This window comes from Paenibacillus aceris (assembly GCF_017874035.1).
Classification (GTDB): domain Bacteria; phylum Bacillota; class Bacilli; order Paenibacillales; family NBRC-103111; genus Paenibacillus_E; species Paenibacillus_E aceris.
Genome location: NZ_JAGGKV010000003.1, coordinates 1 through 57,671 on the forward strand (window position 1 = coordinate 1; position 57,671 = coordinate 57,671).

40 protein-coding genes and 1 pseudogene (1 of these 41 running past the window's edge) are annotated in these 57,671 nt (G+C 48.3%); 6 read left to right on the plus strand and 35 right to left on the minus strand.

Annotated features, from left to right (window positions below; genetic code table 11):
* Positions 1 to 641 precede the first annotated feature (641 nt).
* The 8 genes from J2Z65_RS06905 to J2Z65_RS06940 form a co-directional block, all read right to left on the minus strand.
* Positions 642 to 1,472: an aldo/keto reductase gene (locus J2Z65_RS06905; protein WP_167061450.1), complete on the minus strand. Its 831-nt coding sequence runs from the start codon at positions 1,470 to 1,472 to the stop codon at positions 642 to 644.
* Positions 1,473 to 1,558: 86 nt separating this feature from the next.
* Entirely contained in the window at positions 1,559 to 3,004 is a 1,446-nt protein-coding gene (locus tag J2Z65_RS06910) for a nicotinate phosphoribosyltransferase (protein ID WP_167061453.1), read from the minus strand.
* A 5-nt stretch (positions 3,005 to 3,009) separates the two neighbouring features.
* Positions 3,010 to 3,849, minus strand: a complete 840-nt coding sequence (nadE, locus tag J2Z65_RS06915) for an ammonia-dependent NAD(+) synthetase (protein WP_167061456.1) — start codon at positions 3,847 to 3,849, stop codon at positions 3,010 to 3,012.
* Positions 3,850 to 3,914: 65 nt separating this feature from the next.
* The gene (locus tag J2Z65_RS06920) at positions 3,915 to 4,457 is read right to left on the minus strand and encodes a cysteine hydrolase family protein (protein ID WP_167061459.1); all 543 of its coding nucleotides are present in this window, start codon (positions 4,455 to 4,457) and stop codon (positions 3,915 to 3,917) included.
* Between the two features lie 68 nt (positions 4,458 to 4,525).
* The gene (locus J2Z65_RS06925) at positions 4,526 to 5,293 is read right to left on the minus strand and encodes an NUDIX domain-containing protein (RefSeq protein WP_167061462.1); all 768 of its coding nucleotides are present in this window, start codon (positions 5,291 to 5,293) and stop codon (positions 4,526 to 4,528) included.
* Positions 5,294 to 5,598: 305 nt separating this feature from the next.
* Entirely contained in the window at positions 5,599 to 5,925 is a 327-nt protein-coding gene (locus J2Z65_RS06930) for an SPW repeat domain-containing protein (protein WP_167061465.1), read from the minus strand.
* A gap of 144 nt (positions 5,926 to 6,069) precedes the next feature.
* Entirely contained in the window at positions 6,070 to 7,203 is a 1,134-nt protein-coding gene (locus tag J2Z65_RS06935) for a stalk domain-containing protein (protein ID WP_167061468.1), read from the minus strand.
* A 108-nt stretch (positions 7,204 to 7,311) separates the two neighbouring features.
* Positions 7,312 to 7,947 carry a methyl-accepting chemotaxis protein gene (locus J2Z65_RS06940; RefSeq protein WP_167061471.1) on the minus strand — a complete coding sequence of 212 codons (636 nt, stop codon included), beginning with the start codon at positions 7,945 to 7,947 and terminating at the stop codon, positions 7,312 to 7,314.
* Positions 7,948 to 8,070: 123 nt separating this feature from the next.
* On the opposite strand from J2Z65_RS06940, the gene trhO reads away from it, so the two are divergent.
* Complete coding sequence (gene trhO, locus J2Z65_RS06945) at positions 8,071 to 8,976, plus strand: oxygen-dependent tRNA uridine(34) hydroxylase TrhO (RefSeq protein WP_167061473.1); 906 nt, start codon at positions 8,071 to 8,073, stop codon at positions 8,974 to 8,976.
* Between the two features lie 229 nt (positions 8,977 to 9,205).
* Here the strand turns inward: trhO and J2Z65_RS06950 are convergent, their stop codons facing one another.
* Together J2Z65_RS06950 and J2Z65_RS06955 are read right to left on the minus strand one after the other, a co-directional pair.
* Positions 9,206 to 9,736 carry a hemerythrin domain-containing protein gene (locus J2Z65_RS06950; protein ID WP_167061476.1) on the minus strand — a complete coding sequence of 177 codons (531 nt, stop codon included), beginning with the start codon at positions 9,734 to 9,736 and terminating at the stop codon, positions 9,206 to 9,208.
* 135 nt (positions 9,737 to 9,871) lie between these two features.
* Positions 9,872 to 12,079 (minus strand): methyl-accepting chemotaxis protein, encoded by a 2,208-nt coding sequence (locus tag J2Z65_RS06955; protein ID WP_167061479.1) that lies wholly within the window; start codon positions 12,077 to 12,079, stop codon positions 9,872 to 9,874.
* Between the two features lie 352 nt (positions 12,080 to 12,431).
* On the opposite strand from J2Z65_RS06955, the gene J2Z65_RS06960 reads away from it, so the two are divergent.
* The 3 genes from J2Z65_RS06960 to J2Z65_RS06970 are packed head-to-tail and all read left to right on the plus strand — an operon-like array spanning position 12,432 to position 15,737.
* Complete coding sequence (locus J2Z65_RS06960) at positions 12,432 to 13,889, plus strand: circularly permuted type 2 ATP-grasp protein (protein ID WP_167061482.1); 1,458 nt, start codon at positions 12,432 to 12,434, stop codon at positions 13,887 to 13,889.
* Between the two features lie 31 nt (positions 13,890 to 13,920).
* Entirely contained in the window at positions 13,921 to 14,877 is a 957-nt protein-coding gene (locus tag J2Z65_RS06965) for an alpha-E domain-containing protein (protein WP_167061485.1), read from the plus strand.
* Positions 14,874 to 15,737, plus strand: coding sequence for a transglutaminase family protein (locus J2Z65_RS06970; RefSeq protein ID WP_167061487.1), 864 nt, complete (start codon positions 14,874 to 14,876; stop codon positions 15,735 to 15,737). The genes J2Z65_RS06965 and J2Z65_RS06970 overlap by 4 nt, the downstream gene beginning before the upstream one ends.
* Here J2Z65_RS06970 and J2Z65_RS06975 read toward each other — a convergent pair.
* The 11 genes from J2Z65_RS06975 to J2Z65_RS07025 form a co-directional block, all read right to left on the minus strand.
* Positions 15,721 to 17,940, minus strand: a complete 2,220-nt coding sequence (locus J2Z65_RS06975; RefSeq protein ID WP_167061490.1) for a glycoside hydrolase family 88/105 protein — start codon at positions 17,938 to 17,940, stop codon at positions 15,721 to 15,723. The genes J2Z65_RS06970 and J2Z65_RS06975 overlap by 17 nt on opposite strands.
* A gap of 15 nt (positions 17,941 to 17,955) precedes the next feature.
* Positions 17,956 to 19,041, minus strand: coding sequence for a Gfo/Idh/MocA family protein (locus tag J2Z65_RS06980; protein WP_167061495.1), 1,086 nt, complete (start codon positions 19,039 to 19,041; stop codon positions 17,956 to 17,958).
* Between the two features lie 24 nt (positions 19,042 to 19,065).
* Complete coding sequence (locus J2Z65_RS06985; protein WP_167061499.1) at positions 19,066 to 20,133, minus strand: NAD(P)-dependent alcohol dehydrogenase; 1,068 nt, start codon at positions 20,131 to 20,133, stop codon at positions 19,066 to 19,068.
* A gap of 21 nt (positions 20,134 to 20,154) precedes the next feature.
* Positions 20,155 to 21,774 carry a response regulator gene (locus tag J2Z65_RS06990; RefSeq protein ID WP_167061502.1) on the minus strand — a complete coding sequence of 540 codons (1,620 nt, stop codon included), beginning with the start codon at positions 21,772 to 21,774 and terminating at the stop codon, positions 20,155 to 20,157.
* 186 nt (positions 21,775 to 21,960) lie between these two features.
* Positions 21,961 to 23,718 carry a cache domain-containing sensor histidine kinase gene (locus J2Z65_RS06995; RefSeq protein WP_167061505.1) on the minus strand — a complete coding sequence of 586 codons (1,758 nt, stop codon included), beginning with the start codon at positions 23,716 to 23,718 and terminating at the stop codon, positions 21,961 to 21,963.
* A gap of 106 nt (positions 23,719 to 23,824) precedes the next feature.
* Positions 23,825 to 24,667: a carbohydrate ABC transporter permease gene (locus J2Z65_RS07000; protein WP_167061508.1), complete on the minus strand. Its 843-nt coding sequence runs from the start codon at positions 24,665 to 24,667 to the stop codon at positions 23,825 to 23,827.
* On the minus strand, positions 24,664 to 25,626 hold the full coding sequence (locus J2Z65_RS07005) for a carbohydrate ABC transporter permease (protein ID WP_167061511.1): 963 nt from the start codon (positions 25,624 to 25,626) through the stop codon (positions 24,664 to 24,666). The genes J2Z65_RS07000 and J2Z65_RS07005 overlap by 4 nt, the downstream gene beginning before the upstream one ends.
* Positions 25,627 to 25,853: 227 nt before the next feature.
* Positions 25,854 to 27,923: an alpha-glucuronidase family glycosyl hydrolase gene (locus tag J2Z65_RS07010; protein WP_167061514.1), complete on the minus strand. Its 2,070-nt coding sequence runs from the start codon at positions 27,921 to 27,923 to the stop codon at positions 25,854 to 25,856.
* Positions 27,924 to 27,981: 58 nt separating this feature from the next.
* Positions 27,982 to 28,776: a Nif3-like dinuclear metal center hexameric protein gene (locus tag J2Z65_RS07015; RefSeq protein WP_167061516.1), complete on the minus strand. Its 795-nt coding sequence runs from the start codon at positions 28,774 to 28,776 to the stop codon at positions 27,982 to 27,984.
* A gap of 81 nt (positions 28,777 to 28,857) precedes the next feature.
* Positions 28,858 to 30,171: an ABC transporter substrate-binding protein gene (locus J2Z65_RS07020; RefSeq protein ID WP_167061518.1), complete on the minus strand. Its 1,314-nt coding sequence runs from the start codon at positions 30,169 to 30,171 to the stop codon at positions 28,858 to 28,860.
* A gap of 282 nt (positions 30,172 to 30,453) precedes the next feature.
* Positions 30,454 to 30,885 carry an SRPBCC family protein gene (locus tag J2Z65_RS07025; protein WP_167061521.1) on the minus strand — a complete coding sequence of 144 codons (432 nt, stop codon included), beginning with the start codon at positions 30,883 to 30,885 and terminating at the stop codon, positions 30,454 to 30,456.
* A 166-nt stretch (positions 30,886 to 31,051) separates the two neighbouring features.
* Here J2Z65_RS07025 and J2Z65_RS07030 point away from each other — a divergent pair, with 166 nt between their 5' ends.
* Positions 31,052 to 31,288, plus strand: coding sequence for an AbrB/MazE/SpoVT family DNA-binding domain-containing protein (locus tag J2Z65_RS07030; RefSeq protein ID WP_145659828.1), 237 nt, complete (start codon positions 31,052 to 31,054; stop codon positions 31,286 to 31,288).
* Between the two features lie 76 nt (positions 31,289 to 31,364).
* Here the strand turns inward: J2Z65_RS07030 and J2Z65_RS07035 are convergent, their stop codons facing one another.
* From J2Z65_RS07035 to J2Z65_RS07065, 7 genes are all read right to left on the minus strand, one after another.
* Positions 31,365 to 31,631 (minus strand): hypothetical protein, encoded by a 267-nt coding sequence (locus J2Z65_RS07035; RefSeq protein WP_167061523.1) that lies wholly within the window; start codon positions 31,629 to 31,631, stop codon positions 31,365 to 31,367.
* Positions 31,632 to 31,752: 121 nt separating this feature from the next.
* A complete protein-coding gene (locus J2Z65_RS07040) occupies positions 31,753 to 32,319 on the minus strand; it encodes a peroxiredoxin (protein ID WP_167061525.1) in 567 nt (188 codons plus the stop codon).
* 34 nt (positions 32,320 to 32,353) lie between these two features.
* Entirely contained in the window at positions 32,354 to 32,593 is a 240-nt protein-coding gene (locus J2Z65_RS07045; RefSeq protein WP_167061528.1) for a glutaredoxin family protein, read from the minus strand.
* A gap of 29 nt (positions 32,594 to 32,622) precedes the next feature.
* Positions 32,623 to 33,573: an NAD(P)/FAD-dependent oxidoreductase gene (locus J2Z65_RS07050; RefSeq protein WP_240159819.1), complete on the minus strand. Its 951-nt coding sequence runs from the start codon at positions 33,571 to 33,573 to the stop codon at positions 32,623 to 32,625.
* 398 nt (positions 33,574 to 33,971) lie between these two features.
* Entirely contained in the window at positions 33,972 to 35,003 is a 1,032-nt protein-coding gene (gene mglC, locus J2Z65_RS07055; RefSeq protein WP_167061534.1) for a galactose/methyl galactoside ABC transporter permease MglC, read from the minus strand.
* Positions 35,004 to 35,020: 17 nt separating this feature from the next.
* Positions 35,021 to 36,538: a sugar ABC transporter ATP-binding protein gene (locus tag J2Z65_RS07060; RefSeq protein ID WP_167061536.1), complete on the minus strand. Its 1,518-nt coding sequence runs from the start codon at positions 36,536 to 36,538 to the stop codon at positions 35,021 to 35,023.
* Between the two features lie 143 nt (positions 36,539 to 36,681).
* Entirely contained in the window at positions 36,682 to 37,758 is a 1,077-nt protein-coding gene (locus J2Z65_RS07065) for a galactose ABC transporter substrate-binding protein (RefSeq protein ID WP_167061538.1), read from the minus strand.
* Between the two features lie 311 nt (positions 37,759 to 38,069).
* On the opposite strand from J2Z65_RS07065, the gene J2Z65_RS07070 reads away from it, so the two are divergent.
* Positions 38,070 to 39,086: an S-layer homology domain-containing protein gene (locus tag J2Z65_RS07070; protein ID WP_167061541.1), complete on the plus strand. Its 1,017-nt coding sequence runs from the start codon at positions 38,070 to 38,072 to the stop codon at positions 39,084 to 39,086.
* Positions 39,087 to 39,369: 283 nt separating this feature from the next.
* Here the strand turns inward: J2Z65_RS07070 and J2Z65_RS07075 are convergent, their stop codons facing one another.
* The 7 genes and pseudogenes from J2Z65_RS07075 to J2Z65_RS07110 all read right to left on the minus strand — a co-directional run.
* A complete protein-coding gene (locus tag J2Z65_RS07075) occupies positions 39,370 to 43,146 on the minus strand; it encodes a discoidin domain-containing protein (protein WP_209855796.1) in 3,777 nt (1,258 codons plus the stop codon).
* Between the two features lie 402 nt (positions 43,147 to 43,548).
* Positions 43,549 to 43,992: pseudogene (locus J2Z65_RS07080) on the minus strand (transposase); the annotation flags it as partial.
* Positions 43,993 to 44,435: 443 nt separating this feature from the next.
* Positions 44,436 to 49,595, minus strand: a complete 5,160-nt coding sequence (locus J2Z65_RS07090; protein WP_167061548.1) for a discoidin domain-containing protein — start codon at positions 49,593 to 49,595, stop codon at positions 44,436 to 44,438.
* A gap of 98 nt (positions 49,596 to 49,693) precedes the next feature.
* Entirely contained in the window at positions 49,694 to 50,542 is an 849-nt protein-coding gene (locus J2Z65_RS07095; protein ID WP_167061550.1) for a carbohydrate ABC transporter permease, read from the minus strand.
* Between the two features lie 13 nt (positions 50,543 to 50,555).
* Complete coding sequence (locus J2Z65_RS07100) at positions 50,556 to 51,476, minus strand: carbohydrate ABC transporter permease (protein ID WP_167061552.1); 921 nt, start codon at positions 51,474 to 51,476, stop codon at positions 50,556 to 50,558.
* Positions 51,477 to 51,559: 83 nt separating this feature from the next.
* The gene (locus J2Z65_RS07105) at positions 51,560 to 52,945 is read right to left on the minus strand and encodes an ABC transporter substrate-binding protein (RefSeq protein WP_240159820.1); all 1,386 of its coding nucleotides are present in this window, start codon (positions 52,943 to 52,945) and stop codon (positions 51,560 to 51,562) included.
* A gap of 266 nt (positions 52,946 to 53,211) precedes the next feature.
* Positions 53,212 to 57,671, minus strand: the 3' portion of a protein-coding gene (locus tag J2Z65_RS07110) for a discoidin domain-containing protein (RefSeq protein WP_209855801.1). 481 nt of this gene lie beyond the right edge of the window; the window shows 4,460 of its 4,941 coding nt (coding positions 482-4,941); its start codon lies beyond the right edge, outside the window; the stop codon is at positions 53,212 to 53,214.

Consider the following 57,671-nt stretch of genomic DNA (forward strand, 5'->3'; position numbering starts at 1 on the left):
GTGAGCACTTGAGAGAGTGCGTGAGCACTTGAGAGAGTGCGTGAGCACTTGAGAGAGTGCGTGAGCACTTGAGAGAGTGCGTGAGCACTTGAGAGCGCAGGGGCACTTGAGAGTGTGGGCACTTGAGAGCTCAAGTGCCTGAGCCGAGGCTTGTACTTGCTCAGGGGCAGGCTTGTGCCGCTGAAATGGACCGGAACTAGGTTAGGTGCAAGTGGAGGGAACTACAGGGCGCTAATTGCACAAAAACAGTATAAATGCGAGTTAGGGGGAACTCCGATCCTTTATTATACTGATTTCAGGCGAAATCATTGTGTTTCGGGGAAATAAGCCCCTGTAGTTCCTCCTCGGCGGCTGCAAGGACACATTTCGCCAAAATAGCGCCCTGTGGTTCCTCTATCATATGCACCTGCTCCCAACGGGGAGGCTAGGGTTAGGAGCAGCAATAGACAGTGGTAGATAGTAGCAGGAGCAGCAGGAGCAGCAGGAGTAGACAGTAGTAGATTGTAGCAGGAGCAGTAGACAGTAGACCACTAGACAGTATGCAGTATGCAGGAGTAGCAGCACCAACCACACATGCCCGGAAGTCCTACAAAAAAAAAGAGGAATCCCCGCCAACAAACAGCGGCAATTCCTCTTCATTTTCAGAACGTCACGTTGTCCGGGTCCGGACCAATCCGTTTGTTCTGGTTTAACGAATCAACAAGCGCCATATCCTCTGCGCTCAACTCAAAATCAAAAATATTCGCATTCTCGCGAATTCGATGCTCCGTCACCGATTTCGGAATCGTGACGACACCGTTCTGGATGTCCCACCGCAGCACGATTTGAGCTGCCGATTTTCCATGCTTAGCCGCGAGCTGCGACAGTACGGGATGATCGAGATTCCCCTGCATCAGCGGACTCCAAGCTTCCAGCTGAATGTTATTATCGCGGGTGAACGCGAGCAGTTCTTTTTGCGCCAGCTGCGGATGGTACTCGACTTGGTTCACAGCAGGCACGACACCCGTATCCTCAATCACATGCTGCAAATGATGAATCTGAAAATTGCTAACTCCAATGGCACGCACGTAGCCTTCTTTGTATAAGTGAACAAGTGCTTTCCATGTTTCTCTATACGTCGCCGGTTTAGCCCAGTGAACTAAATACAGATCGATCATCTCGAGACCGAGCCGCTTGCGGCTTGCTTCGAAAGCTTTGAGGGTGGACTCATAGCCCTGATCTGCATTCCACACTTTGGTGGTGACGAAAATCTCGTCGCGCGACACACCGCTTTCCCGCAGTCCCTGACCAACGCCTTCTTCATTTTGATAGATGGCTGCAGTGTCTATGCTGCGGTAGCCCAATTGCAGAGCCGTTTTCACAGCGCCGATAACCTCTTGGCCTTCTTGACTTTTCCAAACGCCGAGCCCCAACCATGGCATCTGAACACCATTATTGAGCTCTACCCCTTGTGTAAATGCTTGCGTTGACATTAGCTAATACCTCCATCATAAAAATATGGTATGACGGCTCTTGAAAGAGTACGCTCAATAACTATCATATCATTAGGGGTATCCAATTACATAATTGTGTGCGCATGAATCAAATTCATCTTCAGCTCCCATAGCTCTGTGCTTAAGTTCACACGGTATCCTTCAGGATTCAGCTTACGAAGATACTGCGGCCAAAACGTCCTAATCTGCTCTGCGTGATACGCTCGAATGTGATCCAACGTCGGCAAGTCATACACCAGCTCGCCTCCCGCAAAAATAGCTTTAAGCAGCGGAACTGCTTCATAGTCCTCAATAAATTTGTAAATATACGTATGGGTGGGATCAAAAAGCTTGATCCGATCACCACGCTTAATGTCTGCTTCATGCTCCAAAGCCAAGTAATCCGCTTCCGCTTTTCCTGTTTTCTTGTTGATGATCCGGTAGGCTTCCTTGAAGCCGGGATTGGACACCTTCTCGGGATTGCCCGAAATCTTGATGACCGGCTCGAATTCGCCGTTCTTCTCCCGGGCAACGAGCTTGTAAACCCCGCCCAATGCAGGCTGGTCGGCCGCAGTTATGAGCTGGGTTCCTACACCCCAGACATCGATTCTCGCACCTTGGGCTTTCAGCCCCTCGATGATATTCTCGTCGAGATCGTTCGAGGCGACGATCTGCACCTCGGGAAAGCCCGCCTCATCCAGCATATGTCTGGCCTGCTGGGATAAATACGCCAAATCGCCGCTGTCGAGGCGAATGGCGTTCATGCGCTTGCCCTGCTGCTGCAGCATGCGCGCGGTCTTGATGGCGTTCGGCACGCCGCTGCGCAGCGTGTCGTACGTATCAACGAGCAGCGTCACTTGCTCCGGCAGCGCTTCGGCATAAGCACGGAAGGCTTCCTCTTCCGTGTCGTGCGCCTGCACCCAAGCATGTGCGTGGGTGCCCTTCGTCGGGATGCCGAACAGCATCCCGGCCCGCAGGTTCGAAGTCGCGTGGAAACCCGCGACGTACGCCGCTCTTGCGCCCCAAACCGCGGCGTCAGCCTCTTGGGCGCGTCTCGTGCCGAACTCCAGCAGAATGTCGTTCGGCGCGACCTGTTTGAATCGCGATGCTTTCGTCGCGATGAGTGTCTGGTAGTTCACGAAGTTGAGGATCGCCGTTTCCACTAGCTGCGCCTCAAAAATGCTTGCCACCACGCGAACTAGCGGCTCATTCGGGAAAACCAGCGTACCTTCCGGCACAGCTTGCAGATCGCCCCTGAACTTAAACGCTCGCAACGCTTCAAGAAAGTCCTCGCGGTAATGCTCCTCCTGCTCCCGCAGGTAGGCAATCTCATCATCCCCGAAATGCAGATGTTGAATGTAGTGGACGAGCCGCTCCAAACCGGCGAAAACCGCGTACCCGCCATCAAAAGGCAGTTTTCGGAAATACACCTCAAAAACAGCCTTGTGTTGATGAGTTCCCTGCAGCCAATGTGCGTACATCATATTGATTTGATATTTATCCGTGTGAAGCGTCAAATTCTCGTAGTTCATACCCTTCATCCTTTCCACCAAGTGTCATAGCATGTGACGGGTCCTCTGCGTTTATGTTCAGTCATCGCGTAGCGTTCTTCAATCCTGCGAGCGACATCAGCAGGGAGGGGGAGGCCTTCCAAATAGTCATCCAATTGCACATAGCTGACCCCCAGCGCTTCTTCATCCGGAAGACCCGGCTTCAAATCCTCCAAGTCGGCCGTCGGCTTTTTCAAATACAAATGATCCGGGCAGCCCAGCCACTTCAACAGTTCCTTGCCTTGCCGCTTGTCGAGACCGTAAATAGGGGCTACATCACAGGCGCCATCCCCGTGCTTTGTGTAAAATCCGGTAATCGCCTCGGCGGCGTGATCCGTCCCCAGAACCAGCAACCCATAATGAGCGGCCAAATCATACTGCACCTTCATGCGCTCGCGGGCCTTAACATTACCTTTATGAAAATCGCTCAACGCCTCACCTGTCGCTTCTGCAAATTGCCGCACCGATGCATCCACAGCAGATTGAATGTTCACTGTAACAACCCGGCTCGCCGCAATAAACTGAATCGCCGCTTGTGCGTCTTCTTCATCCTTTTGGATGCCGTAAGGCAGCCTGACCGCTATAAACAGACAGGCAGCCTTGCCGCTTTCCGCATTCAGTTCATCGATCGCCATTTGGGCCAACTTGCCTGCTAATGTCGAGTCTTGACCTCCTGACATGCCAAGCACGTAGCCTTTGGCTCCCGTGTAACGAAGATACGCTTTAAGAAACTGCACACGGCGCTGAATTTCGCTTTCGGCGTTAATACTGCTCTCTACATGCAATGTCGCTTGAATCTCCGCTTGTTTGTTATTTGTATTTGGCATGGGGGGAACATCTCCTTATTCTTTTTGGATAATACTAGCATTCCTGTTAACCCCGTCATCTCATACTACCAACCGCGAACAACTTTAGCCCCTAATGTACCTTTAAAATGCTGCAAAGCCCACTCATGGCCCTGCTTGTTAAAGCTGGCAACCGCATCCTCATGAACCACGATATCGAAGCCCTTATTGTAAGCATCCATGGCTGTATGCAGCACGCAAATGTCGGTACACACGCCAACCAGGTGCAGCTCTAGAATACCTCTGGCTCTAAGCTTCAGCTCCAAATCCGTACCGCAGAAGGCGCTGTACCTCGTTTTGTCCATCCAATAAATCTGATTCTCATATCGCTCATGAACGTTCTTCAACCTGCCATATAAATCGCGTCCCGAGGTACCGCGGATATTGTGCGGCGGAAACAGCTTCGTTTCCGGATGATAGGGGTCTTGTTCGTCGTGAAGGTCCACCGCCATGACCACGAATTCCTGCTGGGCGGCGAACGCCTCGGTAATTTCACAGATCCGTGCTTCAATCGCAATGCCCGGCTCTCCGCAAGGAAGCTTCCCGTCAACAAAATCAACGGTGTAATCGATAATAATCAATGCTTTCATCCTGAACACCCTCCATTGTGTAGTTTCGATACTATTAATATGACAATATCAAAATGTAAAAGAAAGGCCTAGCTGTAAATGGACAGCTGAGGCACATAATCGGTAAACCGGTAAAGCTGGGCGGCGCGCTGGGAGTACCTGTTAGACATTTTCCCCTGTCCGCTGTGATCCAGCACCTCTTCGATAATTCCCTTGCGGCTTTGCGTAGATGTAATTTTCCGGATAAAATTCGGCTCGTTGAACGTCGGGACGACCGTTTGGATCACTTGATACAATTCGCTGATTGTGAATTCCACGGACAAAAATTGTTTGGCAATTGTCGTCGTCAGCATCTTCATTTGAATTTGCGCGAGTGCATCACGAACGATGATCTCGTGATCAAAAGCAAGATCCATCGCGAGCGCCTCCTCTACAGGGAACAGCCGGACATCTGCGGCGTCATCCGCGGCCTGGCGCTTCTCTAGGAAGCGCTCATGCACCAACGCGAAGAAGGCGTGCGAGATGATCCATCCTCGGGGATCGCGCTGTGGTGTGCTGTAGACGTTGAAATATTCAAGGTGGACGTCCGAAACGCCCGTCTCTTCGGTCAACTCGCGCCGGGCGCTCTCATGAATCGTTTCCGATTCCGTCGAGAATCCGCCCGGAAGCGCCCATTGGCCTTCGAACGGCCACTGCTTTCTTTGAATCAGCAATACCTGTAACTCCCTTTGCGGGAGCGATTTCTTCACTGAGCTCTTCTCCTCGGAGGTAATGGTGAAGATCACGATATCCGCAGGCGCACCGTCTGGCGTGCGATAGTTGCTTGCCTTATAGTTGCTCTCATTCTCTGTATTCAAGGTGTCACCCGCTTTATTGCGAATTATTTATATTGTCATTTTGATATTTTCATTATGACATATTTAAAGTATTTTTGCAACATCTTTTTTACCCAAAACACATATCGCTTCTTCCAAAAAGACAATACCAGCCTGTCCAATTAAAGGCTTACGCTCAACATAATCAAAAACAGGGTTCGCCAGAGCCAGCTCGGGATTGAGCTCTAGTGTTCCCTGTTCGATATTTGTGTATTAATGCTAAAGATCGGAGCATGTCTCTATGTTTCCTCCCATGAAAAGCTGGCTAATAACACCAGTATTATCGATCATTGCTCGTCGGCATACAAGTTAGCGTAATTGACGAGGATGGTTATGAAACCAAGCACGACAAATAAGAAATAGGCCATCAACACTACGTGGAACACATTGGGAACGAGAATGAATATAGCCCCGATGGCCAGGCACACCCAGTTCTGCCAAACCCGCTTCCCTTTTTTGCCTAGAGCCAGCAAAGATATTACGAATTGCAAGCCTCCAAACAGCGCGCAGGCAAAAAGCGCATTCGTTTGAGTATCAAATCCAAACACCCAGGGGCTGACCAAAAACCAGAGTCCCATGCACGCCGACAACACATTTTTTAAATACATGGTCATCTTCCACCTCCTACAAGTTTTGGCACTCGCAAAAAAAATTTACGAGATATCATATTATACGCAAACGCTTTCAAATATGTGATAGGAAAAGCCTCCGGCTCACCCAATTGTTTGGGCGGACCAGAGGCTTTATGTGTTGAAATCTTACTGTTCAATGTGTAACGTGCCGGCATCATCGGTTTTTACTTCAGCCTTCAGAATGTCAGACACAAATTTAAGCGGCACATACAGCACGTCATTGACAATGACGGGGGCTGCGCCCAGCGCGACCGGTGCCATTTTCGCATAGATATAGCTGTCTTTGCCTACGGATACACTCGTCCACTGCGCCCCTTTGTGAAGCTCAGCCGCATACGTCTCTTGGTTCCAGGTCACTTCATAGCCAAGTCCTTCCGCTAGTTTACGCAGTGGCACCAGCGTCACGCCATCGGAATTCGTTTGGGAATCACCCGCTACCAAATCCAAGGTCACTCTCGGTGCCGGTGCCGGGTCCTGTGCCGACTTAACGGGAATCGTCAAATCCACAGGCAGCGGGAAGCGAAACTCCGGCGATCCCATCGCACCCGGTGCGATCGCATATTTGGGAAATACGACGACCGCTTCTCCTTTTTCCACATAAAAGCCCTGTTCGTCCCTGATCCCTTTGAACTGATCTTTAAAGTAATTCTCCGGATGTTCGTCCATTGCGGCGTTGACCCCAGTATCCACCGTTTCCTTAAAGTTATCTCCAAGCAAATCGCGCAAGGTCACGCGCTGTGCTTCTTCGCGGTTTAGTACATTATAGGTGTCCACGCGAGGCATGCCGGTACCGCCTGTAGCTGCATATGTCGTAACCTGTAGGGAAACGAGTCCCGACGGGCTGCCTGTGCCATCCGACTTCAACGCATAATTAATCGTTAATTCATAAGGCCGGTACGTAAACCCTTTGGTTTTGGCATCAGCGGCAGCTTGGTCTGCTTCTTTCTCCCAGTTCTCCAAATCTTTACTGGCGTGAGACAGCAGAATGTCGTTCAGCTGCTCCTGGTATTTGGCGTCCAACATCCCTGCTAGCTGTGGCACTTTAACATTCGTTTTCAAGTTCTCCGTCTTGGAGGTAAGCACTTTCTCTTTGATTTGAACCGGTGTCGCTTGGGCAGCAACCGGTGCACTAATCGGCACAGCTGTTACAACTTCTGCTGATGCTTGGCCCGCTAATGGCAGGACTGCCCCGCCCACACCGACCAGCATCGCACATCCGAGTACACCTATTTTCAACATGTTAAAAGGATTCTTTCTCATTTCACGTCACTCCTCATTCAATATGGTAAAGTCGTCTGGGTTGTTTTAACCTTCACGATAACTAAGACGCATGAGCGAATGAAAAAGTCGGAATGCAGGATTATTTTTTTAAGTAATTCGGAACGTCGTTACAGCCTGATGCAAATCTTGGGCAATGCTCGCCAGATTTCTCGCAGAAGCCGTAATTTCTTCCACCGTGGAAGCAAGCTGCTCTTCCGTAGCAGCAGCTACGGACTGCGCGGTCCCGGAGGTTTGCTGTGCAACAGAACCGACACTTGCTACCGTTGCGGCAACCTGCTCCGACGAAGCAGCCATCTGCTGAGCCGCAGTGGCGGTTTCTTGAATTTTGCTCGCCACTTCCTGCGAAGCCGATACGATTTGACCGAAGGCCATCTCCGCATTGCCTACTTCTTTCAACCCTTCCTGTACTTCCTGCAGTCCTGTGTTCATAACTCCCGCAGCACGGACCGAATCTCTTTGAATGTTCGAGATGAGATCCGAGATGCTGCGCACGGAATCATCAGTCTGGGAAGCCAGTTTGCGAACCTCCCCGGCTACGACCGCAAAGCCTTTGCCGCTCTCGCCGGCACGCGCCGCCTCAATCGCAGCATTTAAGGCGAGCAGATTCGTTTGGGAAGCAATATTACCGATGAGGGTAGAGATTTGACCGATGCTCTGCGAATGCTTCTCCAGCTCTTGAATCACTTTGTTCGCTGCATCAACCGAATGGCTGACGGCTTGCATTGAGGTTTTTCACACCATCCAAAAATTGCTGCTTGATTGAAAAATGTGCGGATTTATGTCACTATATGCATAGGGCTCCGTCTGTTCGGGGCATGCATTTTATACGTATAGGTGGTTTAATCAATGACAATACAAAGCTCTCCATACCGCATTTTGTTGTATTATAAATTCGTTAATGTGATAGATCATGAAGCATTAGCCCGGGAGCATTTGGCTTATTGCAAAAAGCTCGGCATCAAAGGTCGTATCCTGATTGCCCCGGAAGGCATCAACGGAACCTTGTCAGGCACCATCGAGCAAACCGATGCCTACATGGCCATGATGAATCAGATGCCTCTGTTTAAAGATATGGTCTACAAAATTGACGAGAGTGAAGAACATGCTTTCAAAAAGCTGTTCGTCCGTCCAAAAAAGGAGCTCGTGACCTTCCGTCTCGAAGAAGACGTGAATCCCAACGAGTTGACCGGCACACATTTGAAGCCGAAAGATTTTTATGAAAAGCTTCAGCAAGAGGATGTTATTGTCCTGGATGGGCGCAACCATTACGAGTACGAAATCGGGCACTTCCGCGGCGCTATTCGCCCCGAGGTCGAAACGACGCGCGAATTTCCTGAATGGATTCGCAACAATCTCCAAGAATTTAAGGACAAGCCGATTCTCACTTATTGCACCGGCGGTATCCGCTGCGAGAAGCTGTCCGGCTTTCTTATTCAAGAAGGGTTCAAAGAGGTTTATCAGCTCGATGGCGGCATTGTCACCTACGGGAAAGATGAAGACGTGAAGGGCCGCCTTTTTGACGGTAAATGTTACGTGTTCGATGAGCGGATTTCGGTTCCTATTAACCGAACGGACGAGGACATCGTCGTAGGCAAATGCTACCATTGTGGCAAGCCAGAGGATCGCTACATCAACTGTGCGAACGATTTGTGCCATCTGAAGCATGTATGCTGCGAGGCTTGCGAAGAGGAGCATAACAGCTTCTGCTCCAAAGAGTGCGAAGAGAAGACGCTTAGCACGCTCGAGGCTTAATATTTGCGCACAGACCGCTCTCTCCAACAGGAGATGGGCGGTTTTTTTTAATTTTTGTGCTGGGCACCACTTGAGATAAGACCACAACACACGCTTATTATCAGCACAATGGGACATTCGGGCATATAAGCACCCTCAGTTGCCATTAAACCATTGCGTACTGCGTAAACGTCAAAAAAGAGCCCTCAACAAGTCAAATCGACTTGTCAAAGACCCTTTTCCTATGTACTTAAGATAATTGCTCTACAATGCGATCGGCAAGCGGGTAAACAAGCTCCTCCTCCAAAGTGAAATGCCTGAGCAGGATTAAGCAGGCCGTCATTAGCTCCGACGCCATCACATGCAAGAATTCCTCATCTATCGGCACTTTCATTGCATTCACGCCGTCTACGAATGTTTGCACAACCCTTTTAGCCAAGTCATGGTCCTGTTCCAGAACCGTAATAGAGCGAGAAACAGACAGCGCGGTTGTCGGATGCAAATAGGATTGCAGATGAGGAAACAGCTCCCCCTCCTCCCATTCCGAATGCTGTTCCAGCTCCTCCACCAGAGAAAGAATCAGATCTTGGAGTTCAATCAGCTTACACATGCCTATTGAGCAATCCTCCAGGGAGTACAAGGAAGCAGCCATCGTGCGGATTTCGGCAAGCTGCTCGCGCATCTGTAAATGTTCCTCCTTCAGGCGCTCTACGAGCATGGGAAAATAGCCCGGATCCATGATAGACTCCCTATTCGTTTGAATGCTCAAACGGTCGTTCATTCCACATCCTCCTTCGCGTTTTCCTCAGAAAACTTTGATCATAAGCCGACGCAAAAAAAGCTGGCCCATTCTGCATTATCATTCTATGCAGGAAGGGTCAGCTAACATGCGAAGGAAAAATGAACGATTAGGCCATTAACGAATGCGGCTTTCTGTTAATTGGAACTGATTCATGAGCTGGAACAGGGATTGCGTAATCGCCCCGACATCTCCCGTTGTTTGGCGCACATGCAGCATATCCTGCAGCAGCTCTTGCACGGTTTGCTCCACTTCTGCGGAAATTTGGCGGTTTTCCTTGCTCACGCCAGCAACCTTTTCCATCAACGCCACCACTTCTTCTACGACCTGCGTCTTCATGGTGTCGTGGGCGCTCGCGCTGCTTAGAATTTCCGAGGCTGCCGCAACAATTTGCGTCCCTTCCCATACAACCTTGGTGCCTTCTTCCATCGAAAGGAAGGCTTCGTTCGCATGGCGCTCAATCTGCTCAATGGTGTCGTTAATTTCCGTGGTCGACTTCTTCGTCAGATCGGCCAATTTGCGAATTTCACCTGCAACGACTGCAAAGCCTTTGCCATGCTCGCCTACGCGTGCCGCTTCAATTGAAGCATTCAGGGAGAGAAGATTCGTTTGCGCCGAGATTTCTTCAATGACCTTCAGCAGCTTAGGTATTTCTTGCGTAGTCAGCAGGAAAGTTTGGATCGTACTGTTCGTTTCGGCTACCTTAGCCGAAATCTGATCCATTTTATCGCCGATGCGCCCCACTTCATCTTGGGCCACAGCTATTTGATCGGATGCTTTCTCTTCCAGCTCGCGCAGCGTGCCGCTCATATTTTGCGTAACATCCTTAGCGACGTCAATGTCCTTGAGCTGTCCGCGCAAAGAACGAATCATATTATGTATCTGGGTGCTCATGCGACCCGTCGATTGCTCTGTGGAACCTGTCGATTCATTGAGCCGATCCTGACTGACCTGAACCTCAGACGCGGCCTGTTTGACCTGCAGCATGATGCCTTCCAGGGAATCGATCATATTGTTGATCCACTTCGCCAACTCCCTCGTTTCATCCCCTGCAAACTCCTGCACGTGCAAGCGCTGGGTCAAGTCTCCGCTGCCTTCTGCATTTAGCCGAATGAACCTATTGATTTGGGCAAGCTGCTTGACTACCGGCTTACTGCCTTTGCGCCTAATGATACCGGAACCAATCCAACCGTATAAAGCGCTGGCAGCTGCCATAATCGCTGCACCTATTCCACCCGCAACATGACCGCTCAGCAGCCAGAAGCCACCCCCGGAGAGTAATATAAAACCTACAATGAATTTGAGCTGCAGACTGAACATCTTCCAATCGATACTGCGAATCCGGTATACTTCTTCCAAATCTCCTTCGCACATCATCCCCCAAACATCCGGGCAATGCGGCAGCTGGAAGGTAACCCCTTTCCCGATAACCGCTATGTGCCGGTAATCGGAATAACCCGGAAATTCCACGAATAGGTTACTTCCTTTGGCAATGGTCCCCGCAACGCCGGGATGAAGTTGTCCTGTCGCCGGATCTGTGAAAATAAGCTCAAGCTCTGTATGCTCCTTCACGCCAACAATACCGAAATCCGTGCGTACACCGTCTTTTAAATTATCTCCGTGCGTAAAGGTCAGATCCTCAAACCGGCTTCGGGATAACGCCGTACCCGGAGCGATTTGCTTGTTTAATACCGGCTTTGCCATAAATAAATAGTTATCGCCCGAGTCTGGATACACATGTCCGGATTCCCGCTGAATCAGATCCCCGAGCACGTCGTTCGGCACGCGTCCGCAGATAACCCCTTTCCACTCCCCGTTCTCCATCAATGGCAAGATGAACGCCATCGTCATGGCATCGTGGAATGCCGATGTGCTGGGACCGATCTGAACGGTCAGCGGGTCCGAAAAAGGTCCAAACAAACACTTTTTCCCTGTGCGGGTCTCCTCCAACCCTTTCGCAAGCACACTTCCCGCAACATACGTCTTCCCGACATGAGATGAATACGTGGAGTAGACCACTCCTGCTTTTTCATTTAATATAAAAATCTCCGAAAAGTCAGCTCCGCTCTTCAGCGTTGCGGCAAGCATTTTTTGAAGAGCCGTTGCATCTTGGGACAACAGCGAAGAGGCTGATGCTGATTCGGATAACATCGTATGCAGCCTGTCAAGATGACACCAATACGTCTCTACCCAGCTTCGCAAAATTTCTGTCCGCGTATGGGCAATACCTTCGAAGATATGTTCAACATCTTCCTTGAGATGACGATTCAGCCGATATGACCACCAGAGCGGCATCCCTTTTCCAAATCCAAGCCAATCAAACATACCCCATCCCCCTATATTCACATATGGTGTGAATTTTTTTTAACATTTATCTTATTCGACATTTTATAGCTGTTTTTGTTGTAAAGCAAGATAAAAATGGGAATTGTCGCAAATTTTTAATACAATTTGCCCTATTCGGGAGTATGTTATATTAATTTTACGTAAGATATATTGACATAATTTTCTGAAAAATCTACAATATAAGAAAAAAATGGTTTCACCATCAATGAACGTTATATTTCCTGACATAACTTAAGTATTAAGATCAGAAAGAAAGGAGGCCTGGTTTCTACTTCGGGCCCTTATCCACATGTAGCTTCCGAAGGCATAGTCATGAAACCAGGAGGCTGCGATGTCCAAACCCGAGAATCTGGTCACCACCCCCTATGATCCCCACCCTTTTTACGATGAAATGTTTATGAACGCCTATTCGGTTCGGCCCCATTATCAAACGGTGTTCCGTCAGTTCATGACAATGAAGGCCGGCAATTTGAACAAGCGCCAAACAGCCACTATGAAACGGATGATGGAAGAAGGAATTACTTTCACACTCTACAGTCCTGATCAGAATGAGGCGCTTGAACGTACGATTCCTTTCGATCCAATTCCACGCATCATCCCAAGGGATGAATGGCTCAAGCTTGAAAAAGGTCTTCAGCAGCGCGTCCATGCGCTAAATTTGTTCCTCAAGGACATTTACCATGATCAATGCATCCTCAAGGATGGTATTATTCCAAGAAAAATGGTGCTCTCCAACTGTTATTTCCGACCTGAGATGATGCGTCTGTCCATTCCAAATGACGTGTACGTGACCGTTTCAGGCATCGATTTAATTCGCGATGAGCACGGTGAATATTTTGTTCTCGAAGATAATCTCCGCTCACCGTCCGGTTTTTCCTACTTATATAAAAGCCGTTCCATCATGACGCACTTATTCCCCGAGCTTGTTTTTAGCCATTCCATCCAAGATATCGAACATAGCTTAAATGTGTTTCTATCCGCATTGCGCAGACTTAGTCCCGCCGGGAAAAAAGATCCTGTTATCGGGCTTCTAACCCCAGGCTGTTATAATTCAGCTTACTTCGAACATACGTTCCTTGCCCAGCAAATGGGGATCGAGCTTGTAGAAGGAAACGATCTCGTCGTCATCGATCATAAGGTGTACATTCGCGGCATCAAAGGACTTCGCCAAATCGATGTACTTTACCGCAGAATTGACGATGATTTTCTAGATCCGCTTGCCTTTGACCCGAGTTCACTGCTGGGTGTCTCAGGCATCATGAATGCCTACCGCGCCGGGAACATCAACATTGTGAACGCCCCAGGCACTGGCGTGGCCGACGATAAAGCCATATATGCGTACGTCCCGGACATGATTCGCTACTATTTGAACGAGGAGCCTATCCTGAATAATGTGCCGACATACATTCTTTCAAGACCGGACGAACGGGATCATGTACTGCAGAATCTGCACAGCATGGTCGTCAAAGAAACGTCTCTCTCCGGCGGATACGGAATGCTCATCGGACCCTCGGCTTCGGAAAGCGAGTTGGCGGATTTCAGGCAGAAGATCATCGCGAACCCTGAACGATATATCGCGCAACCCACTGTCCAGCTGTCGAGAGCCCCTGTCATGATGGACGGTCAAATGGCAGCGCGGCATATTGATCTTCGGGCCTTCGTTATCGCAGGTGAAACGATTCAAGTCATTCCCGGCGGACTCACACGGGTAGCGCTCAAAGAAGGTTCACTCGTTGTTAATTCCTCCCAAGGCGGGGGCTGCAAAGACACATGGGTAACGAATTCATAGAGATCCACATAACGATGGGAGGCCAGCGAACATGGTAATGATGGGACGAACAGCGGAAGCATTATTCTGGATCGGTCGGTATTCGGAAAGAACAGAGAATCATGCGAGGTTAATTGATGTGTATTACCATATTCGCGAGGAACGAGAGAGCAGCGGTCAATCTTGGAGCCGGTTAATCGATACGATCGGTGACAGGACTGCATTCATAGAGCACTACAGCAGCTTCACCGAGCAGCATGTCCTCCAGTACATTACACTCGATAAAAATAATGTGAACTCTTTGCTAGCTTGCACCAATCATGCCCGAACCAATCTCCGCAATATTCGCGAGAAAATGCCCGCCGAGCTGTGGGATATTATGAATGGTTTATATTTGTGGCTAAAAGAAAAAGATGTCCGCGATATCACGAGCGACTCGCCGCATCTGTTTTACCGTTTCATCCGTGATAACTTATCGATGTTTCACGGGGCCGCCACTTCGGTCATGCCGCGCCAGAATGAATGGCATTTCATTGAAGCAGGACGATATTTGGAGCGAGCGGAAAATTTGCTTCGCTTACTGCAATCCTTGTGCCAGGATTACGCCAGAGAGGAAATGTCTTCTTACCCGCTTATGCTCTCAGTGTTGAAATCGGTCAGCGGCTATGAATCGTTCCGCAGGGAATATGCGGATACCGTAAACCTAAGTAACATCATCAAGTACCTGATGCTTCATGAGGCTTTCCCGCGATCGATCAGCTACGCTTTCCAAGCGCTGGAGAAATCGTTAAAAAGCATTCAGCTTGAAGACACGGATTTGAATATGACGGTACACAAACTCGCCAAGCTCGCAGGGAAAGTGAAAGCTAACCTTGCTTGCATGGACGAGGATGATATTTTATCCGGTAAATTGGAAATGACGATACAGGCCCTTCGGGAATCGTGCAACTTAATGGGCATGCGGATGTCCAAAGTCTTTTTTCCCTCCAGGGAGGAGGTCATTGCATGAAGAAGCTGGAGATTACGCATATCACACGCTATTCCTATACAGAGACGGCGCAGGACAGTGTCAATGAAGTTCGTCTAACGCCGCTGACCGACAACCGTCAATCCTGCTACCATCACAGCATTATGACCGAGCCTGTATCCGCCTTTTTTACGTATTCGGATTACTTTCATAACCGCGTGCATGCCTTCACCGTCAATAAGATCCATCGCGAGCTGACGATTAAAATGAAATCCACCGTTGTCACGCACGATAACGATAACATCCCGAGTACAGTCCTCTCGCCCTATGAGGAGAAAGCGCAGCGACTCAGCGATGATTTCCAAAATGAACATGCAGAATACCTGCTGCCCACAGGCTATACGGGGCTCACCAACGAAATCAAAGCCTATTCGGATGCCATTAACGATCAACAAGTTTCCTTATATGACTTGCTTAGCACCATCAATACAACGATTCATCGCGACTTCACGTATGATCCCTCCGCTACGTCCGTACAGACCACAGTGGGGGAAATGCTGAAGCTTAGACGAGGCGTGTGTCAGGACTATTCGCACTTGATGATCGCCATTTGCCGGGCTAAGGGCATACCTGCAAGATACGTGAGCGGCTATCACTTCGTCGGCGATTTGCAAGGAGGCAGCGCCGAATTTACGCAAGCCTCCCATGCCTGGGTTGAGTGCCTGATCCCAGGCAGCGGTTGGTTCGGCTATGACCCCACCAACAACTGCGAGGTCAACTGGCGCTATATCAAGCTAGGGCATGGCCGCGACTATAACGATATCGTTCCCGTCAAAGGCGTCTATCGAGGATCCGGCGGGCAGGACCTCGAAGTCTTCGTAGACGTTAAACTGATTGAATGAGTTCTTGCCCTGTTATCGATGTATGAAGTAAATAAGCACCTTTTGCCAATTGGTCGTGCATTTTTCTTATCTCATCGCCGGCCAACATGACGATCCCCGTCCCGTGCGTATCATTTTCGACCCAGAGCAGGTCGAATTTGTAATATGCCTCCGAGAACGAGAAATTCGACCCACGGCACACGCCGTGTACATTGCCAAGCTCGTCCACGCTATGTTTGCTCAGACCCTGCCAAGCTTTGTCTACGGCAGCTGCGTAGGGCTCTGGCGCAGACAACCATCCATGACGCACCCCTTTTGCAAAGCCATAAGTAAACATAGCCGTGCACGAAGTTTCCTCATAGGATTCAGCATCTGTCAGCACTTGGTGCCACAATCCGTTATGCCCTTGCAAGCGAAGGTAGCCTTCGCACAGTTCTCGATAGAATGCCAGCAGCGGCTCCTGATCTTTGTGGCCGTCCGGCAATGCTTCGAGCACTTCGGCAAGGGAGAACAAGACCCATCCGTTTCCGCGTCCCCAAGGCACATACGTAGGCGTTTCATGTTTGAAATCATACACATGGGACATAATTTGCAGTTCTGGCATGTAAAGATACTTTTTAAAAAGAAGAAATTGCTGAGCTGCATCGTCGATATATGTAGTTTCGCCCGATAGCTTATAGTAGCCCGCTAGAAAAGGCGTACTCATATACAAATCATCCGCCCACATCGTATCATCGCCGCGATAAAATGCCCCGTCCGTTCTTCGGATTTGCTCATTTTTCATATACGCTGCGATGGTTTGAAGAAGCGGCAAATAAGCGCTATTCTGCGTCTGCTCATAAAGCTCCAGAATAGCAGCTCCAAAGGCCCCGCAATCATCCAAAGAATCCAGCTCAACAAGCTGCTGATTGATTGATTGGTACCCATACTTATCGCGATCAAAAAGCGAGTACTCGTACATATTCACACATTGATCGATATGTTTCGCCGCATATTTCCGAACATCTTCCCGTCCGAGAAGCTTGGCAGTCCGCAGAAGTCCGTTTAAGGTAACACCAAGATGATAGTTCCATCTTCCAAAAAGTTTATTTTCCAAGTAAGGTCTTACGCAGAACCCCGGGCTTTCCAGCTTCCAATACACCCCGCCTTCACGGTTAACATGCAGCTTGGATAAGTCGGTTATCCCGCTCGGGGGAGCTGGAAGCGAATCATCGAAAGGTCCCAGAAACATCCAACTACCGGATGCACCTTGTACGGGATATGGAAGAAGCAAATCACGCTGTCCCCCGCCTACCCCGGCTTCAAGCGTAAAGCCCCATTGCTGTTCGCCAGTGCATGATTCCACCACAATGTCGTGGGAACCATATGAGGCCTTCCATTCGATATGGATATCGCCATTTCCCTGCTGGCTGAGAAGTTCATGATCATTGACCCAAATCCGGATTCCGCCGGATGTCTTCCCACTTAACGTACAAATACCCCCGCCGATCTCGCTGATGAACAGCTTGGACCATCCGTACGCTACGCTGCCTGAGCCGCTTTGCCCGAATAGACGCGTGCATCCATCGGTATCTTGAAAAAATGCTGCCCCTTCATTTGGCGTAGGATGCCACTGGATTCCCGTGCTCTCCTCCATTTGATGAATGGAAAGCTCGTTTCCTTCAGGGAATACATCTACGTCGCTTAAATCCGAATAAATCCAACCTGCTCGACCAAGCCTGCCGGCAAAAGGAGACATGAAATGAAGCGGCGCCCATTTGCTGCTGGTCGATCCAAGTTTGCATCCGAAACCCGTTGGAGATTTTTGGATTTTGACAAGAAAGCTGTTCCAGCCTTGCAGTAAAGGGAGAACCACGGTTGTGCGAAGACTGCTGTCTCTTTCCTCCCCAATACTCGAACGGTAGACCTGCTTCCCATTAAGATAGAGGCTGGTAGGCGACTGGACGCTCATGGACAGATAACTATCCGCTCCACTGTCACTCCATAACATAGCGTAGACATATCCATACTGTCCCAGCTTAGCTGCCGGAAATTTGGCCCTCAAGTCCAGATCGTACAAGCCTTTTTTCGTTTGGATGAAACCGTTCTCACTAAAGGCTCTCATTTGAAACGGATAAGCCGGATTATTCGCCATGTACCGATTAGCAATCGTCTCGAGCGTATCCGGGATGTTGTCTTTCATTTTATAAGCTAAGCTCGCTTCATTCGGAAAATAGGATGGCATCCTGCTGCACCTCCATTATGATTTGGGCACCCAGCATTGGCGCTCTGTCGTGATGGTTTCACCGGTTTGAATCGCTTTCTCGATCATCATCCCAATATACTGGTCCTGCGAAGCCTCTTCAAGACTATAGAAGCTAGGTCCGCCAAACGTGTAGTCCGCCATTTTTTGCAAACATGCGGCAATGGCAATCTCGTCATCGTATAACCTCGCCGGGGCGAACGGATTCTCGTAGACCCATCGTTCTCCGCAAAGAATCCCTTTCAAATAATACCCTTCTGCATTTTCCAGCTCGCCTTTATTCATACGCTGCAGCTCCATTCGAAGCTCCGTGCACGATTCCTGTTGAATCAGGACCCGGTTATCGAAGATTTCCCCGCGCTCTCCTCTGACAGATAAATGATTCGAGCGTGTCCATGAACGGTGCTGGTCTTTCGTAAAATCATAGATTCCCAGACGGTCCCCGAAGTCCAACCATGCCAAATCCCTCTGCAATGGAATCCGTTTATCTTCTGTGGGCGGACCGCTGCGTGTAGGTCCCTGAACCCACTCCGACTCAAAACGCATCGCCTTAATGCGCACGTCTTCGAAGTTCACCCCGAGCATTTTCCGAATTAAGCTGACGCCATGATATAAATGTGAAATCGATACAGTCGTTTCGGTAATTTTACCAAGCCGACCTGATTGGATAAGCTCCAATCTAGCTTGCTGCACCGGGTGAAAATGGTACTGCTCCGCTACCTGAACACGAGCACCATGAAGGGTTAATTTATCATGCAGAAGCTGGAGTCCAGCCAAATCTGGAGCAGGCGGTGTTTCCAGCAAGACAGGGATACCAAGTTCTGATAGCTTCAAAAGATAATCCAGACTTTGCGCAGGTGAGACAGAGACGACCACAAAATCAGGCTGCTCTTTCTCAAGAAGCTGCTCAAGCGTTCTGTATGTCGACGTTCCCCACTTCGACTCCATTTCCTTGGCTTTGTCCTCGCTCCTTACAACCATTCCGCTAATTTCAAACCGCTCTGGCAGTGCCTGAGCAATTCTTAGAAAATATTGCGCCCGAAAACCGGCACCACCGATCAAGCTAAATTTCACTGGACTCAACTTAACTACCTCCCCATACTCGGCTTATAGAACTTCGTTCGGATATACCATGACCTTCAGGCTGCCGCTCTTATTATGAATGGCGCGCTCCAATGCGTCCTGCGTCTGCTCCAGCGGATAGCGGTCTGTAATAAGCGCCATTGCGTCAATCCCGTCTCCGGCAAGAAACTTAATGCCTGTCGGATACGTATTTGCATAACGGAAAACCCCATAAATATCAATTTCATTGTCCGCCATGAACGGGACATTCAGCGGAATTTCATCCTGCGCAGGCAAGCCTACGATCACAAGCTTGCCGCCTCGGCGCAGTGAGTAGAGCGCCGATTGTAAAGCTCTCGCATTGCCGGCAGTCTCCCAAGCGGCATCCACGCCAAGCCCATCCGTCATCTCCTTGATGCGCTGAACCGCATCTTCTTCTTTGACGTTGATGACGTCCGTCGCTCCCAACCGTTTGGCAGCATCCAATCGTACCTGCTCCAGATCGGTGACAATAATCCGGCTTGCACCGAATGATTTTGCTGCCGCAACGGCCATTAGGCCGACTGGGCCCATGCCCATGATGGCAACCGTCGAACCCGGCTGCAAGCTGCAGCGCTTAGCCGCATGAATGCCGACCGAGAACGGCTCGACCAGTGCCGCCGCCTCAAAGGACAAATGATCCGGAATGGCGAACACCATATCCGCGCGGATTTTCATATACTGGACGAAAGCGCCGTCCACTGGCGGTGTCGCCAGGAACTGCACATCCGGGCACAGATTGTAACGGCCTTCCTTACAAGCCTGACAGTGTCCGCAGGTCACGCCGGGCTCGATCGCAACGCGGTCGCCGAGGCTCACATTCGTTACGGAGGCTCCTACAGCCGCGATAATTCCGGCGCATTCGTGCCCAAGAATAATCGGCTTTTCAACAACATAGCGGCCAATTCTGCCATTTTCAAAATAATGAACGTCCGAACCGCATACACCGACCGCCATCACTTTGATTAACACTTCATTGGCGCCAACTTGCGGGACAGGGCGCTCCTCCATCACGATCGTTCCTGGCTTCGTCATGACAGCCGCTTTCATCATTGCTGGTAGTTGTTCTTTCATTTCTTCCCGCTCCTTCTATCTTTATTTAATGAGCTCTGTCGGATTCATGCCGGTAAATTTCTTGAAAAGTGTGCTGAAATAGGGCACGTTTTTGTAGCCAACCTGCTCCGCTACCTCATAGACGAGCATATTTCTTTCCAGCAGCAGTTCTCTTGCTTTTTCAATGCGCACACGCGTTAAGTAGGTGTTGAACGTTTCGCCTGTCATATTTTTGAAAATGATCGACAAGTGATTTCGCGAGATATACACCTTATCTGCCAAATCGGCAAGTGTCATATCATCCGCGTAATGCTCATGAATATATTGTGTCATAAAATCGACGGCTTGTCTGTGTTTGCTGTTTCCTCTCCACTGCCGGCTGTTGAAAATAACAGATATTTTGGCAGTAAGCCATTCCGATAATTGCTCCGGCAAGGTCAGTCCGACCATTTCTTTCACTATCTGGTCATTCGGGAAAATGTCATCCAGCACCATACCAACCTCATAGAGACAATAGGCGAAAATCCCCCACAGCTCTCCGGCCAGCATCTGCACGTAATCCGGCGTTATCCCTCTTTGCTCTTTCAGCTGTTCGATATATTGGGCCACAAGCTGCTGAGCCTGAGTTTCCTGAGAAGCCTTCATAGCGCCAGCCAACTCAAAATAAAACTTGGCCGGCCGGATCACTATCGTCCCCTGATCACTTCTCATTTCCTCGCTATAGGCAAATAAATCATAGGCCGGAGCAACACGCCGAGCTCTCAAATCAATGGCGCGGAACGCCTCTTCCGTCGAATCCGGCATTTCCGTCCAATCATCTTTGGTGCCTCCGATGCCGACACGAATGACCAGATTCAAATAACTTTTGATACAGTCAATAAGCCTGATCCCAAGATCGCCAAGCTCCTTTTCCAGCTCTTGCTGCGAGCAGCAGGCCTCCGGATGAAGAATAAGAACAGCTCGTGTTCCATGAAGTTCCACATATTCAATCTCACCAAACGTTTCGCGCGCGATCTCGCAGGCGATATTGCTAATTGCAAAACGAAACAAGCTCCAGTCAGGCAGCGACAGGTTCGCAGTGCGAACATCACGAATTAGATCGATGCCAATGACAACATGTTTGCTCTCGGCCCAAAAGCGGTAAGGCTCCGGCAGCCGATCCTCATTGCGATAAGAGCTGTCCAAGGTGCCGGCGACAGCCGACTTCACCCATTCCTTTTCGATAAATGGCTCGTACATCATCAATTTCTGTTGAAGCTCGTCCTGTTTGATTCGCTTCTCTTCTTCTTCCATCAGCTCCTGCGCGACTTTATTTAGAATTGTTTTCAACGTAGGGACACTGATAGGCTTTGATAAATAATCGGTGACATTGTACCGAAGTGCTTGCCTCGCGTGCTCAAAATCCTGGTAGCCGCTCAGAATAATGATTTTTCCGCAATACCCTTCATTTCTTAACTGTTCAATCATATCAAGGCCGTTCATAACCGGCATATAAATATCTGTGATGACAATATCCGGCGCAGATGATCGAATGAGTTCCAAACCCTCCTCACCGTTCAACGCTTCCCCAGCCCATTCTGCGTCCAGTTCATCCCAAGGTATGGCTCGTTTCATTCCCTGAAGAACTTGGCGTTCATCGTCTATGATGGCAATCTTCCACACAACGCTGGCCTCCTAACCTTCAACTAATGTTAACTTAAGCGACTGCTATGTCATATAACTTTGGCCCGGAACAGACATTAGTTCCAGGCTTAATTATTCCATATATCCAAACATACTTTCATAGTATCAATCCATGCTCGTCTTTGAAATAAGAGAGATGCACGATTTATTTTAAAATACAACGAACTACTCCGCTTTAACCAGTTGATCTTTCGCCGGGGGCTCAGTCAGCCGGGGAAGATCAATGATGACACGTGTACCTCCCTCTGCCCGCTCCGTCAAGGTAATGCCATGATCTCCGCCGAAATAGCCGGCTATTCGTTCCTTCACATTGCGGATTCCGTATCCTCCGGTATGCCTTTTATGTTTCCTTTCCACTGCCTGCTGAAGTCCGACCCCATTGTCATCGATCGTAATTTGGATGCTATCCTGCCTATCCTGCAGCTTAATATGAATGTGGCCCTGACTTCGCGTATTAAAGCCGTGAACAATTGCATTTTCCACGAAAGGCTGAAGTGTCAACTTAGGGATGAATAGCTCTCGAATGTCCGGAGATACCTCAATTTCGTAGTCGAGTCCCGTTCTCCACCTTAGCTGCTGAATTTCTAGATAGCACTCGATATGCATAAGCTCCTCGCCAATGGTGATAAAGCTATCCCCGTTCGAGAGGCCGATCCGAAACATCCGTCCCATTAACTCCAAGATGCGGCTGATTTCGTCCTGCCCTGCTTCAATCGCCATCCAATTCAGCTGATCCAGCGTATTGTAAAGGAAATGCGGGTTAATATTTGCTTGAAGCGCCTCAATCTCCGCTTTACGCTGCTGCTCATATCTGCGCTGCAGGGAGAGATACAGCTCTTCGATTCGCTCATTCTGCTTACGGTAGCCGGAGAATAAATAACCGAATTCATTTTGATAATCGACCGGAAGCTCCACATTATTACCGCCTACGGAATAGACGCCCATTGCGTTCACAAGCTTTTTGATCGGCTTTGTGAACTGTTTGCTCAAATAATGCGTCAGGAGCAGCGTCAACAGAACAGCCGCAATCCCGATCAAACCGATCACTTCGGCCAGCCTGATACTGCCTTCCGTAATGTCGTGCCATGGCGTGATCTCAACCAACGTCCAGTTGGAATCGAGTAGCTTTGAGTACACCAGAAGGGAATCGCCCGCTTCGGTACTGCTCTTGGTGCGAACAAAGCCCGATTGCTTCATTTTTGCATCGCCGTCAATCCACTTAGACAGCTCGTTATGGTCCGGGATTTGGCCAATTTTCAAAAATTGTTCTCCCCGCGAGTCAATCATAATCCGGTTCGATATGGATGAATGTCCGGCGAGCAGGCTCCTAATTTGATCAGCTTTTACGTGAATGACCAGAACCCCTAAGTACTTATCGTCGTACATAATTTTTCTGGCAAAACTCAGGACCGGCACATCCCCTTGAAAGCTTGGAATTTGATGCTCGATGGACCATGTAAAATCATTCCCCGTCAGCAGCTCAGCCCAGGGCTGCTTATTCAAATCCGCCATATCTCGGAACTGAATATAGCTTTTAGCATCGCCTTGAAGCGGACGGTTCATATACAAATCAATCCCTTGGATGAGTGGAATCGAATAGGTCAAATTCGCAAGCGCCTTTTCAACGCTCATGGATCCCCGGTACCGGTCGAACTCATCCTGTTTATTGGTCAAAAAGGTAATCAATTCATTGTCGCGAGACGTAGACAACGAGATTTGTTCAATGGTAACCAGCCTTGTCGTAATTTCATTATTCAGCTCGTCCAGCAGCTTTTGCTGGTACTGAAACGTAGTTTGGGCAAGCTCCTTCGATGATATGCTGTAACTGGCCCATACGCTGCAAGCCAGCACAACAATAATGAACCCCGCAAAGCTGCGGAAAAACAAATGATCGATTCTAAACTTTTTGAAAGGATTTGTCATGCGGTTTGCGCTCCCGTTAAGTATCCGATTAGGCGAAAGAAACGGTAAAACAACGAAATGGCTTCGCTGCTTTACCGTTCTATGAATTCGTTATTTGTTTTTCATCTTATCCTTTAATACCTGTCGTTGCAATCCCTTCGACAAAGTACTTCTGCAAGAACATGAAGACAATTGTCGCAGGCACAATCGATACAAGCGACATCGCAAGCAGTTGTCCCCACTCCTGTCCCGATTGCGAATCATTAATCATCCGCAGGGCTAGACCGACGGTATACTTATCGACTGAGTTAATATAAAGCAGATGGCCCAGGAAATCATCCCAATTCCATAGGAAGCAGAAAATCATGACCGTAACAATCGCCGGCTTCGTAAGCGGCATAACAATTCGCCAATAAATGCCGAACCACGAGCAACCGTCCATTTTGGCCGATTCATCCAGCTCTTTGGGAATCCCGCGCACGAATTGGATGAGCAAGAAGACGAAGAACGTTCCGCCTGCACCGCTGGCGAGCAAATGCGGCACAATAAACGGCAAGTACGTATTCACCCAACCTAACTGGTGGAACATGGCATACTGCGGAATAATGAGCACTTGCCCTGGAAGCATCAGTGTGACCATGAGCAGAGAGAACCAGAAGTTTTTCAGCGGGAAATCCAGCCTGCCGAAACCGAACGCGACAAGTGTGCTGGAAAGCAGCGTTACAGCCAGAACGGCAATTTCAAGTCCGAACGTGTTGACGTAAAAGTCAGTGAAGGAATGTCCCGGAACCGAATTCCAGCCGTTCACAAAGTTGCTCCATTGCGGCGTGGAAGGGAAAAGATTCGGCGAACTTAATTCAGCATTGGATTTCAACGATGCGCCGATCCACCAAAGGACCGGATAAGCCATCAATAAACTGAAGGCGATCATGAACAGATGTCGGACAGCTTGGCCCCATTTAATGGTCATTTGCTTTTCTTACCTCCCGTATCCGTTTCGTAAAACACCCAGTATTTGGAGGTACCGGCAATAATGGCCGCCACAATCACGATCATGACGAGCATGATCCATGCTAGTGCAGAAGAATAGCCTAGTTGATAGCGGCTAAACGCCCGTTCATATAAGTACATCGCATAGACGTAGGTGGAGTTCATCGGTCCGCCATTTGTAATGACATATGCCGAGGTGAACATTTGAAACGCATTAATAACGCCCATAATCAAGTTAAAATAGATTGTCGGAGATAGCATCGGAAGTGTAATCTTAAAAAATTGCACAAACCGGTTCGCTCCATCTACCCCTGATGCTTCATAGAGATCATTCGGGATTTGCTTTAATCCAGCTAGAAAAATAACCATCGAAGATCCGAATTGCCATACGGTTAATAAAATTAGCGTCCACAAGGCTGTGCTCGGATTTGTAATCCAGCCAATCCCTTGAATGCCGAACTTGGCGAGAATTTCATTGAAAATCCCGTCAACGCCGAAAATGTTCCGCCATAGCAAGGACACCGCAATACTGCCCCCGATCAAAGACGGGAAATAGATCGCCGTACGGTATGCCGAGATCCCTTTCATTGCCTTATTCAGCAATACGGCCACTAGCAGAGCCGCGGCCAGCTTCAGCGGTACGGAAGCAAGCACGTATAAGAACGTGATTTTCACGGATTGCAGAAACTTGGCGTCCGCTGTAAAGATTCGCTCATAGTTATGAAATCCGACCCAGTTGATGGATTCCATCAGCGTATAGTCAGTAAAGGAGTAGTACAACGATAAAAACATGGGATAAGCAGTTAGCCCGAAAAATCCGAGCAACCACGGCAAAATAAATAAATATCCCGCAATTGGCGCGTCCCAACGACTTAGGAAAGAACGGCGTTTCTTGGTGCCCGCAGCGGCTTTCACGGCAACGGCTGTGGAACGATTCATGTAGGTTCACCTCTGCAGTTTGTCTGATTGCTTGTATAGATCAAGTATAAAGGTTGTTTCACATGTACTAAATGAGAGGAATAATCGAATTCTTTCAAAATATCCCGATTTACAAAATTAAGAGCCCCCAACGTCTCCTATTTCATTCAAAAGTAGCTATTCTCATGAAAAAAGAGTCCCGAGGGACTCTTTTACATTTATTTTTCTAGCTGCAGTGGATGCCGCCATTAATATATCTTTCTCCCTAACGCATCTGCAATGCCGCTCTTGCGGAAGAAGTACGTGTTGATCATATCGCGCCATTCTTTCGCATGCCCAGCTTGCTCAGCAAGGCGCTCCCCTACGTGTTTGTGCACAAGCTCGCCCACGCTTCCTTCAAGGCTGGCCCATCTCGCCACCAACTGTTCAGCCCGCTCCACGCCTTCAAAATGCGTGTTATAAATGTGCTGAATCACGGTTTGGCCTGAGTGCAGCACATGCGTGTACGGCACATGATGGAAGAACAGCAGCAGCTCATCGGGGCAGCTTTCAACCGACTCGTACGTGTCGTAGTTCGCACCTTTGTACTGCGCCGCGTAACCAGTTCCGGTTGCCTTCGTCCGGTCGACACCGATGCCGTGGCAATCCGCAAAGTGATACGTTCCCCACTTCGAATATTCGTAGCCGTCTACGTTTGGTCCGTAGTGATGGTCTGGATTCACCATCCAGCCAACGCCGAGCGGCGACGTATAGGCCTCATAGATGCTCCATGAGTCCATGAGCATGCTCATCACCACACTGACGAGCTTCTCGTCACCGCCGAAGGTCATGCGAATCCATTCCTCCGCAATTTCTTCAGCGGACAGATCCGGATTCCATGCCAAGCGGCCATATCCGTACAGATTCGCCTGTGCAAGCAAATGGCCTGTCCAATTGACATCGTCTCCAATATTGGACACGGCGGCAAAACCGCTGAGTTTATTGCCATGCAAGGACCCATCAACAATACGTTTAATGCTGGACCCCTCACCCTTTGCATAGGTTTCGAAATCAAGCACTTCTTTCCACTGTGGTACGAGATAGCACAAGTGGCGCTGTTGCCCCGTATATTCCTGTGTAATCTGGAACTCGATCATCTGGTTCGTCGTCTCCATTGCTCCAATCAGCGGAGAAACAGGCTCCCGCACTTGGAAATCCATAGGGCCATTCTTCACCTGCAAAATGACATTATCCATGAATCTTCCATCCAGCGGTTTAAAATGATCATAAGCCGCCCGCGCCCGGTCAGTCGCCCGGTCACGCCAATCCTGCTTGCAGTTGTACACGAAGCAGCGCCAAATAACAATGCCACCGTAAGGCTTAAGCGCCTCTGCCAGCATATTAGAGCCGTCAGCATGATCGCGGTCATACGTAAACGGTCCCGGGCGATTCTCCGAATCCGCCTTCACCAAGAAGCCGCCAAAATCCGGAATCGCGGCATAAACTTCAGCTGCTTTGGCACGCCACCATTCACGCACTGCAGGGTCGAGCGGATCAGCTGTCGATAGCCCGCCGATTTCAAGCGGACTCGCATAGTTGACGCTCAAGAACAGCTTGATGCTGAACGAACGGAACACAGCAGCCACCTTGGCTACATCCGGGAGGTACTCACCCGTTATGAACTTCGATTCCCATTTATGAACGTTCACATTGTTGATCGAGATCGCATTGAGCCCCGAAGAAGCCAGCAGCCTTGCATAATCGCGAACACGTGTCAGATCCGTTGTAATACGGTTATTTTCAAAGAAAATCGACTTCCCAGCGTAGCCCCGCTCAATACTACCATCGATGTTATCCCATTGATTGATCATGCGCAGCATGTTCACCGGGTTTTCAATCACGTCTAATTCGTTCACAGCTTGTTTAGTACTGAAGAGTCGAAGCAAGTGAAAAGCTCCATACAAAACACCGGATGTCGATGATGCGCCAACCACGATACTGCCGCTCGCTTGATCTATCTTGATCGCAAACCCTTCAGGCTTAATAGCCGAACGCGTCTCTTCGCCAAAAGTACGATCTACAAGCGCATTACCGCCGCCGAACGTACCCAGCGCAATCACAGCGCCTCCTGCATCACTTTCAGCGACGCGAATCTCTTTGCCCAGCAACTTGCCGATACCCTGGGACAGTTCTTGGACAGCCGTACGAATCACTTCGTCTTTTTCCGTGCAAACAATTCGGCTGTGCACCGCATATTGGTCATAACGCTCGCCGGGCGCTATCGGATGAAATTCAAGCCAAGCATGGTAGCCGGTTTGTTTTGTTTTTGTATCGCTCATGAGAAAATCTTCCTCTCCATGTATTCGTCATTCTTATTCATTACATTTATGACATTAGTTAAATTGATTGAAAAACTTGCTTTTCCGGTATGAAATGCACCGGTAGATCAGGATACTTACTCGTCAGCATCTCAGCCAAATACTTCATACCAGGTTCTTCGCTTTCGGCATGCCCAAGTGCAATGAAAGCTCTTTTCCTGCCTTGGTGCAAAGCATCACGCACATATTCGGGCGTCTCCCACTCAGGGCCTTCGCCTGCAAGGATTACATCGACATCGTCATTTTGAAAAAGTGGAATCGCCATCCTACCTCCGCCTCTATATCCCGCAAGAAGACCAATTCGTGTGCATTGCGCGTTCAAATCTCCGGCTGCTCGGACGAATGAAATCCCCAGCTTGCTTTTTACATATTCCGCGAGCTCCTTCACCGTCATCGCCGGAACAGTCAGCAAAGAGGCTGCCGGTCTATTTTCAGTAACATAGGATGACCAGTCTAAAGCTTGAATCAAGCCTGTCATAATGCCATCCGGTCGATACCGATGCCAATAATCATGAAACCGGAAGATCGCAATCCCTGATTCCTCGATGAGTTTTTGCTTTGCTAGGTAGATGGGATCATTTAAAAGCAGCTCAATCTGGTCATGGTGATGATAAAATGTACCTTCATGTGTAATAAGCAAATTAACGCCCAAGTCAATAGCTTTCTGAATCACATGATGTGTCGCCATGAATGTCGTCGCAATGCCTTTCACTTCCGCCGACGGATCACCCGACTTCAGTGTGTCCACGGTTACGTCCAGTCGCCCGATCGGTTCAATCAACTGGTCCAGAATATCTTGAACGCGGATCGCCATAAGCTCACTTCCTTTCCTCATCCACATTGTCCCGTAAAAAAGCAAGAGCCGGAACAGGCATGTTCCGGGCTCGTTTTTGCCTTATTTTTCGTAAGCTTGTGCAGCTACTTTCAATTGGTCAAAAGCTTTCTCCGGTGTTGTTTTACCGAAGCTCAGTTGATCGCGGACTAGCGGCCAATCCTTATCAATGTAGTTCGTCCAGCCTTTTACGCCGGGATTCCATGTTTGTCCGTCTTTCTCAGTTGCGTGCAGCAGAGCAGAGCCGATTTTATCAACGTCGCTCATACTGGATTCCAGGGAAGTAGCAATTTCTTTGTTAACCGGCAACCCGCGTACCGTTGTCAAAATTTTCGCAGCTTCCGGATCGTTGACGAACCAATCCACGAATTTCTTCGCCTCTTCCGCTTTTTTGGAGCCTGCGGAAACACCCAAGTACAAGGATGGTTTCAACCAACCGCCGGCTTCAACACTGCGAGGCATTGTTACTAGCGCATAAGCGCCTTTTTTCAAGCTATCCCATGAACCGTAGTTGCTGGAGAAGCCCATACGGAACAAAATTTTACCGTTAACCATCAAATCCATTTTCGGGTCAAACTCTTTATCAGAGGAGTTCACATCCGCAGGAGGCACAATTCCATTTTTGCGCATCTCGTCAAAATTCCGCGTCCACTCTAAGAAAGTAGCTTGATCGACATTGAATTTCCCATCCGCAGATACGACCATACCTTTCCCTTTTGCATATTGGAATGCAGAGTAAGCGAAATAGTCGCCGGCATAATCTTTCGTGAAGTACTGCCCTTCCGGAAGTTTCGTTTTCGCTTCCTTCGCAAGTGCGAAGAAGTCATCCCATGACCAGCCATTTTGCGGAGCTTTCAATCCAAGCTTGTCCATAGCGGCTTTATCGTAAATCATTCCGTAAGCTACTGAACCTAATGGCATTGCATATTGTTTGCCAGCGGCTTGGCCCCCGGACAACACTTTTGCATCAATTTTGCTCACATCAACACCCGTTAGCGGAGCCAATTGATTGCGGCCTGCCCAATCCGAAATCCAGCCTGGATCAAGCTGCATAATATCCGGAGCGTTGTTCGCGGCTGCTTGTGTGGACAGCTTGTCCAAATATCCGTCAATACCGGAATACTCCGGCTCAAAAGTCACATTCGGGTGTTTTTCCGTATACAATTTAAGTGCAGCGAGCGTCGCCTCATGACGAACCGTAGCCCCCCACCACATAATGCGCAGTTTGACCGGTTCATTGGATGCCGCAGCTGTTGCTGCCGCCGTGCTTACGGGTGCTGAATTGCTATTTGATTTGCCGCCGCTTGCACAGGCTACCAGTGATCCGGCTAGCGCGGTCGCTAATACTAACCCCAGAGAACGCTTCCATTTAGTCATCGTGTGTAATCCCCCTATACTTCATCAGTGATGTTTTGCTTACATTTATAGTACCAATAGTGATCTATGGTTTATATAAGAGAGATGCACGAATTATTTTAAATTTGCCCGAAAATGATCCCCTTCTAGATGTTCAACATAAGAAAACCTAGCGGAACATGATCCGCTAGGAATTTTCAATGACGTTTACCTTGGACGAATTCCAATCAAGCGAATGTCCAGGCGTCCGCACCAATTGCTTACTGCTCTTTTTAATCTCAATTTTACTTTGCTTGCTTAACCTTACTTCACAATACCAGCTCTCAGCTTCGTAACGCCGAACTCCAGATATGCTTTAAGGCAAGTCAACATATATACCCAGCCTTCTTTGTTATCAATCAATAGCGGGATAAGGTCCTTATCGTCTGCATCAAAGCCTTCCTCAATCACTTCAATAATCGTCGTCGAAGCATCCGCCGCTTCCAGCGACATCGTCACCACATGGCCTTTCTCGCCTGGCCACTGGAACACAATTTTCTTGTTAGCCTCAACTTCCAGCACATTGATATCAACTTCGGCATGGTACTCTTCATATTTCAATGTAATCCGCTTCCCTGGCTCCCATCTTCCAGAACCGGAGGAGAACCAGTAATTTGACATTTGGGTTGGATCGACTAGAGCTTCAAAAACGTCCCCAGCTGGCCTCGCAATGCTAAATTTCGTTATGTTGTTCATTCGCGTTCAACTCCTTTGTCCACATTATAGGCAACCTATGGAACATATGCAAAGTTTAACATAATACCTGCAAGTAAATAAAAGGAATTCAAGTTCAAATGTGGAATAGTAGTATTTATCAAAAAATGAAACGATTAATCTTAAAATGCCTAGGAGGCTGTTTAGCATGAGATCAACAGGGATTGTAAGAAAAGTTGACGAGCTAGGACGCATCGTATTGCCAATTGAACTTCGTCGCACACTGCACATCGATATTGGGGACGCAATTGAGGTTTATGTCGATCCGGAGCGTATCACACTCAAAAAGTATATGCCCGCTTGCGTGTTTTGCGGCAATTTCGAGAATATGACCTATTTCAAAGGTAAAATGGTTTGCAGCTCCTGCGTAGATGAAATTAACTAAACAAAAAGCCTCTGTCCGCTAAGCTGACTGTCATCAACTGCCGCGGTACAGAGGCTTTTTCTTCTGTATATAAACCCTAAAAACGAGAGAGTAAGATAGATACAAGCATGCCCGCAATCGCGATCCAAAATAAATAGGAGCGCAGCACACGCTTTAAGCTCTTGTCCTGACGTTCCATGACCGCCTTTTTTCGAGCAGAACTAGAATTCGTCTCCGCATCTAACTCATCTGTGACTTGTGAGCGCCAATTCACGAATTGAAACCCAATCCCGCTGACTACAACGGAAATCATAAGTAAAATCAAAGAACCCATAAATAATTTGTCCGATATGGACTGCATCATATATCTAACCTTTCTGTCTTCGCCTCATTTGCTTTTCTATTATACTGCAAATACAGCATCGAATACATACAAAAGCCCCAATCCGCGGATCATACACGGAAAGGGGCTTGTTGATTCAATCTTATAACGTTTTATCTCCTGGCTTCCAGTTCGCCGGACAAAGTCCTCCGGCTTGAAGCGCTTGAAGCACACGGAGTGTCTCATCTACAGAGCGTCCGACATTCATGTCTGTGACGACTTGATAGCGAAGCACGCCTTCCGGGTCGATAATGAACAAGCCGCGGTGAGCTGCGCCGGTTTCATCATCCAACACGCCATAAGCGCGAGCTGTTTCTTTGGAGAAATCGCTGACTAGCGGGAATTTCACGGGGCCGATGCCGCTTTGATCACGCGGCGTTTGGGTCCAGGCTCTATGCGTGTACACGCTGTCCACGGAAGCTCCTACGATTTCGCATTCGAGATCCAGGAATTCCTCATAGTGATCGCTGAAAGCTACAATTTCAGTTGGACATACGTAAGTGAAATCGAAAGGCCAGAAGAAGAAAACGAGCCATTTGCCTCTATAGTCCTCAAGTGAAATTTTTTCTTCTAAAGTTTCCATATTTTTTGTGGACAGCAGCGAAAAAGTTGGAGCTGGCAGCCCTATTTTAGCAAATGGATGGGAGGGTTGTACGGTTAATTGTGTCATGGCTCTCTCTCCTCTTTAATCGAATTTTGTTTGATTAGACAGTTACTTCAGCCAACGCTTTTTTGAGCTTCGTCACATTGAGACCTAGAATTTTGTGTTCGCCAATTACCGTTACGGGCAGCGACATTAAGCCCATATCATGAAGTTCTTGACCATATTGATCATTTAAATCAATGTTTCTTTCTTCATAAGCAACTTGTTGATCCGTTAAGTATTTTTTTAACTGCGCACAATAAGGGCAATTTGTACTGGAATAAACAATGACATTAGACATAGAAATTCATCTCCTTGGAAGGTATAAGATTATTTGTACTGCGGGATCAACTGAGCCCGTTTATTAATAAATTTATCAACAGCCATGGCCGCAATGGCCCCATCCGCAGCTGCTACGACGGCTTGCTTAACAGGTGTTCGTCTAACTTCCCCCGCTCCAAAAACGCCCGCAACCGGTGACTGCATGGAGCTATCAAGAATCATGAAGCCTTCCTCATCCAGCGGAACTTGGTCCTGAAGAAAGTCTGTCCCAGGCTTGCTGCCGGATAAGAAGACGAATACTCCGTCCACATTGAGCACTTCCTCAGTCCCCGCACTGGTGCGAATGCGAAGACCTTCTACCTGATTGTCGCCTAGCACTTCAAGCGGTTTGGCTTTATAGAGGATATCCGTTCCCGGCAGCTCCGGGGTGTGGTGAACGCCTTGCAATTCAGGGCGTGGCACTACGAAGTAAATTTTATCCGTGAATTTGCTTAGCGCTTGCGCTTCTTCCAAAGCCTCTTCCGTATCCCCGATGACAGCGACCGTTTTCCCTTCAAAGAAAGCTCCATCGCATGTCGCACAAGTACTCACACCGCGTCCAAGTAAATTCTCTTCGCCAGGCAGCATGCGATTGCGTCCTTTAGAGCCTGTAGCGATAATAATCGACTTGCCTTCATACATACCGTCAGCCGTAAACACAACCTTCGTCTCGTCTTCCACATCGACAGCTGTGATCGTCGTTTGAATAAATTCAGCGCCAAAGCCTTTCGCCTGCTCGCGCATTGTATCCAGCAGATCCTTGCCCGACATTTCTCCGAGTACTCCCGGGTAATTCGCAATTTTGTGCGTGATAGCTAAAGCTCCCGTATTCGGCGCCTTGTCAATCACCAGCGTCTTCAAGTTTCCTCTTGATGTATATATGGCAGCAGAAGCTCCTGCCGGCCCGGCTCCAATAATAATGACATCATACATTGCGGCTGCACCCTTTCTACCATTCAACTGCTTGTCCACTGATAATCAATATCAGATAATAATTATTATAAATAAAATAATATAAAAGTCAATCCTTTTTAATAATAATTATAATTAGTAGTAGTTAGTATGAAAAGAATGAGTTGCACCAACAAAAGCGAGTGGATCCCACCTTTTCTTATCAGCAATGTCTAAAGCTTTTTGAATAACACCCCCAATATATAAAAATACCAGCTTATCCCAAAAGGAACAATCTGGTTATTCTAACTTTTTATAACTTTTCATTCAGCCAATTTCTCTTGCGTGCACCCTAAAACTGAGCATATCGGAGATTGCTGAGCGCTGCGAGGCATCCCATTTGACCTCAGAGCCTAATGCTTCACTGACAAACAGGCTGTCCCTCTTTCAAGACAGCCTGTTATCCATTATTTAGAGTTCATATATTTACGCATATCAAAAGCTACCGCAGCAACAATAATGACACCTTTAATGATCAACTGCCAATATGGACTAATACCGATAAACGTCAGACCGTAGTTGATAACGCTGAAGATCAATACCCCTGCCAGAACGCCCGGAACCGTTCCTATACCGCCGGAAGTCGATACGCCGCCGACTACGCAAGCCGCAATCGCATCAAGCTCGTACATATTTCCGTAGTTGTTCGTTGCACCGCCGGTTCTTGCTGCTTCCAGCACCCCAGCCAATCCATAAAGCGCGCCTGCGATAGAGTAGATGTAGATCAAGTAACGGTTTACGTTGATCCCCGAAACAACTGCAGCGTGAATGTTGCCGCCGATGGCATACATGTATTTCCCAAGCTTTGTTTTGTTAAAAACAATCCAAACGATAACCGCCACGACGATGGCAATAATAACGATGTAAGGAATGGAGTAAGTCGAACTGGAACCGATTGCACCAGTACCAATCTGGCTGAAGTCAGATCTCAATCCGCCGATCGGCTGGGACTGGTTCGGTTTCATATCAAAATACAAGGAGTTGGCACCGTATACAGCTACCATCGTACCGAGTGTTGCGATGAACGGCGGAACTTTAAACTTAGCGACGATAATCCCGTTGATAAAACCAATCAAAAGTCCGGCTGCGATCGCAATCAGAATTGGCACAAGCAGCGGCAGATACGGAAGGTCCGGGAAAAATTTGCGGCCGTAATCTTCCGTTTGCAGCATCGAAGCCGAGATAACGGCACTCAAACCGACGATCCGTCCTGTCGAAAGGTCGGTACCTCCCGTAATCAAGATAAAGGCTGCGCCCAAGGCAATAATGACACGCGTAGACGACTGCAGCAAAATATCACGAAAAATACTGACGGATAAAAAGCGCGGATCATAGATCGTAATGCCGACAACAAGCACGATAAGAACGATATAAATGGCATATTTACTTATAAATCCGCTAATGTCTCTGGACTTTATTGTTTCTGTTTTTGTACTCATGGTTTCTTAGCCCCCCATTATGCCGTATGCTGTGCAGCAAGGCGCATAATCTCTTCTTCTGTTGCTTTATTTCCTTCTACGATCCCCGTAAGGCGCCCTTCACACATAACCATGATTCGGTCTGACATCCCAAGCAGCTCAGGCATTTCAGACGAAATCACGATAATACTTTTTCCCTGCTTCGCAAGGTCTGCAATGATGGAATAAATCTCAAACTTCGCGCCTACGTCGATGCCCCGAGTCGGTTCATCCAGCAAGAGCACGTCCGGCTCTGTGAGCAGCCATCTCGCCAGCAGCACCTTCTGCTGGTTACCGCCCGAAAGATTTTTGATCAGCGCATGCATGTTCGGCGTCTTCACGCGAAGCATTTCAATGCTTTTCTCCACTTCGGCTTTGCGTTTCGACTCTTGAATGAAACCAAGCGGATTCATATACCGGCCCAAGTTCGCGATCACCGTGTTTTCCAATACGGACAGCACCGGGAAGATTCCCGTTACGCGACGCTCTTCCGTGAGCAGCGCGATTTTATGCTTAATGGCATCAATCGGCGACTTCAGGTTCACCTGCTTGCCATGGATCGAGACCTTGCCGGAAGCAATCCCACGCAGTCCGAACAAAGCTTCAATCAGCTCGGTCCGCTGCGCGCCCACTAGGCCGCCTACACCAAGAATTTCTCCCTTACGAAGGTCGAAAGAAACGTTCTTAAAGGATCTTGGAATGACCGAAGTGAGTCCCTCAACACGCATTAATACACCGTTCGGCACATTGCTTCGTTCAGGGAAACGCTCTTTGAGATCACGTCCAACCATCTTCGAGATGATCATATCCGTTGTCAGCTCTGACGATGGCCACGTCCCGATTTTTGTTCCATCACGCATAATCGTCACTTCATCCGAGATTTCGAGAATTTCTTCCATTTTATGTGAAATATAGATGATCGAGACGCCACGACTCTTCAAGTCGCGAATGATGCGAAACAGTTGCTCCACTTCATTGCCTGTCAGCGACGAAGTCGGCTCGTCCATAACAATGACTTTCGAATTGAAGGAAACGGCTTTGGCAATTTCAATGGATTGCACTTTGGAAACCGACAGCTCTCCAACGAGTAGATCCGGATCAATATCCATTTGAAGCTGTTTAAACAAGCTTTCAGTATCTTTACGCATCTTCTTGTGATCAACTAGTTTCAAAGGTCCGATACCTCTTTGCGGGAAGCGGCCCAACCAAATGTTCTCCATCACGTTACGGTGTGGAACCGGGTGCAGCTCCTGATGAATCATGGAAATGCCGCTTGCCAATGCATCCTTAGAATTCAGAATGGAAACGGATTCCCCATTCAGCTTAATTTCTCCGCCATCCGGCTTATAAATGCCGAATAAGCATTTCATCAACGTCGATTTACCAGCCCCGTTTTCTCCCATCAAAGCATGCACGCTTCCTGGGCGTACCTTCAGGGTAACGTTATCCAGCGCCTTGACGCCGGGGAACTCTTTGGAGATTTGATTCATTTCCAGTAAATACTTATGTAATGTCATGGTAACTCCCCCTACCAGCTCACGATAATCCCCACAAAGTGAAGCCATTTTTCTATGCTTATTTCTCTTTGTCTCTGTACGAGTTTTCAAATATGAGGGCAAGAGCGGAAAACTGCTCTTGCCCGCCTCTATAAACAGACAGATTACTTCGCTTCGTTCATGTTAGCTTTTGTAATCTTTTTGTAGGAAATCCAAACATATTTACCGTCTGTAACATCATAGCCTGTCGTTTCTTTGCTTGGTACTAGACCATTAGCAAGAGCAGTTGCTACATTCGTTGTTGCAGCACCTTGGTTTTTCGCATCGTTCAGAACGGTTCCAAGCAATGTGCCATCACTAAGTGCCTGAAGCGCAGGAGCCGTAGCATCAACGCCTACAACCGGCAAGTATTTGTTGTCCTTGAAGTAACCTTTCGCTTTCAAAGCTTCAATAGCGCCGAGTGCCATGTCGTCATTGTTCGCAAGTACCGCTTCGATTTTGTCCTCGTTGGAAGCCAGGAATGCTGCCATTTTTTCTTGACCTTTTACACGATCCCACATCGCCGTATCTTCAGCTACTTTTTCTACGCCTAGACCAGCATCTGTAATCGCTTGGATGGAGAATTTCGTGCGAAGCTCAGCATCTTGGTGACCCGGCTCGCCTTTAAGCATAACGTATTGGATTTTACCGTCTTTATTTTTGTCCGCTTCTGGATGAGCTTTGAAGTAGTCAACCAGCAATTGACCCTCCATCGTTCCGGATTGCTCGGCTTTAGCGCCTACATAGTAAACTTTGTCCCATTTCTTCATGTCGTCAGCCAGCGGCTCACGGTTCAGGAATACAACCGGAACATTAGCTGTTTTGGCTTTATCGATGATAACGCCTGCAGCTGTACGGTCAACCGCGTTAATCGCTAGCGCGTTTACTTTTTTCGTGATGAAAAGGTCTACTTTATCGTTTTGCGTCGGTTGCGAGTTTTGGCTATCTACGATATCCATGGTTGCTTTGTCTTTCGCAGCATCAGCAATCGCAGCGCGAACACCGGACATGAATGTGTCATCAAATTTATAGATAGCTACACCGATTGTTGGTTTTTTGCTATCTGTTTTAGCTGGAGCTGTTGTTGCAGCTGCACCCGTGCTTGCTGCTGGAGACGTCGCAGGCGTTTCTGTTTTATTGCCACATCCTGCCACAGTTGCAACCAAAGCGCTCGCCACTGCAAGGGTAATCAATTTTTTCAAGGTAATGCCCTCCCAAATAGGTTGATTTGTTTAATTACGTTACCTACTATATGGCATGGAAACCGGGAAACAAAATGCAATATCCTCATGTCTTCTATCAAAATTCTCATCACTTTATAAAATAGAAACAGCCGTTTTTGATTGTGTAGAAAGTATCATGTTTTGGATAAGAAATATCATTTTTTCACGGTTTAATTAGATGTATACTAGGGGGTGAAAAATTGAATCTTCATAGATTTCAGCTGAAATAAGTTCAATTAAATAAATTCAACAGACTTTTCCCATTTAACAAACAAAGGATGGATTAGATCATGAAGCGCAAAAAAATTTTAACAACTATAGCTTGTAGTCTTAGTTTAGCTCTTACTGCAATGCCTTCCTATGCGAAGGATGTTGCTCAATTCGAGCTGGTTGCTTCTAGCGCCGAGTCCGTTAACGGCGAATTCACCGTGACATTAAAGGGACACAATATCCAAGATTTATACGCATATGAAGTCAAATTAGATATCGATGCGAACAATGTGGAAGTCATCAAAGCCGATACAGAGATAAAGGGATTCTCGGTATCTCCGATGGTGAATAACAATGTAGTTACGTTCGCTCATACAAAACTTGGCCAAGTTGACGGTGAGAAGGGAGATCTGGATATTGGTACCTTTACCTTCAAAACGAATAAAGCAGGAACAACAAATATTAAATGGAACTCCGTTAAAATCGTTGATCACACTTTAACTAGCGAAAATTTTACACCGAACGAATCGGTTCGTTTCACCAAAATTTTCAGCGATCTTGCTGACCATTGGGCTAAATCCGATATTATGCTAATGGTAGACAAGAAAGTTGTCGAAGGTATGGATGATGACCATTTCGCTCCCGATACGAATGTTACGAGAGCCCAGTTTGCAACACTGCTGACCAAAGCATTAAACCTTCAGGTTGGCGCAGGGCAAAACCCGTTTGATGATGTGACATCAGGGTCTTGGTACGAGAATACGGTGAAGAAAGCTTATGCAGCCGGTTTAATTAACGGTATTGCGGACAACAAGTTCGCGCCGGAACAAAACATTACGCGTGAAGAAATGACCGCTATGCTCCTTCGAGCAAAAGCATACGCCACAGGGACTAAAGTAGAGGATATGCCAGTTACAGATGCAATCCATTTCAACGATGAGGCAGAGGTAAGTGAGTGGGCGAAAAAATCTGTAGCGCTTGCAGTGAATTTCGGATTCATGAACGGAAGAACAGAGCAAGTGTTTGCTCCACTGGAGCAAGCCAGCAGGGCTGAAGCGGTAGTCGTGCTTAAGCGATTAACAGCCGGATTAAAATAAACGTAAAAAAAACAGCAGTCCAGTGACGGACTGCTGTTTTTTTAATGCTGACCGTCTCTTCTTCGAGCGTCAGTGCTACTGATACATTAAGCCGTTTAGTTGAAAATCAATTGTGCAACGGCTGACAGATCGAGGATGTTAATCTCTCCATCATGGATTATATCCGCTTTCTTTGATCTTCTCATTTGCGATTACCTCCTTTATGTTTTACACCTTTATCATAAAGGTAGGGCCATCCCTTCGCCATTTCCATGGCAGCGGATAGCCCTTCGTCTTACATGTACTACTCCATCATTTTTCTGGCCACGAACGCAAGATCTTCAATATCGATTTTGCCATCGCCAGTTACGTCTGCTTGCTTGATTTGCTCCCAATCCGGGCTGGAAGAAGTTTTGCCGTAATTTGCCGCAACGATTGCAAGATCGCCGATGCTTGTTTTATTGTCATGGTTGACGTCGCCTGGCATTCCGGGAGGCTGTGTTGTAATGCTCACGCTCACCGTAGAGGCTTGTGCCTTCGTTTCCGCTCCCTGCGCATCACCCAACGTGGCATCGGTTACAGCAATCGTTCCCGTCGCTGGCTGCGTCAAAGCTTTGGCCTTGAACTTCAGTTCCAGCATTCCGCTATCGCCTGTCACAGCCTTGCCTAAGCTTGCGAGAATAAACCGAAGCTTGCCCAGCGTGTTCTTCACCGTATCTACAAGCAGAACACCATCTTTCACGGCGCGGGCCGAGACAAAGTCAAACACGTTTGAATCGTAGTCCATCTTTATATCTTGTGCGTATACGCTTTGCGTGACGCTGTTCAGACCCAGCTGTACCGTGAATTCCGCGCCTGTCTGAACGGTGCCGGCTGCAGATAGCGTCGTTATAGCGTTCTGCGTACTGTCGCCTTTTTGTACTGTAATATGGCTTACCGCTGTGAAATTGCCGCTAACCGTGGTGACCGTAATGTCCGCCACTCCCGCTTTCAAGGCGGTTACTACTGTTTTGCCGTCTTTCACTTCCACTTTCGCGATGGTATTGTCACTGCTCGCCCAAGTGACATTTTTATTTGTTGCGTTCTCAGGAAGCACTGTTGCTACCAGCTCTGCCGATTGTCCTTCTTTCAGCGAGACTTGCGGTTTATCTAACTGCACGCCGGTTACGGGCACCCCGATACGATAGACGTTAATTTCAGCTGCAGATGCCCATCCATTATACCCGGCAGTTGCTTCCAGTTTAATAAAGGACGCTCTCGTCGCCGGGAACTCCGCCGTTTTCTCCTCGCTGCCCATAGCCCAAGTTCCACTTGAGACTTTGGTGTACTGGACGCCATCCGTACTCGCATAGACATTGTAAGCCGTGATGATACCGTTAATTCCCCCGCCTTGTCTTGGGAGAACCTTAATTTTATTCACGTCGTACGTACCGCCAAGATTCAATGTGATCGACTGCGGCAGCGAATCAGACTTATCCCACTTCGTATGCCAAATCGTATCTGGATCTCCGTCGAGCACGTTGGATGCCCCGTTCGCTTCATTTGCCAATTCCTCGCTTGTTGCCGTTGCCGTCATCTGCGACTGCGGAATTTGGTTCGGATCGACGACCAGCTCAGATTCCGGTGGTAGATTATCAATGACAGCTGTTCCTTCGGGATATGCTTCGTAAAGAACAATTGAATGTGCAGGTATGGTAATGGCATATGGGACCCCGGCTGCCAGGTGCAGATCCGTTTCATTTTTGAGTTTGTTTACGAGCTTGTAGCCTGCCTTAGCACCGATTGGCAATACAAATGCCTCATTGACGTCTACATTAATGGTTTGGCTTGTATTTCCGGGATTTCTTAACATGATAATTCCTTTTGCCGCTGAATAAGAGGTTATACCGTATAGTTCGCCCGTGCCAGGGTCTCCGCCAATGAAGTGTGAGTCAAGCAGTACGTCATGGTTTACCTGTGCCCAAGCAGAAGCCTCGGCAAGAATGTCCCACATTTTATTCGTTGTGTAATCGGAAGTTGGACGAATGTATAATTCCTGGAGGTTATAGCCGGATGCAAAGTAGGACCAGACCTCATCTGCAAAATCCCTCAGATTCGCTGGGTCGTTCATATTTAATAACGGACCGTTTTCATTTCCTCCCACATGGCTCATCCACGCGCCCTGACCGAATCTTGAATGTACAATACCGTGTACCATTAAGGAGTTCAACGGATAGAACGGATTCGATTTCAGCAGATCCTTGCTCACTTTATCGCGATAGTTCACCCACTGCTGCCTAATGGATCCTGTTCCTGTCGTACCCACATCTGCACCACCGCGCCAGACGGAATCCACATAGAATGTAAAGTAAGGGGAAGCCCATGTTCCAACGGTCGCATTGATAAATACGGACGGGTCGTTCTTCCTCATATCTTGGGTAAGCTTCAGGAGCGCGTGAAAGTCTTCAATTCCTTCCGTCCTGTCAAACTTGAAATGATTCGCACCTTCCTCTAGCTGTTTCTTGGTAACAGCATTTTTAAATGCATTATAGTAATTAGGGCCGCTCATTTTAAATATTTCTTCCGTTCCGCTTTTCTTGGTTTCAGTAGGAGGATTCATCCTCTTTCCGACAGCGACCCTTTTCGGCAACTTAGCTTGATATCCGCCTGTTGGACTCATCCAAAAGCCAAGACTTGCTCCGTAGCTCTCGGCTGCGCTCTTCAACTTTGATGCCCCGTTCGGGTATGTTGCAGGGTTAAAATTCCAAATCGTTGGTGCCGCACTGCTGTAATCATCGTAACCATCGTCCAACAGGAAGTTTTTCAAAGAAGCTCCTCGCTCTTGAACAAATTTCTGCCCCCAGGTGTTAATGGTATTTAATGTGTCGGCCTCCGTCATGTAGGTATCTGTATTCCAACTTAAGTCGTACCAAGAATTATAATGGAGGAAGCTATAGTGCTCATGCGCCCTCTCCCTTTCAAGATAGTACTGAAAGGCTCTTAGCTTCTGATTGCCTGGATAAAGGCCGATGACCGAGCTTTGTGCAAAGGATTCCCCCTGCTGTGTTGCCTCTCCTCTCTCCACATAAGCCGATGCCTTATTACCAGTAATGCTAACCTTGGCTACAGGTGTTTGTTGGGCAAAAAAAACCTTGCCGGCAAAGAATGGTGAACCGTCCACCTTACCGACCTTCTCCACTTTAGCAGCTGTAATGTCTATAAGCTTAACCTTGGTCACATTCCAGCTTCCCGTAACTGCCTTGTAAGATACGTCCTGTATAATATAGTTGGAGCCGTCACGCAGTGTTGCGGACCAATTCACCGTCAATGTGTTTCCTCCGCTTGTATAGGTGAAAGGCACACTTATTTTCCATCCGCTGTACCGATCTGAAACTTTTGTGCTGGCAGCCTCCCCGGTAATTCGGGTAAGAATCGGTGTTCCCACCGTCATATCGGTGTCAGCCAAGCTTGTTCCGCCTGATAATTCAATATTGAATAGTCTGCCTACAGTTATAGGGTTTACGTTTCCTGTCATTTTGTCCTTGAACTCCGCCAGTTTCAGGTTGTTCCCTAATAACTCAAACTGGGCTGACAGTATAGCATTGCTTAGCACGTACACGCCCGAGCTTGGATGGGTACTTTGCGCTTCCCCTGGTTCAGGTCCCATATATCTGTTACCGGCATCAACAGGAACCAGTGTTGTACCGCTAAAGGGTGTACTCCATTCGCTTGCTCCTAAATTATTTTTGGCTCTTACCCTGTAATTGTGTGTTGTTCCCGCAGTAATGCCGATGTGGCCGTAAGGCATCGGTACATCGGTGATTACAGTGCCGTCAACCTCGATGTCATAGCCAGATGCGCCATCAGGCAAATTCCAGCTTACATTGATGCGAGATGTCCCCATAGGGTAAGCATAGCCAATCGGCGCTGCTAGTGACGATGTTGGAGGAAGCTCTGCAAGCGCTATTTTATTAATTAATGCAGGATTTGTTACTGTGCTTGCGCTGGCATTATTAACATTTATAAACGAGGTCATAAGTACAGGTAATGTCAGAACTAATGCCAAATGCTTCTTCACGCTTGGTATTCCAGCAATGTGCATTTCTTTACCTCCCACTATAAAATAAGATTTTCTACGTTTATCTCACTGAATCTCACGATTTCAGCCATTGACATTTGAGGGAATAGTGAAGTCATGTAAATGGACCATAATTTACCTAGAAGGGCCTATGGGGGAGCAGAGCTTGAAAGTTAAATTCCCAATCCTTGGATGCGAATATGATCGCACTTAGGATCTCCACGAATCACCCTTGGGGATTACCCTCCCATGTCACACCAGGTCATTGCCCTTACATTCCTTCGTTCTTCCTCTCAAAGGGTGGAGGCCGTTTCTTGCTCCTTTAAGGTGGCGTTGCCCTTATGGTGAATGAACTACGGCTTCTCCATGCTTCAATTGTCTCTTGGCTTCCTTTGCTATATTCAGGAGTAAACGATGTTGAACTTGTTACGCTACCATCTGAAACTGAGTGGCCTTTTGAGGACCTAGTACATCAACTGCGTTATAGGGCTTTATCTTCGTTCCTAGCGTGTGTAAGACTCGTATGAGCTTGCAACATAGTGCAATGATCGACTGTTTCTTCTTTAGCGGATTCACATTCCGTTTCGTATAATGCCGATGTAACGCCTTAAATTCTTGATTTTTAGCCACCATGGGCATAACGCAACGGAACAATAATGCCCTTAATCTTGAACGTCCCCTTTTGGTTATTCCGGGTAGTCCTTTTCGTTTGCCTGAACTATTTTCTTTTAGATTGAGGCCGGCTAGCCTAACGATTTGTTGGCCGTGTTCCTAGTCTGAAAGATCGCCTACTTCAGCGAGGAATCCCGCTAGCGTGACGATGCCTACGCCAGGAATGGTAAGCATCTTCGCGGTCCCTGGTATGCTCTCTCTAGTAGCTCCGCGACTTGCCCCATAATATCGCTTTCCTGACGCGACCAGCCCTTGGCGCAAGCCAATCGACATTTTCGCCGCAGCAACAGGCTTCGCTGTGCGCTTTACTCCAACCGCCCGTTTAATGTCTTTCTTCCAGCGCTAAGCAATGCTTTGTGTACCTAAGGAAACAATCTCTTCGGGCGTTTATACTTCATGTTGAGCGTCCTCCTTTTAATTAGGGCATGAATGTGATCGCATTCGAGACCCAGCATACAGGAGGCGCTCTTTTTGTTCAAACCTCAAATTATTTCATTACAGGAATGGCTCCTCTTTTCATAAAGCTCCCAGGATAAACAATCTGACAGCGGTAGAGTACCGATGCCAGATTGCAATTTAGGGGTGTCCCCTCTGAAATAGGGAGACATATCCCTGAATTCCATATTGCAAATCCAAGGGATTTATTCCAAAATCTTCTGTGCTATGAAGGCTAGATCCGTAACATCGATTTTGTTGTCATGGTTCGAATCTAAATGCTGGATACTCGCCCAATCCGGACTTGCCGACGTTTTGCCGTAATTCGCAGCCACTATACCCAGATCACCGATCGATACTTTACCATCATGGTTTATATCTCCCGGAATGCCGGCTGGAATAGTCGTTACTTGTACGCCGATTGAGGAGTTTGCAGCCTTTGACTCATTGCCATGTTCGTCCCCGAGGATCGTATTCGTTACCGCGATTGTGGTCGTAAGAACCTCGGTAACCTGCTTCGACTTAAAATTAACCTTCAACAGCTGCACATTGCCGGTAACAGCATGCCCTGCACCTTGACTGGCAACAATCAGGCGAAGCTTGCCCGCTCCGTCATTCCCTGTCTGTACAATGCTCGTGTTCGAAAGAAGCGGCTCTGCCGAAGTAAACTCCATCACATTTGGATCGTAGGTCAGCGAAATGTCCTCTGCGTAAACCTGCTGCGTAATTCCATTCAAGCCATATGTCATTACGAGCGGCTGGCCGCCTTGAACACTGCTACTTCCGGTCAATGCTGTAGTCGGAGCCCCAGGATCGGCCATTTTGACAACGATCGTTGCAGTCGCCTGCTTCCCTCCGTACGTTGCAGAAATTACGGTTTCACCATGTGAAATACCGGTGATCATTCCATTTGCTATCGTTACGAATGAGGAATTTGCGATCTCGAATACGGATTGGGCCGTCACGTCTTGATGGCTGCCGTCCGAATACTGAGCAGTAACTTTCACTGCTGCGGATTGGCCTTCCTTCACTTCGTAGCTGGATGCATCGAGTGTCACTGCTTTCAGCGCAGAGGCGTCATCTTTCTTATACACGTTCAACTCGGCTGCCGAAGCGTAGCCGCCGGCCCCTGCTGTTGCTTCAAGCTTCACATAACCGGCAAGGACAGGAGCAAAATTCACTTCTTTGACTGAATTGTTCTTCAGCCACATGCCGGTCGCAACCTTCGTAAACTGTACGCCATCTTGGCTTACATAAACGTTATAGGCTGTGATAGTACCGTTGCCGCCATCCGGACGGGGCATATACTCCAGCTTGCTGACGGTATGCGTACCGCCCAGATTTAAAACAATCGATTGCGGCAGCGGATCGACGCCGAACCATTTGATGTGCCACCATGTATCCGGATTGCCGTCAAGCGCATTGCTCGGATCATCTCCGGGTTGGGAGCTTGTTGCTGTAGCCGTCATTTGGCTTTGCGGAATTTTCACCAAGCCATTTTGTGCCGTGACGGTGATATTCGCAGCCGCCTTAAAGCCGCCTTCCGCCGTTGTGACGGTAATCGTTGCCGAGCCTGCTCCTTTCGGAGTGACAACGCCTTTCTCATCGACCATCGCAACGCTCGGATCACTGCTGCTCCACGCAACCGATGTATTCGCTGCATTCAGAGGCGCAACCGTCGCTTCAAGAGCGATTGGAGCATCAAGCACATTCATGTGCAGTTCCGTTTGATTCAGCGTTATACCGGTTACAGGCGCCGTGCCGATGATAGGCAGGCCGATCAGCTTCACATCTGCGATGCTGGCTTTCATAGCGGCGTCAGGAAGACCTGTAATCGTAATCCGCACGTAGCGGCCTTGGCTGCCGAACGTATCCTTCAGCACAGCGCCTGCTTCCGTATTGTTCATGCGGTCTAACACTTGAATCCAGTTACTGCTACCAGCCTCACGGACTTCCAGCTTATATTTATACACTTTGTCGCTCTGTCCAAACGAAATCTCAATGCCTTGAATCGAGTACATTTTACCCAGGTCTGCAGACCATACATGGCCCGGGTTTGTGTCAGCAGCCGACCACATCGTAGCCGGATTGCCGTCGTTGGCCTGGCTTGCCGGGAAGGCAGCATCCTCACTGTCTGCAGTTGCCGGCTTACCTCGTACAATATCGCCAAGCGCTGGCGGAGCCACAGGCGCTTCATAGACGTCGATTTCGGCTGCGGATGCGTAGCCCCCTACTGCAGCCACCGCTTCCAGCTTGACATATCTGGCGTCAACTGCTGTGAATTGGATGTATTTCTTCAGATTGTCCCGCACCCAATTCCCTGTGCTAATTTGCGTATAGTTCGTACCGTCTGTGCTGACGTACAGTTTGTAAGCCGTAATCGTTCCATTGCTCGCATTAAGCCTTGGTGCATAACGGAATTGGCTGATGCTCCGGACTTTGCCCAAATCCACGATAATCGATTGCGGCAGTTTATCGGAACCGTCCCATTTCGTATGCCAGAGGGTACCAAGATTGCCGTCGATCGCATTCGAGGGTTCATCACCAGGCTGGAAGCTAGCAGCCGTTGCGGTCAATTGATTTTTCGGAATCGGCAGCGGGATCGCTATGGAACCGTCACGATAGACATTCAATTCGGCTGCAGCCGCAAATCCGTTAACGCCGGCTGTCGCTTCCAATCTCACATACTGCGCTTCGGCAGTATCGAAAGTCACCGTTTTTTCCAGCTTATCCGCATTCCATGTGCCGGTGGCCACCTTCGTAAAATTCGTGCCGTCCGTGCTCACATAAATGTTGTAAGCGGTAACAATTCCGTCGGTCCCCATGTATTGTCTCGGCAAATATTTCAGTTTATTTACTGAAAATTTCGTACCGAGATTTAATGTGACCGATTGAGGCAGCGGCGTGCTGCCATCCAGCTTCGTGCTCCAGATCGTTTCCGAGTTGCCATCCAACACATTCGCAGCAGGCGCAGTCGGATCGGCGCTCGTAGCCGATGCGACGATATCCTCCTGCACGATTTTCGTCGGATCATTATCAGGTTCGGGCAGCGAAATGACAGTGGCATCCGTAAGCGGAGTCGTATCTGCGACAAAACCGGATACTTTCAGTTCAAAACCTTGATTGGTCGGCAGATCCTGTGTTTTTACATAGACTATGCCGCCTTTGTCCGCGTTATCAAAGTACCAGCCGCTTGCGGCATTCGTCCATTCCGCTTTACTTGCCAATTCCGTATAGGCAGAGCCTCCGACTTCGACACTAGCCGGTTTCGTATGCATATGAATCTGGAATTGGTTCGTCCGAGCCGCCAGTTTGCCATTGTAATCACCGATGCTCGCCCCGACTTGAACTTTCAAATCGCCTGTTCCGGTTTCTGGCGCGATCGAAGTAATCACTGTCTTCGCGAATTTGCCGCTGCGATGCTCCCTCGATACACCGTCATCCTCATACATCGTGAAACTGGACGTTTTGTACGGATAGATGTCATAGGTAATCGGATTTGGCGGCACTTGGCCGTCATACAGAGACTCCGGATACATCGGAATGATCGCACCCGCTTTGACGAGCAGCGGCAAACGGTTCAGCGGCGCGCTGTATTCGTCAAGCATTTTGGACCCGTAATGTTCCATGCCTGTCCAGTAGTCGATCCATTTGCTCTTTGGCAAGTAAATGCCGTTGCGGACCATAGCATCTTTGTAAACCGGTGCAACGAGGAACGACCCGCCGGACATGAATTGGTACTGGGTCAGCGTACTCTTCGTATTCGGATCGTTCGGGAATTCGTAAACCATCGCTCTCGCAGATGGCGCTCCCGATTCGTAGGCTTCGTTCAAATAGGTGTAGAAGTAAGGCGTCAAACGCTGTCTGAGCTTCAAAATATCTCGATTATAGCTTGTGTACGGATCTCCATAGCGCCATGGCTGCTTGTCGACAGACGCCCAACCGGACATGCTCATCAGGATCGGCGTGAAGGCTTTCCATTGCAAATCGCGCACATAGGTTTGGGGGCTACCGCCCCAAATCCCATCGATATCACCGGTCGCATAGGTCATCCCCGACAGCCCGGCACCGATCACGGATGGAATGTGAAAACGGATATATTCCCAGTTGCCGGTTTGATCCCCGGACCAGACGACTGAATTACGCTGCGTGCCGGCCCATCCGAATACAGACCAAACGAAGCCTCGGTCGTTCGAGTTGGCTTCAAGTCCTTGATGAGCCTGTCTCGTTGCATCCAGCGCAAAATCATATCCCGGTCCGACCCAAGCCACATCCAGCTTGTTCAGCCGAGTGCCTGCAACGCCCACTTCCGTTGCAATATTCGCAAGTCCGTTCTGCGTCCACAAGCCGGTGTAAAAGCCTAAATCATGAAGCTGCTTCACCGTGCTTGGCAGCTGGACATAACCGCAACCGTAGCCGTCGTTCGGCAGCAGCCAGCCACCCGGCATGTCGTTGGCGCGGTAGTCCTGCGCAACCTTCACCACATCCGGCGTCGTCAGCTTGCCCGGCGTATTTCTTCCGGTGTTGCTCGTATTGTAGCAATCCGAGTCCCCCATGCTCATGCCCCATCTCGGAATGAGCGAAGGCTTACCTGTTAAGTCCGTATATCCGTTCAGAATATCTTTGAACGTCTCGCCGTAAAAATAATACGCGTCAAAGCGGTTTTCATTGTGCGTTAACTGAGCAGGACTGCCGAAGTTGTAAGTTCCGTCCTGGAACGTGTTCCGCAGCACCCCGTAGCCTGCCGTACTCAAATAAAACGGAGAAGGATTGGACACGGTCCCGCTACCCCAGTCACCGCGTACATCAGCAATTGTAATCGTCTTGTCGCGATGGGAAAAAAATCCATTCTGCATCCCGCCGCCGTAGTAGTACTCATCAGATCCTCTACCGAGCGTCTGGGTTGTCGACGCAGCGCTGTAATTCAGCGGAGACTGCTCTTCCCATACGACAGTCTGATTATCGCTTTTGTACATGGCGAATTTGAGCGGACTTTTGTAGGCACGCAGAACAAACTTGCTTGTCGCCATTTTGTAGTAGCCGCCCTCATCGGACCAATTGACTGCCACCGGACCAAAATCTTCCTTGATCACGATCGGCTCTTTAGGCGTAGATGATTCTCTGCCGGACAGCGTTTGGAAATTGCCGCCTACGCCAAGCCATATGCGAACAATGTCGTCGCGATTAAAAATGACTTTCACCTGATCGGTGCCTGACGTAATCATGAAAGTTTTGGCGTCCGTCTTCTCAAATCCTGTTATGTCTCCTACCGTCGAAGCGTATGTCTTCGTCCCGCTGATGAACATGATGATGAATACGAACACTAGGCAGAAAGTAAAACCCAAAGCTTTTTTAAGCGTTTTCAATTCAGGCACTCTCCTTATTCTTCCTTAACCTCACTTGGCCAACCGACCGAGGCGCTCCCGGTGTCCTGCGACAATCCCCCCTTTCAAGGTATACCTACCTAGCCTTTCAATGCACCGGCCGTAATGCCTCCGGTAATTTGCTTTTGAAACAGCGTATAAAACACAATCGTAGGTCCCATCGAAAGGATAAGAGCGGCAAAAAGCGGTCCCCACTCGGTCCTATACTGCATTTCACCCTGCATGACTGCAATTGCGACAGGTATTGTATATTTCGTTGGATCATTCATAAGAACGAGCGCGAACACATATTCATTCCAAATATTCAGCACGGTAATAATCGCTACCGACATTAAGCCCGGTTTGGCCAACGGCAGCATAATCCGGAAAAAGATGCCGTAATGCGAAGCGCCGTCCATTGCTGCGGCTTCTTCCAGTTCACCGGGCAGCGATTTGAAAAAACTGACCAATACGAAAACAGCAAAAGGTACGGCGGTTACCGTATAAACTAAGATTAAGCCCAATAAATTGTTCGTTAAATGCAGATCGTTCAGCAAAAAGAATAAAGGGATGATGCCGAGAAAGGATGGAATCATCATGTAAGAAAGATAGGAATAGTACAACAGGCCATTCCCTCTGAATGTAAAACGGGCGATCACGTAAGCCGTCGTGGCCGATAGAAGCACGCCCACTAAGGTGCTGATGATCGTCACGACCAAAGAATTCATAAAATTATGTGCGAAATTATATTTTTCCCACACAAACGTAAAATTGCTCCATAGCAGCGGAAGGCTCGGCAAAGCCCAAGGCTTTCCGAGGAAAAACTGCTTGTTGTCTTTCAGCGCGCTTAAGACTGTCCAAAGCAGTGGATAAAGGACGCAAATCGACCAAGCGATCAGACAGATTATGAAAAAAGCACGGCTAATTGGATGGAGAACTCGTTGACTCATATGCATAGCCCCTCTACGTTATTTCAATGGTATCTCTCTTCATTAACCTCTGCAGCGCTGCTGTCGTTATGAAGGAAAGAACCAGAATGAGCACGCCAATCGCAGAACCATAGCTGAATTTGCCGAATTTGAATGCATTCAAATACAGATACGATCCCAAGACCTGCGTGGCATTGTCTACGCCGCCCTCGAAGGTCATGATCGTGACGATGACGAATGATCCGTTCAGCGTCGTCATGACAATCCAAAGCACGGAAGTCTTAACCTGCTCCCACGACAGCGGCAATGTAATTAGCCAAAATTGGCTCCACTGTGAAGCTCCATCGATGTCAGCGGACTCAAATAAGGATGAGGGGATGCTGAGAATACCGGCAACAAGCAAAATGATGGTAAAGCCGATACCGGCCCAGATCGATGGCGGCAGCAGCGCAAAGATCGACCATTTATCGCCTAACCAGGCGAAATCAAAGGGCTTATCTGTAAATAAGGAGATTAAAGAGTTCAAGAATCCTAGGTTCGGATTATACACGTAGCGCCAGAGAACGCCTACGACAACAACCGAAAGCACATTCGGAATAAAAAATATGATGCGATAAAATCCAGAACCTTTGATGTTGAACCGGGTAAGCGCTACTGCAAAAAACATCGACATGATCATAAACCCGATCACTTTCCCGATCACGAGTATATAGTCGTTGCGGATGGACTTTAAGATCACAGCGTCATGCAGCATCTCTTTGAAATTACCGAGACCGATAAAATTATAGGTTTCTGAGCCGCCCGACCAATCAAACAAACTCAAATAGATGCCTTTAAACAACGGATAGACGGTAAAAACGAGATAAAGTAGCAATGTTGGAATAGTAAAGGAGAGAATGAACATATTCCGCTTCATCTTCGCATTGCCGTTTCTAACAGTCTTGCGCTCTTGCATACTTGCCTCCAATCTAAATTTCCGAATGATACAAAGGGAATCCGAAGTACTCCCTTCGTATCATTCAAAACCTAATGAGAGTCTTATTTCTTTTCTTTGGCACGGATTTTCTCCGTCGCTTCTTCCATGCGGTCCGCCCACTGCTGTGGCGTAATTTCACCTTTGGTTAACGCAACGGTCGCGTTGTTTCTAGCTGTTACGAGTTCCTCCGGAATGACGATCTCAGGCGCAACGACCGTATTCGGGGAATTGTAGAATTTGGCGGCCTCTTTCGTAAGCGCAGGAGCATTCGTGCCTTCCAGATCTGCTTTAATGTTAGAAGGGGCTTTGGATAGTTCCGCCCATGCTTTACTTTGCTTTTCCGTGAAAATATATTGAATGAATGCTTTAGCCGCTTCCGGATTTTTCGCTTTTTTCGCTATGGCAACTGTTGCCGTGTATGGATTCGCGACGAACTTGCCGCCCTTGTCTTGGCCGATAGACGGTAAGAAACCGAATTCAAAGCCTGCCGGTACATCCTTCGCCATCTCGCTCTCAACCCAAATGCCTGTCGGGATGAACGCCGCTTTGTGCTGCAGCCATTGGGATTGGGAATCCGTATGATTCAGCGCCGGAGAACCTTTGTCGATGAAGCCCTTATCTCGCATTTCCACAATTTTATTAAGCGATTTCATAACCGGCTCGCTTTTCCAAATGCCTTTTTCAAGCGAATTGATACGCTTAAAGATCGAGGTATCGTAGTTGTTCATTGCGATAATCGTCGGGTCGAGCAAGCCGCCGTTGATGTAGTAAGGATAGACACCTGTATGGATGTAAGGACTCATGTTGCCCTCAGCTTTAATTTTGTCGCCTAACGCAAGGAAGTCTTGGAAATCCGCTGGTGCTTGCCAACCTTTACTCTTGAACATCGCCTTATCATAGAACGTCCCCCAAGATCCGAATACCAATGGAATCGCATAGGATTTGCCCGGCTTGTATTCTTCAGGCTGAGCGATCAGGAGATCCGTAATTTTTTTACCGTCAACGTTCTTTGCATCCTTCATCCAGTCTGTAATGTCCATAAGCTGATCGTCGTTCACCATTTGCCTTGTGTTGGATCCGGCTCCGTCAATGTATACAAAATCGGGCGGATTCCCTTGCAGCCAGCGAGGTTTCATTTGATCGTTGATTTTGGGTCCTGCCGACTCTTTGATCTTGAGGTCTGGATTCTGCTTTTGGAAATCGGCTATGACTTGCTTCCACCAAGCATCGCCGTAACCACCGACGAAATATTGGATTTCAAAGTCCCCGGTAAGCTTAGAGCCCTGAGGCTGACTGCTGGCAGCCGATACTGCGCTTTCAGTCGATTTAGCGCTTTCGAGGGGCTTCTCCGTCACATTGGATGAGTTCGTGCTGCTTCCGCAGCCGGTTGATAGTAGGACTGTTGACAAAATCATGCTCCATGCCACTGCTTTTTTGGAATTTCTCATTTACGATGACCTCCTTAAAGTTTTACATCCTTATCATATTGATTTATCCAGCGTACAACCATTGAATTTAGTCCTGTAATTTATTGAAAAAGTATTATCTTTGGGGCACAAGTTGTAAGGGAGTATTCATGCAATCTGCTAAACGCAAAAAAGGAAGGGCTTCCCTCCGCCATTTCCATGGCGGCGGAAAGCCCCTCCTCTTTCATTGATTTTTGCTTGGCACAATCGCACCAAGCACTTTGCATTGCCATTCATTCCTGAATGATTTACTCCATGATTTTTCTAGCCACGAACGCAAGATCTTCAATATCGATTTTGCCATCGCCAGTTACGTCTGCTTGCTTGATTTGCTCCCAATCCGGGCTGGAAGAAGTTTTACCGTAATTCGACGCAACGATGCCAAGATCGCCGATGCTTGTTCTATTGTCATGGTTGACGTCGCCTGGAATTCCCTGTGGCAGCGTCGTAATACTTACGTCCACCGTAGATGCTTGCGCCTTCGTTTCTACGCCCTGCGCATCGCTCAGTGTGGCGTCGGTTACAGCAATCGTTCCCGTCGCTGGCTGCGTCAAAGCTTTGGCCTTGAACTTCAGTTCCAGCATCCCGCCATCGCCTGTCACTGCCTTGCCTAAGCTTGCGAGAATAAACCGAAGCTTGCCCAGCGTGTTCTTCACCGTATCTACAAGCAGAACGCCATCTTTCACTGCGCGTGCCGAGACAAAGTCAAATACGTTCGAATTGTAGTCCATTTTAATATCTTGCGCATACACGCTTTGCGTAACACTGCTCAGACCCAGCTGAACAGGGAATTCCTGGCCTGCCATAACGGTGCCTGCTGCCGATAGCGTCGTTGAAGCGACGTTTGGCGCGATATCGCCTTTCTCTACCGTAATTTTGCTTACCGCTATATAATTGCCGCCTACCGTGGTTACCGTAATATCTGTTACTCCCGTTTTCAAGGCGGTTACAACTGCTTTGCCGTCCTTGACCTCTAGGCCCGCGACCGTATTGTCGCTGCTCGCCCAAGTTACATTTTTATTTTTTGCATTCAGAGGAAGCACAGTTGCAACCAGCTCTGCCGTTTGTCCTTCTTTCAGCGAGACTTGCGATTTATCCAACTGTACGCCGGTTACGGGTACATCGATAACGCGATAGACATTCATTTCAGCTGCAGATGCCCATCCGTTTACCCCTGCTGTTGCTTCCAGTTTAATAAAGGACGCTTTCGTTACCGGGAACTCCGCTGTTTTCTCAGTGGTGCCTTGAGTCCAAGCTCCAGTCGCGACTTTGGTATACTGGACACCGTCCGTACTCGCATAGACATTGTAGGCCGTAATCATACCGTTACTTACCCCACCTTGTCTAGGGAGTACCCTGACTTTATTCACGTCGTAAGTACCGCCAAGATTCAAAGTGATCGATTGCGGCAGCGGATTAGACTTATCCCACTTCGTATGCCAAATGGTGCTTGAATCTCCATCGAGCACCATGGAGGCGCTGTTATTCTCTCCCGCCAATTCCTCACTTGTTGCCGATGCCGTCATCTTCGACTGTGGTACGGCGACTGTCATCGCAGGCAATGTCGTATCCTGCGCTATAAAATAAATCGTGTAGGTTTGCGTTTTGGTACCACTCTCCGAAGTCACGTTGATTGTAGCCTTGCCCGGAATTTCACTCGGGTTAGTAACTGCAACCTGGGCGAATTGATCGGATGCTGTTGCTTTGACAGACGGAAGCGCTGCCGACGACCATTGCATCTCATAGGAAAGCGAATCAGCTTGGAATCCGGCAAAAGGCTGACCGTTAATTTCAATTCCGCTTAATGCTGCGTTATTCCCCAAATTAAAGCTTAATCCTATGACTTCCATTTCCGTAATCGCCAAACACTTGCCAGGGGCGCTATTCATGTTCACTCTCACTTTCGATGTAGGAACAGCGTCAAAAGTGATCGTATTCAAATTTGCTGCAGGTACAGCCGGTACATTTGATACATTTGTCACGTCAACCCAATCCGACCCGTTCCAATATTGTACATTCATGGATGTCGGAGGAGCCGCGCCTGAATCGGTAAATACATGCATCTTGACTTGATTGATCGTCTTTGTTTGGCCAAAATCGATTTGTACCCAATCTGACGCTCTAGACTTAGGGTCCCAGTTCGTCCACCGGTTTTTCGGTGAGTTCGTATAGGAAATAATACCATCGTTCAAAAACTTTTCAGGATCAGAAGAAAAAGTAAACGACGCGCTTGCTTTCGGATAAGCTCCACCCTTATTCACAGAGACATTCGTTTGAACAGCCGGCATCACCTGAACAGACGCAACCACGGTCAGGTCTGTTCCTGCAATACTTCCTGCTACCGTAAATTCTCCTTCAGCCGCATACTTCGATGGAGCAATCACTTCCCAGGTTACTGGAGTCAAGCGATGCGATCCGTCCGTGAATTCCGCGTCAACCATGCTTGGAAGTCCTGGCGCTATACCAACGCCTGTTTTGATGATTAGAGAGTTATCAACCTTTGTAATGCCTAGGATCGATACGTTTGCAGACGCTTTAATGGATGTCTCTTGTACCGTACCGCTGACGGTAAAGGTGCCTGTCTTCGCGTATTGCGCCGGATCAACCGCATCCCAGGTTACTTGAACCTGTCTTTGTGTACCATTTTTCTGGATCACGTTTACTTTCGAAGGCAGAGTTGGCGCAATGCCTGGTTTGGATTCAACAGTTACCGGTTGAATGCCAATAATCTCCGTACTAGTTGGATCGATTCCCGATTGTGCAAATACTTTTACATGATCCGGTGCCACATTGTATCCTGTCGCATTGACTGCAATTTCACCGGCAGTGTTAGACGGCTGAACGATGACCAATGCCTTGCCGCTAAAGGCTTTACGGCTTGATGCTTTATATCGTTCCAAGCTTATGGCATTGCCGTTGTCGACACCGACAATGGTTCCGCCCGTCACGCTAAAGTTAATCAAATTGTCCGCATTAGGAACAAGTGTGCCATTGCTATCTACGACATCAGCTTCAATAAAAACAAGGTCCTTGCCGTCTGCCTTAACGGCAGCTCGATCCGGTTTCAGCACTACCTTGGCAGGTTCACCTGCTGTCTTCACTTCATCCGTTGCTACGATGGCGCCATTTTTCTTGGCAACGGCTTTCAAGGTACCCGGTGTAAAAGGAACATCCCATTTCAATTGCAAGTCTCCGGCGGCAAATGTTTTTTCGCCCAGAGATTGACCGTTCAAGAACAGTTCAACGCTGTCCGCGTTGGAGTATGCAATGACCGGCACGGTGTCTCCCGCTTTCCAATTCCAATGAGGCAGCAAATGCACCATCGACTTGCTTGTCCAGCGGCTTTGATAGAAATAATAAATATCTTTCGGGAATCCTGCTGTATCTACGATTCCAAAGTAAGAACTCTTTGCAGGCCACACGTAATATGGAGATGGTTCGCCGAGATAGTCAAAGCCGGTCCAAATAAATTGACCTGCAACAAAATCGCGATCTTTATCCAGTTTGTACGAGTCTCTAGCACTGCTTCCCCATGGAACTACACTATTATCGAATGAAGAAGTTTGAAAATCCGGATCGGTCAGTATATTCTGATCAGCCGGCAGGTGATAAACTCCGCGCGATCTGACCGCAGAGGATGTTTCGCTTCCAAAAATGACCCAGTTAGGATGTGCTGCGTGATGCTGATCGTAAAGACTTTCCGCGTAATTGTAGCCGACTAAATCTAGAACGTCTGCAACTTTTTGCGTAGTTGCATCATACATGGAAAAGAAGCCCATGGTGGTCGGTCTTGTATTATCGATTTGTTTAACCCAGTTCTTCAGGTTTTGCGCAGTTGTAATAGCTTCTGTATGAACTGTATCCGGAATCTCGTTGCCAAGGCTCCATGCGATAATAGAAGGATGATTCCGGTCGCGGCGTACCATATCTTTGATGTCGGTTTCAGCCCACTGATCAAAGAAGCGGGAATAATCGAACTCCTTCTTCGGCTCTTTCCAGGCGTCAAAGGCTTCTTCAAGGACGACGAATCCCATCCGATCGTACAAATCGAGCAGTTCGGGCGCCGCCGGATTATGGGTGGTTCGAATCGCGTTCACGCCCATGTCTTTCAGAATCTCCAGCTGCCTTTCCATCGCTCTGGTATTAACGGCAGACCCTAACGCTCCCAAATCGTGATGCATGGAAACGCCCTGCAATTTCACATGCTTCCCGTTCAGGAAAAAGCCTTGGTTGTTATCGAATTTGAATGTCCGGATCCCAAAAGTCGATTGATACGTATCGACGACGCCCCCGTCAACTTTCACTTCCGTATCCGCCGTGTAACGATAAGGTGAATCGATGGACCAGAGCTTCGGATTGGCCACCGTCATGGTCTGATCGAATTCATTCTTCCCGCCGGCGGCGATTGTTGTTTTCGTTTCAAGTACGGCCTTCGAAACTCCCTGCTCATCCCGAATCGTAGTACTTAATGTTACCTCCTTGCTCGCAGAGGTTTCGTTCATGACCGTCGTTTTCACGTTGACATCTGCCGAAGCATCGCTAACCTGCGGCGTTGTGACAGAGGTGCCCCATTGTCCGACATGAACCCGTTCCGAGGTCGAAAGCCAAACATGACGGTAAATCCCGCTTCCCGAATACCAACGGCTGCTCGGCTGCTGGTTGACCACTTTGACGGCAATGACGTTCTTTTCCCCGTTAAATTTCAAGT

Bases quoted from the DNA above. Each gene is read 5' to 3' on its own strand.
- J2Z65_RS06905 (WP_167061450.1), bottom strand. From the start codon at position 1,472: ATGTCAACGCAAGCATTTACACAAGGGGTAGAGCTCAATAATGGTGTT.
- J2Z65_RS06910 (WP_167061453.1), bottom strand. From the start codon at position 3,004: ATGAACTACGAGAATTTGACGCTTCACACGGATAAATATCAAATCAAT.
- nadE (WP_167061456.1), bottom strand. From the start codon at position 3,849: ATGCCAAATACAAATAACAAACAAGCGGAGATTCAAGCGACATTGCAT.
- J2Z65_RS06920 (WP_167061459.1), bottom strand. From the start codon at position 4,457: ATGAAAGCATTGATTATTATCGATTACACCGTTGATTTTGTTGACGGG.
- J2Z65_RS06930 (WP_167061465.1), bottom strand. From the start codon at position 5,925: ATGACCATGTATTTAAAAAATGTGTTGTCGGCGTGCATGGGACTCTGG.
- J2Z65_RS06935 (WP_167061468.1), bottom strand. From the start codon at position 7,203: ATGAGAAAGAATCCTTTTAACATGTTGAAAATAGGTGTACTCGGATGT.
- J2Z65_RS06940 (WP_167061471.1), bottom strand. From the start codon at position 7,947: ATGCAAGCCGTCAGCCATTCGGTTGATGCAGCGAACAAAGTGATTCAA.
- trhO (WP_167061473.1), top strand. From the start codon at position 8,071: ATGACAATACAAAGCTCTCCATACCGCATTTTGTTGTATTATAAATTC.
- J2Z65_RS06950 (WP_167061476.1), bottom strand. From the start codon at position 9,736: ATGAACGACCGTTTGAGCATTCAAACGAATAGGGAGTCTATCATGGAT.
- J2Z65_RS06955 (WP_167061479.1), bottom strand. From the start codon at position 12,079: ATGTTTGATTGGCTTGGATTTGGAAAAGGGATGCCGCTCTGGTGGTCA.
- J2Z65_RS06960 (WP_167061482.1), top strand. From the start codon at position 12,432: ATGTCCAAACCCGAGAATCTGGTCACCACCCCCTATGATCCCCACCCT.
- J2Z65_RS06965 (WP_167061485.1), top strand. From the start codon at position 13,921: ATGGTAATGATGGGACGAACAGCGGAAGCATTATTCTGGATCGGTCGG.
- J2Z65_RS06970 (WP_167061487.1), top strand. From the start codon at position 14,874: ATGAAGAAGCTGGAGATTACGCATATCACACGCTATTCCTATACAGAG.
- J2Z65_RS06975 (WP_167061490.1), bottom strand. From the start codon at position 17,940: ATGCCATCCTATTTTCCGAATGAAGCGAGCTTAGCTTATAAAATGAAA.
- J2Z65_RS06985 (WP_167061499.1), bottom strand. From the start codon at position 20,133: ATGAAAGAACAACTACCAGCAATGATGAAAGCGGCTGTCATGACGAAG.
- J2Z65_RS06995 (WP_167061505.1), bottom strand. From the start codon at position 23,718: ATGACAAATCCTTTCAAAAAGTTTAGAATCGATCATTTGTTTTTCCGC.
- J2Z65_RS07000 (WP_167061508.1), bottom strand. From the start codon at position 24,667: ATGACCATTAAATGGGGCCAAGCTGTCCGACATCTGTTCATGATCGCC.
- J2Z65_RS07005 (WP_167061511.1), bottom strand. From the start codon at position 25,626: ATGAATCGTTCCACAGCCGTTGCCGTGAAAGCCGCTGCGGGCACCAAG.
- J2Z65_RS07010 (WP_167061514.1), bottom strand. From the start codon at position 27,923: ATGAGCGATACAAAAACAAAACAAACCGGCTACCATGCTTGGCTTGAA.
- J2Z65_RS07015 (WP_167061516.1), bottom strand. From the start codon at position 28,776: ATGGCGATCCGCGTTCAAGATATTCTGGACCAGTTGATTGAACCGATC.
- J2Z65_RS07020 (WP_167061518.1), bottom strand. From the start codon at position 30,171: ATGACTAAATGGAAGCGTTCTCTGGGGTTAGTATTAGCGACCGCGCTA.
- J2Z65_RS07025 (WP_167061521.1), bottom strand. From the start codon at position 30,885: ATGAACAACATAACGAAATTTAGCATTGCGAGGCCAGCTGGGGACGTT.
- J2Z65_RS07030 (WP_145659828.1), top strand. From the start codon at position 31,052: ATGAGATCAACAGGGATTGTAAGAAAAGTTGACGAGCTAGGACGCATC.
- J2Z65_RS07035 (WP_167061523.1), bottom strand. From the start codon at position 31,631: ATGATGCAGTCCATATCGGACAAATTATTTATGGGTTCTTTGATTTTA.
- J2Z65_RS07040 (WP_167061525.1), bottom strand. From the start codon at position 32,319: ATGACACAATTAACCGTACAACCCTCCCATCCATTTGCTAAAATAGGG.
- J2Z65_RS07045 (WP_167061528.1), bottom strand. From the start codon at position 32,593: ATGTCTAATGTCATTGTTTATTCCAGTACAAATTGCCCTTATTGTGCG.
- mglC (WP_167061534.1), bottom strand. From the start codon at position 35,003: ATGAGTACAAAAACAGAAACAATAAAGTCCAGAGACATTAGCGGATTT.
- J2Z65_RS07060 (WP_167061536.1), bottom strand. From the start codon at position 36,538: ATGACATTACATAAGTATTTACTGGAAATGAATCAAATCTCCAAAGAG.
- J2Z65_RS07070 (WP_167061541.1), top strand. From the start codon at position 38,070: ATGAAGCGCAAAAAAATTTTAACAACTATAGCTTGTAGTCTTAGTTTA.
- J2Z65_RS07075 (WP_209855796.1), bottom strand. From the start codon at position 43,146: ATGCACATTGCTGGAATACCAAGCGTGAAGAAGCATTTGGCATTAGTT.
- J2Z65_RS07095 (WP_167061550.1), bottom strand. From the start codon at position 50,542: ATGAGTCAACGAGTTCTCCATCCAATTAGCCGTGCTTTTTTCATAATC.
- J2Z65_RS07100 (WP_167061552.1), bottom strand. From the start codon at position 51,476: ATGCAAGAGCGCAAGACTGTTAGAAACGGCAATGCGAAGATGAAGCGG.
- J2Z65_RS07105 (WP_240159820.1), bottom strand. From the start codon at position 52,945: ATGAGAAATTCCAAAAAAGCAGTGGCATGGAGCATGATTTTGTCAACA.